Raw genomic sequence first — 57,671 nt, 5'->3', positions numbered from 1 at the left:
CGGTGGACTCCTCGGAACTCGCTGCGCCCTTGAGCTTTCCGGCTGTCGCAGACAACAGGGAATCCACCCAGCGACTCAGTTGGTCCGCGGGCTGGAGGCCCTGGAAGCTCGAGATCGGCTGTCCCGCAGCCAAGGCCACCACGGTCGGAACCGCTTGGACGCCGAATATCTGTGCCACCCTGGGTGCGACGTCAACGTTAACCGACGCCAGCGACCACTTGCCCTTAGCGGCAGCGGCCAAGCCGGACAGCGTGTCAAGCAAGTCGACGCATACCTCGCTGCGGGGTGACCACAGCAACACCACCACCGGCACTTCGTCGGACCGGACGATCACCTCGTCCTCGAAGTTCGCCTCGGTGATCTCGGTCACACCGGACGGCGTCGACAGTGCCCGGTCGGCATCCGTGCTCGCCGCAGCGTTTTGCTGGGCACGTTGTTTGATGCCGGAGAGGTCAACAGCACCGGCCATGGCCGGCCCGAGCGGGGGTCGCGGACGCGTCACGCCGTCAAGTCTGTCATGCCGCTGCGGTCATCGATCCACCCGGTGGCGCCGACCCTGCGGCAGGAGCCGACATACCGCGATCGGTTGGTATGACCAAGATCACACTGGCCGCCACCGACCCCTCAACCGCTATCCGGCCCGCAATATCAGTGCGTCGCCCTGCCCGCCAGCCCCGCACAATGCGGCAACCCCGACGCCCGATCCCCGGCGTGCCAACTGCAGCGCCGCATGTAGCGTGATTCGCGTCCCTGACATGCCGAGGGGATGCCCGACGGCAATCGCACCACCGTTGACGTTGACGATCTGGGGGTTCAGCCCGAGTTCGCGTATCGAGGCCAATGCCACCGCAGCGAACGCCTCGTTGATCTCCACCACGTCGAGCTGGTCCACCGAGATGCCCTCGCGATCCAGCGCCTTGTTGATCGCGTTGGCCGGCTGCGATTGCAGTGTGGAATCCGGCCCGGCCACCACACCGTGGGCGCCGATCTCGGCTAGCCAGGTCAGCCCCAGTTCCTGGGCCTTTTCCTGGTTCATGACCACCACCGCGGCCGCACCGTCGGAGATCTGTGACGCCGACCCGGCGGTGATGGTGCCGTCGCCACGGAACGCCGGCTTCAGACCGGCCAGCGCGGCGGCGGTGGTGTTGGCGCGGATCCCCTCGTCCTCGGTGAACTGCAGTGGATCGCCCGTGCGCTGCGGGATGTTCACCGGGATCACCTCGTCGGCGAATACGCCGTCCTTCCATGCCGCGGCCGCCTTTTGGTGGGACGCAGCCGCGTACTCGTCCTGTTCGGAGCGGGTGAACATGTCGACGTCGTTGCGTTGCTCGGTGAGCGCGCCCATCGGCTGATCGGTGAACACGTCGTGCAGACCGTCGTAGGCCATGTGGTCCAAAACCGTAACGTCGCCGTACTTGTAACCCGACCGGCTATTCATCAACAGGTGGGGCGCCTTCGTCATCGACTCCTGACCGCCGGCCACCACCACGTCGAACTCTCTGGCCCGAATGAGTTGATCAGCCAGCGCGATTGCGTCGATGCCGGACAGGCACATCTTGTTGATCGTCAGCGCAGGGACATCCCAACCGATGCCGGCCGCCACTGCCGCCTGCCGTGCGGGCATTTGCCCGGCACCCGCGGTCAACACCTGGCCCATGATCACGTACTCGACCAAGGACGCCGGCACGTTGGCCTTCTCCAGGGCGCCCTTAATGGCGATGGCACCCAGCTCGCTGGCGCTGAAATCCTTCAGGGAGCCCATCAACTTGCCGATGGGTGTACGCGCGCCAGCAACAATCACCGATGTCGTTATGACTACCTCCTCAGCGCACCCGAAAGCCGATCTGACCGACCCGGAGAAGCAGATTCTTTCCCTTCAGGTTACCGTTGTGTGATGACGACCGATCAAGTCCACGCCCGTCACATGCTGGCTACCTCGTTGGTAACTGGACTCGATCACGTCGGTATTGCGGTCGCCGACCTGGACGTTGCCATCGAGTGGTATCACGACCACCTTGGCATGATCCTGGTCCACGAGGAAATCAACGACGATCAGGGCATCCGCGAGGCACTGCTGGCGGTGCCGGGCTCCGCGGCGCAAATCCAGTTGATGGCCCCGCTCGACGAATCCTCGGTGATAGCGAAGTTCCTGGACAAGCGCGGGCCAGGCATCCAACAGCTGGCGTGCCGGGTCAGCGATCTTGACGCCATGTGTCGGCGGCTGCGCTCCCAGGGCGTCCGGCTGGTCTACGAGACGGCCAGGCGTGGCACCGCGAACTCACGGATCAACTTCATCCACCCGAAAGACGCCGGCGGGGTTCTGATCGAGTTGGTGGAGCCGGCCCCCTAAGGCGCACCAGCAGGGCGCACCAGCCGCCAAAAGCCTAGGTCCATTTTCGAGTCGGACCGCGGGTTGCTCGGTTCGCCCAGCACGGGGTGTGCCAGTGACGCCGGTCATCGACGCCGGCTTGCGGCAAGTCAGTCGGCCACACTACCACATGTGCAGTACCGGAACGGATTTCGTGATCACACCCCGGACAGCGATAGGTCTTGACGGCGCGGGCCGCAGCGACCGGTCGTACTTCATACTCGTGGCCATCGGGCCCCGCTTCCACTCGGCGCAGGGCCCACGACGGCGGTTCCGGCCGCTGCCGGTGCAGCGGTTTGCGGCGCCGAGCCATCGCATCAGTTTAATCGCGCAACTCAGAACAGCCGGTACTCGCCGCTATCCATCCCGCGCATTGTGTCGTAATCCAATGTCAAACAACGGATCCCGCGGTCGGTGGCCAGAATCCGAGCCTGCGGCTTGATCTGTTGAGCGGCAAACACCCCCTTGACCGGCGCGAGCACACTGTCGCGGTTGAGCAACTCGAGGTAGCGGGTCAGCTGCTCCACGCCGTCGATCTCGCCACGCCGCTTGATTTCCACCGCGACCGAGCCACCTCGTTCGTCGCGGCACAGCAGGTCGACGGGTCCGATCGCGGTCATGTACTCGCGGCGGACCAGCGTGTACCCTTCGCCCAGCAATTGGATGTGCTCGGCGAGCAACGCCTGCAAGTGGGCCTCGACGCCGTCCTTGACCAGCCCGGGGTCCACGCCCAGCTCGTGGCTACTGTCGTGCTCGATTCCTTCGATAGTGATGCGCAGCTGCTCGCCGGCCTTGTTCTCGACCACCCACACTGGCGCCTGGCCGCCGGACTCTTCGGTCAACCAGCACGGCGGACTCATCCAGTTCAACGGCTTGTAGGCGCGGTCGTCAGCATGTACGCTGACCGATCCGTCGGCCTTGAACAGCAACAGCCGGCGCGCGGACGGCAGATGCGCGGTGAGCCGGCCGATGTAGTCGACAGTGCACTGGGCGATGACTAGACGCACCCGACTCACCTTAGAGCGCGCAACGACGTTGTTCCTTAGAGCGTGACCGACACACTACGCTGACGTCACCATGCCATCCGAGAAGGCCACCACTCGACACTTGCCAGGGGCCGTCGAGACTCTCAGCCCGCGCACTGGACGACGGCCAGAGACGCCCGCATACGGCTCATGGCTGCTTGGGCGCGTGTCGGAGAGCCCACGGATGCGGCGGGTACGTATCCAGGGCATGCTGACCGTCGCCATTTTGGTCACGAACGTGATCGGGCTCATTGTCGGTGCCATGCTACTGACGGTCGCCTTTCCGAAACCAAGCGTGATTTTGGACGCCCCGCATTGGGTGTCGTTCGGGATCGTTCCGGGATACTGCGTGCTCGCCTTCATACTGGGCACCTACTGGCTCACCAGGCAAACGGCTCGAGCGTTGCGGTGGGCAATCGAGGAACGCACCCCCAGCCATGATGAGGCGCGCAGCGCTTTCCTAGTCCCACTGCGAGTGGCGTTGGCAGTTCTTTTCCTGTGGGGCGCCGCCGCAGCGTTGTGGACGATAATCTACGGCCTGGCCAACCGGTTGTTTATCCCGCGGTTCCTGTTTTCGATGGGCGTCATCGGCGTTGTCGCAGCCACCAGCTGCTATCTGTTAACCGAGTTTGCGCTTCGCCCGATGGCCGCCCAGGCGCTCGAAGTGGGAGCAACACCACGATCGCTGGTGCGAGGCATCGTGGGCCGAACCATGCTGGTGTGGCTGCTCTGTTCAGGCGTACCCAATGTCGGTGTCGCCCTCACCGCCATCTTCGACGATACGTTTTGGGAACTCTCCAATGATCAATTCATGATCACAGTGCTGATCCTGTGGGCACCACTGTTGATCTTCGGATTCATCCTGATGTGGATTCTCGCTTGGCTGACGGCCACGCCTGTGCGCGTGGTCCGCGAGGCGCTCAACCGCGTAGAGCAGGGCGATCTAAGCGGCGATCTGGTCGTATTCGACGGGACCGAACTCGGTGAGCTACAGCGTGGTTTCAACAGAATGGTCGAGGGCCTGCGCGAGCGCGAACGCGTACGCGATCTCTTCGGCCGCCACGTCGGTCGCGAGGTCGCCGCAGCAGCCGAACGCGAGCGACCAAAACTGGGCGGCGAAGAGCGCCATGTCGCCGTCGTCTTCGTCGACATCGTCGGTTCAACTCAATTGGTCACCAGCCGGCCTGCGGCAGAGGTCGTGATGCTACTCAACCGGTTCTTCACGGTAATCGTCGATGAAGTGAACCATCACCGTGGACTTGTCAACAAGTTTCAGGGAGACGCCTCGCTGGCAGTCTTCGGGGCCCCCAACCGCCTGAGCCATCCCGAAGATGCCGCGCTGGCCACCGCACGAGCCATCGCCGACCGGCTAGCCAGCGAAATGCCGGAGTGCCAAGCCGGCATCGGGGTAGCGGCAGGTCAGGTTGTCGCCGGCAATGTCGGCGCCCACGAACGGTTCGAATACACCGTGATCGGCGAACCGGTCAACGAGGCTGCACGACTGTGCGAACTGGCAAAATCATACCCGAGCCGATTGTTGGCGTCGTCGCAAACGTTGCGCGGTGCCAGTGAAAACGAATGTGCCCGTTGGTCTTTAGGCGAGACCGTGACACTTCGCGGGCACGACCAGCCCATCCGGCTGGCGTCGCCAGTTCAACAGCTGCAGATGCCTGCTCAGTCGGCCGACATAGTCGGCGGTGCACTGGGCGATCACCAGACCCACACGATTTACCGTGGGGCGCATCCGACAGATTAGGCTGACGCCACCATGCCGGCGAAAAAGACCATGGCGCAACGCCTGGGCCAGGCACTCGAGACGATGACCCGTCAGTGCGGCCAGCTGCCCGAGACCCCGGCGTATGGCTCCTGGTTGCTTGGGCGGGTGTCAGAAAGCCCGTCGCGTCGCTGGGTACGCATCAAGCGCATCGTGACCGTCTATATCATGACGGCGAACCTGACCGGGATCGTGGTCGCGCTGCTAGTGGTGACCTTCGCTTTTCCGGTGCCTAGCATCTACACCGACGCCCCATGGTGGGTCACCTTCGGGGTCGCACCGGCCTATGCGACGCTCGCACTGGCCATCGGCACCTACTGGATAACCACGCGAATCGTCAGAGCGTCCATACGGTGGGCGATCGAGGAACGCGCGCCGAGCCAGGCCGACGGGCGCAACACCTTGCTGCTCCCGTTTCGAGTGGCAGCCGTCCACCTCATTCTGTGGGATATCGGCGGGGCGTTGTTGGCCACGCTCTACGGGCTGGCCAACCGCGTATTCGTCACCATAATTTTGTTCTCGGTGACTATCTGCGGCGTTTTGGTAGCCACCAATTGCTACTTGTTCACCGAGTTCGCGCTGCGACCCGTAGCCGCTAAAGCACTCGAAGCGGGACGACCGCCACGACGGTTTGCACCGGGCATCATGGGCCGAACGATGACGGTGTGGTCGCTAGGTTCAGGCGTGCCTGTGACCGGCATCGCCACGACAGCGCTCTACGTCCTATTGGTGCACAATCTGACCGAAACGCAGCTCGCGTCGGCGGTGTTGATCCTGTCGATAACCACGTTGATCTTCGGGTTTCTCGTGATGTGGATTCTTGCTTGGCTGACGGCGGCGCCGGTGCGAGTGGTGCGCGCTGCGCTCAAGCGTGTCGAGCAGGGGGATCTGCGCGGGGATCTGGTGGTGTTCGACGGCACCGAACTCGGTGAGCTGCAGCGTGGTTTCAACGCGATGGTCAACGGCCTGCGCGAGCGCGAACGCGTGCGCGACCTTTTCGGCCGCCACGTCGGACGCGAAGTCGCCGCCGCCGCCGAGCGTGAACGACCACAGCTAGGCGGCGAAGACCGCCACGCCGCCGTCGTCTTCGTCGACATCGTCGGCTCCACCCAGCTGGTGGACAACCAACCTGCCGCCCACGTGGTCAAGCTCCTCAACCGGTTTTTCGCGATCGTCGTCAACGAGGTCGACCGTCACCACGGACTGATCAACAAGTTCGCAGGCGACGCCGCCCTGGCCATCTTCGGAGCCCCGAACCGCCTCGACCGTCCCGAAGACGCCGCGCTGGCCGCCGCCCGGGCCATAGCCGAGCGGCTGGCCAACGAGATGCCCGAGGTCCAAGCCGGCATCGGGGTGGCGGCAGGCCAGATCGTCGCCGGCAATGTCGGCGCCAAGCAAAGATTCGAATACACAGTGGTCGGCAAGCCGGTCAACCAGGCGGCCCGATTGTGCGAACTGGCCAAATCACACCCCGCGCGATTGCTAGCATCCTCGGACACACTGCACGCTGCCAGCGAAACCGAGCGTGCCCATTGGTCTTTGGGCGAGACGGTGACGCTGCGCGGACATGAGCAGCCGACTCGGCTGGCCGTGCCCACCTAAGCCGGGCAAACAACACGAGCGCGCCAACCGGTCGCACCCGACTCTTCGACAAACTAGTCTGACGCCACAATGTCGGCCAAGAAGAGCACGGCGCAACGCTTGGGTCGGGTGCTGGAGACGGTGACCCGGCAGAGCGGCCGGCTGCCAGAAACTCCCGCGTACGGCTCCTGGCTGCTTGGGCGGGTTTCGGAAAGCCAACGGCGCCGACGGGTACGGATCCAGGTCATGCTGACCGCGCTGGTCGTGACCGCGAACCTGCTCGGCATCGGGGTTGCCCTGCTATTGGTGACGATCGCCATCCCCGAACCGAGCATCGTTCGCGACACGCCACGGTGGCTCACGTTCGGGGTGGTACCGGGCTATGTCCTGCTAGCCCTCGCTTTGGGTAGCTACGCACTGACCAGGCAGACCGTGCAAGCCCTGCGCTGGGCGATCGAAGGACGGAAACCGACTCGTGAGGAGGAGCGCCGCACCTTCCTGGCCCCCTGGCGAGTCGCCGTGGGCCACCTCATGTTCTGGGGTGTTGGCACGGCGCTCTTGACGACACTCTACGGCCTGATCAACAACGCGTTCATCCCGCGATTCCTGTTCGCGGTCAGCTTTTGCGGCGTATTGGTCGCAACCGCAACCTATCTGCATACCGAGTTCGCATTGCGCCCGTTCGCCGCCCAGGCGCTCGAGGCCGGGCCGCCGCCACGCCGGTTGGCGCCGGGAATCCTGGGCCGGACCATGGTGGTGTGGCTGCTCGGTTCGGGAGTACCCGTCGTCGGCATCGCCCTGATGGCGATGTTCGAAATGGTGCTGCTCAATCTCACTCGGATGCAGTTCGCGACGGGCGTGCTGATCATCTCGATGGTCACATTGGTGTTCGGGTTCATCCTGATGTGGATCCTGGCCTGGCTGACGGCGACCCCGGTGCGGGTGGTGCGTGCGGCGCTGCGGCGCGTCGAGCGGGGCGAGCTACGGACCAACCTGGTGGTCTTCGACGGCACCGAACTCGGCGAGCTGCAGCGTGGTTTCAACGCGATGGTCGCCGGACTGCGGGAGCGCGAACGAGTGCGCGATCTGTTCGGCCGCCACGTCGGACGCGAAGTCGCCGCCGCCGCCGAGCGTGAACGTTCGAAACTGGGCGGCGAAGAACGCCACGTCGCCGTCGTGTTCATCGACATCGTCGGCTCGACGCAATTGGTGACCAGCCGGCCGCCGGCCGACGTCGTCAAGCTGCTCAACAAGTTCTTCGCGATTGTCGTCGACGAGGTCGACCGCCACCACGGATTGGTCAACAAGTTCGAGGGGGACGCGTCGCTAACCATCTTCGGCGCCCCGAACCGGCTTCCCTGTCCCGAAGACAAGGCACTGGCCGCCGCGCGGGCGATAGCCGATCGGCTGGTCAACGAAATGCCCGAGTGCCAGGCCGGGATCGGCGTGGCGGCGGGGCAGGTCATTGCCGGCAACGTGGGTGCCCGAGAACGGTTCGAGTACACCGTGATCGGGGAGCCGGTCAACGAGGCGGCCCGATTGTGCGAACTGGCCAAATCGCGTCCCGGCAAGTTGCTGGCTTCGGCACAGGCCGTGGACGCCGCAAGCGAAGAGGAGCGCGCCCGTTGGTCTTTGGGTAGGCATGTGAAACTTCGTGGGCACGACCAACCGGTCCGGCTGGCCAAGCCGGTCGGGCTGACCAAGCCGCGTAGGTAACCTGCCCGAACCCACGACGACCCCATCACAATGTCGTTTTTCCGCCAGTCATGTCGGTGGGCGGGTGTAATTGTTGAAGGGTGCACGACGACTTCGAACGCTGCTACCGGGCGGTCCAGTCCAAAGACGCCCGGTTCGACGGCTGGTTCGTCGTCGCGGTTTTGACCACCGGTGTCTACTGCCGGCCGAGTTGCCCCGTCCGGCCACCGTTCGCGCGCAATGTCCGGTTCCTGCCGACTGCGGCGGCCGCTCAGGGGGAGGGATTCCGGGCCTGCAAACGGTGCCGCCCCGACGCCTCGCCTGGGTCTCCGGAATGGAATGTGCGTAGTGACGTCGTGGCGCGGGCGATGCGGCTGATTGCCGACGGAACGGTGGACCGCGACGGTGTCAGCGGCCTCGCGGCCCAGCTCGGTTACACCATTCGCCAGCTGGAGCGGCTGTTGCAGGCCGTGGTCGGCGCCGGTCCGCTCGCGTTGGCCCGCGCCCAACGCATGCAGACCGCCCGGGTGCTGATCGAGACCACGAACCTGCCGTTCGGCGATGTCGCATTCGCCGCCGGGTTTTCCAGCATCCGTCAGTTCAACGACACCGTTCGCCTGGCGTGCGACGGCACACCGACGGCATTGCGTGCGCGCGCGGCCGCCCGATTCGAGTCTGCCACCGCATCAGCGGGCACGGTGTCGCTGCGGCTACCCGTCCGTGCACCATTCGCCTTCGAGGGTGTTTTCGGCCATCTGGCCGCCACCGCGGTGCCGGGTTGCGAAGAGGTCCGCGATGGTGCGTACCGACGCACGCTACGGCTCCCATGGGGCAACGGCATCGTCAGCCTGACGCCGGCACCCGATCATGTGCGCTGCCTGCTTGTGCTCGATGATTTCCGCGACCTGATGACGGCCACTGCACGTTGCCGACGGCTGCTGGACCTCGACGCCGATCCCGAAGCGATCGTCGAGGCGCTGGGCGCCGATCCGGATCTGCGCGCAGTGGTGGGCAAGGCACCCGGGCAACGCATTCCCCGCACAGTCGACGAGGCAGAATTCGCCGTGCGGGCGGTCCTCGCCCAACAGGTATCGACGAAGGCCGCAAGCACTCACGCGGGCCGACTGGTCGCCGCCTACGGACGGCCGGTCCACGATCGCCACGGCGCTTTGACCCACACCTTCCCGTCGATCGAGCAGCTCGCTGAGATCGATCCCGGCCATCTGGCCGTCCCCAAGGCGCGTCAAAGGACCATAAACGCGCTCGTCGCCAGCCTTGCCGACAAAAGTCTGGTCCTGGACGCCGGATGTGACTGGCAACGCGCCCGCGGGCAGTTGCTAGCGCTGCCCGGAGTGGGCCCCTGGACCGCGGAGGTCATCGCCATGCGCGGCCTCGGTGACCCGGACGCCTTTCCGGCCAGTGATCTCGGCCTGCGGCTGGCCGCCAAAAAGCTGGGCCTGCCTGCACAACGACGAGCCCTGACGGTGCACAGCGCTCGCTGGCGCCCCTGGCGCTCCTATGCCACCCAGCACCTGTGGACCACCCTGGAACATCCGGTAAACCAATGGCCACCGCAGGAGAAGATCGCATGATTCACTACCGCACCATCGATAGCCCCATCGGGCCATTAACCCTGGCCGGGCATGGCTCGGTGTTGACGAACCTGCGGATGCTCGAGCAGACGTATGAGCCAAGCCGCACACACTGGACACCCGACCCCGGCGCATTTTCTGGCGCTGTCGACCAACTCAACGCTTATTTCGCCGGCGAGCTCACCGAATTCGATGTGGAACTTGACCTCCGGGGAACCGACTTTCAGCAACGAGTATGGAAAGCATTGCTGACAATCCCGTACGGGGAAACCCGGTCCTACGGGGAAATCGCCGACCAGATCGGCGCCCCCGGCGCCGCACGCGCCGTGGGATTGGCCAACGGCCACAATCCCATCGCCATCATCGTCCCGTGCCACCGCGTGATCGGCGCCAGCGGAAAGCTCACCGGGTACGGCGGTGGAATCAACCGGAAACGAGCTCTGCTCGAGTTGGAGAAAAGCCGGGCGCCCGCAGACTTGACGCTCTTCGACTGAGCGCCCCCGCCCGCGAGGGTATCGTCATTGCGAAAATCGAAGCCATAATTCGCCCGCTCGCGAGCGGCTGAGTCGATATAAACATACAAAAACACCACCGTTACCGGGGGTGTTTTTGTATGTTCGGCGGTGTCCTACTTTTCCACCCGGAGGGGCAGTATCATCGGCGCTGGCAGGCTTAGCTTCCGGGTTCGGAATGGGACCGGGCGTTTCCCTGCCGCTGTGGCCGCCGTAACTCTATGCAAATTTGTTCTGGTGGGGGGTGTGGACGCACGGCTAGCGCCGTGAACGGATGTGGTTGCGAGTTTGTTTTTGCCTCCCTTTTCCAAAAGGGAGGGTGTTGTAAGTTTTCGGCCGGTTAGCACCAGTTCCCTACACCCATTACTGAGCTTCCAGGTCTGACCTATTGAACCCGTGTTCTGCGGGGGGCCTTATCCCACCAAGTGGGTGAGAAACCTGATCTTGGAGAAGGTTTCCCGCTTAGATGCTTTCAGCGGTTATCCTGACCGAACGTGGCTATCCAGCGGTGCCCCTGGCGGGACAACTGGTGCACCAGAGGTTCGTCCGTCCCGGTCCTCTCGTACTAGGGACAGGTTTCCTCAAGTTTCTGACGCGCGCGGCGGATAGAGACCGAACTGTCTCACGACGTTCTAAACCCAGCTCGCGTGCCGCTTTAATGGGCGAACAGCCCAACCCTTGGGACCTGCTCCAGCCCCAGGATGCGACGAGCCGACATCGAGGTGCCAAACCATCCCGTCGATATGGACTCTTGGGGAAGATCAGCCTGTTATCCCCGGGGTACCTTTTATCCGTTGAGCGACACCCCTTCCACTCGGGGGTGCCGGATCACTAATCCCGACTTTCGTCCCTGCTTGACTTGTAAGTCTCGCAGTCAAGCTCCCTTGTGCATTTACACTCGCCACCTGATTGCCGTCCAGGTTGAGGGAACCTTTGGGCGCCTCCGTTACATTTTAGGAGGCAACCGCCCCAGTTAAACTACCCGCCAGGCACTGTCCCTAAACCCGATTCAGGGTTCGAGGTTAGATGCCCAATACGATCAGAGTGGTATTTCAACAACGACTCCGCCCCAACTGGCGTCGAGGTTTCACAGTCTCCCACCTATCCTACACAAACCGTACCGAACATCAATACCAAGTTGTAGTGAAGGTCCCGGGGTCTTTTCGTCCTGCCGCGCGTAACGAGCATCTTTACTCGTAGTGCAATTTCGCCGAGTCTATGGTTGAGACAGTTGAGAAGTCGTTACGCCATTCGTGCAGGTCGGAACTTACCCGACAAGGAATTTCGCTACCTTAGGATGGTTATAGTTACCACCGCCGTTTACTGGGGCTTAAATTCTCCGCTTCACCCTTGCGGGTTAACGGGTCCTCTTAACCTTCCAGCACCGGGCAGGCGTCAGTCCGTATACATCGTCTTGCGACTTCGCACGGACCTGTGTTTTTAGTAAACAGTCGCTCCTCACTGGTTTCTGCGACCGGATCCCGCTCCCACCGCAAGGGTGTTCACGATATTCCGGTCCCCCTTCTCCCGAAGTTACGGGGGCATTTTGCCGAGTTCCTTAACCATAGTTATCTCGTACGCCTTGGTATGCTCTACCTGACCACCTGTGTCGGTTTGGGGTACGGGCCGTGTGTGTGCTCGCTAGAGGCTTTTCTTGGCAGCAGAGGATCACCGAATTCGCCTCAACCGGCTATGCGTCACCTCTCAGGATTAGTGAGCGACGGATTTGCCTATCGCTCTCCCTACCGGCTTGCCCCAGTGTTACCACTGACTGGTACGGCTACCTTCCTGCGTCACCCCTTCGCTTGACTACTACCAGCGAAGTTCCCACGCAGCCCCAGAACTCCACACCCCCGAAGGGGAGTGATCGATCCGGTTTTGGGTGGTTAGTACCGCTGATTCGTCACGGGCGCCCACACACGGGTACGGGAATATCAACCCGTTGTCCATCGACTACGCCTGTCGGCCTCGCCTTAGGTCCCGACTCACCCTGGGCGGACTGGCCTGGCCCAGGAACCCTTGGTCTTTCGGCGGGCAAGGTTCTCACTTGCCTTGTCGCTACTCATGCCTGCATTCTCACTCCCCCACCCTCCACCACCGGTCACCCGGTGGCTTCGCTGAATGAGGGACGCTCCCCTACCCACACCCACCACAAGGTGGATGTGCCGCGGCTTCGGCGGTGTGCTTGAGCCCCGCTACATTATCGGCGCACAATCACTTGACCAGTGAGCTATTACGCACTCTTTCAAGGGTGGCTGCTTCTAAGCCAACCTCCTGGTTGTCTTTGCGACTGCACATCCTTTCCCACTTAGCACACGCTTGGGGGCCTTAGCCGGCGATCTGGGCTGTTTCCCTTTCGACGTACGGAGCTTATCCCCCGCCGTCTCACTGCCACGCTTTACACCACGGCATTCGGAGTTTGGCTGACGTCAGTAACCTAGTAGGGCCCATCGGCCATCCAGTAGCTCTACCTCCGCGGTGAACCACGCAACGCTGCACCTAAATGCATTTCGGGGAGAACCAGCTATCACGGAGTTTGATTGGCCTTTCACCCCTACCCACAGCTCATCCCCTCAGTCTTCAACCTAAGTGGGTTCGGGCCTCCACGCGGTCTTACCCGCGCTTCACCCTGGCCATGGGTAGATCACTCCGCTTCGGGTCCAGAACACGCCACTATTCACACGCGCGTATGCGCGTGTGGGTCGCCCTATTCAGACTCGCTTTCGCTGCGGCTACCCCACACGGGTTAACCTTGCGACATGTCCCTGACTCGCAGGCTCATTCTTCAAAAGGCACGCCATCACCACCCTCCTCCGGAGAGGAAAAGGAGGCTCTGACGGATTGTAGGCACACGGTTTCAGGTACTCTTTCACTCCCCTCCCGGGGTACTTTTCACCATTCCCTCACGGTACTAATCCGCTATCGGTCATCGAGGAGTATTTAGGCTTACCGGGTGGTCCCGGCGGATTCACAGCGGATTCCACGGGCCCGCTGCTACTCGGGAATTGATACTAGGCAGGTGCCGGGTTTTCGCGTACCGGGCTCTCACCGTCTACGGCAGACCATCCCAGGCCACTTCCGCTAACCACGACACTTTCTGACTGCCTCTCAGCCGGGTAGCGCTGAGACATATCCTCCCACAACCCCGCACACACAACCCCTACCCGGTTACCCATGCGTGCGGTTTAGCCTGTTCCGCGTTCGCTCGCCACTACTTGCGGAATCACAATTGTTTTCTCCTCCTACGGGTACTGAGATGTTTCACTTCCCCGCGTTCCCTCCCGCACCCTATATATTCAGATGCGGGTAGCACGACATCACTCGTGCTGGGTTTCCCCATTCGGAAATCCTCGGATCCACGCTCGGTTGACAGCTCCCCGAGGCATATCGCAGCCTCCCACGTCCTTCATCGGCTCTCGATGCCAAGGCATCCACCATGCGCCCTTAGACACTTACAAACACAACAAAAACCAAAGAATATTGCACAAAGAACACGCCACCGCTAGCCGGCAGCGTATCCATTGATGCTCGCAACCACTATCCAGTTCTCAAACACCACACCCCACCACCAAGGCGGTGGGACAACACCTGGAACAAGTCCGAGTGTTGCCTCAGGACCCAACAGTGTGTTGGTGGCCAACTTTGTTGTCATGCACCCGGCTCTCGCCCACTACAGACAAGAACCCCTCACGGCCTACGCCCCACCAGTTGGGGCGTTTTCGTGGTGCTCCTTAGAAAGGAGGTGATCCAGCCGCACCTTCCGGTACGGCTACCTTGTTACGACTTCGTCCCAATCGCCGATCCCACCTTCGACAGCTCCCTCCCGAGGGTTAGGCCACTGGCTTCGGGTGTTACCGACTTTCATGACGTGACGGGCGGTGTGTACAAGGCCCGGGAACGTATTCACCGCAGCGTTGCTGATCTGCGATTACTAGCGACTCCGACTTCACGGGGTCGAGTTGCAGACCCCGATCCGAACTGAGACCGGCTTTTAAGGATTCGCTTAACCTCGCGGCATCGCAGCCCTTTGTACCGGCCATTGTAGCATGTGTGAAGCCCTGGACATAAGGGGCATGATGACTTGACGTCATCCCCACCTTCCTCCGAGTTGACCCCGGCAGTCTCTCACGAGTCCCCACCATTACGTGCTGGCAACATGAGACAAGGGTTGCGCTCGTTGCGGGACTTAACCCAACATCTCACGACACGAGCTGACGACAGCCATGCACCACCTGCACACAGGCCACAAGGGAACGCCTATCTCTAGACGCGTCCTGTGCATGTCAAACCCAGGTAAGGTTCTTCGCGTTGCATCGAATTAATCCACATGCTCCGCCGCTTGTGCGGGCCCCCGTCAATTCCTTTGAGTTTTAGCCTTGCGGCCGTACTCCCCAGGCGGGGTACTTAATGCGTTAGCTACGGCACGGATCCCAAGGAAGGAAACCCACACCTAGTACCCACCGTTTACGGCGTGGACTACCAGGGTATCTAATCCTGTTCGCTCCCCACGCTTTCGCTCCTCAGCGTCAGTTACTGCCCAGAGACCCGCCTTCGCCACCGGTGTTCCTCCTGATATCTGCGCATTCCACCGCTACACCAGGAATTCCAGTCTCCCCTGCAGTACTCTAGTCTGCCCGTATCGCCCGCACGCTCACAGTTAAGCCGTGAGATTTCACGAACAACGCGACAAACCACCTACGAGCTCTTTACGCCCAGTAATTCCGGACAACGCTCGCACCCTACGTATTACCGCGGCTGCTGGCACGTAGTTGGCCGGTGCTTCTTCTCCACCTACCGTCAATCCGAGAGAACCCGGACCTTCGTCGATGGTGAAAGAGGTTTACAACCCGAAGGCCGTCATCCCCCACGCGGCGTCGCTGCATCAGGCTTGCGCCCATTGTGCAATATTCCCCACTGCTGCCTCCCGTAGGAGTCTGGGCCGTATCTCAGTCCCAGTGTGGCCGGACACCCTCTCAGGCCGGCTACCCGTCGTCGCCTTGGTAGGCCGTCACCCCACCAACAAGCTGATAGGCCGCGGGCTCATCCCACACCGCTAAAGCGCTTTCCACCACAAGACATGCATCCCGTGGTCCTATCCGGTATTAGACCCAGTTTCCCAGGCTTATCCCGAAGTGCAGGGCAGATCACCCACGTGTTACTCACCCGTTCGCCACTCGAGTATCTCCGAAGAGACCTTTCCGTTCGACTTGCATGTGTTAAGCACGCCGCCAGCGTTCGTCCTGAGCCAGGATCAAACTCTCCAAACAAAACCCAAACACTCCCTTTGGAAAAGGGAGCCAAAGGTATTTAGAAATATCCTGACAAAACAAACGGCCACGCCCCCGACAACGGGGCATCAAGAGCATGGCCAAAAATAACAACAAAAATGTGAAACCACCAAACACACTATTGAGTTCTCAAACAACACGCTTGCTTGTTTCCGCCCGCTTCGGGGCAACCCTGCCAGTCTAATACAAATCCGGCAATGGAGTCAAGACCAGGTTCGGTCATCCATAGATATCCATAGGTGACCGTCGCCTAACAGCATACCCGTTCGATCTCGGCACCGAGACTCACCAGGTTCTCCACGAACAACGGATATCCGCGATCGATGTGGAATACATCGTGGACCTCGGTGTCGCCGTCGGCAACGAGCCCCGCCAGCACCAAGCCGGCCCCGGCACGGATGTCCGAACACCACACCGGAGCGCTCGACAGCTGCGGGAGGCCCCGCACCACGGCGTGGTGCCCGTCGGTCCGAGCGTCTGCACCGAGCCGGATCATCTCTTCAACGAAGCGGAACCGCGCCTCGAACACGTTCTCCGTGATCATCGATGTGCCGTCGGCGATCGACGCCAAAGCGATAGCCATCGGCTGCAGATCCGTGGGAAACCCGGGGAACGGCAAGGTCGCAACGTTGACAGCCTTCGGACGCTCGTACTGGGTCACCCGGAAGCTGGCGTCAGTCTGGGTGACGGTTGCGCCCGCGTCGTGCAATTTGTGCAGCACCAGCTGCAGATGCGCCGGGTCTACGCCCGCCACTGATATATCACCACGGGTCATTGCGGCAGCGATGCCCCATGTGGCGGCAACGATACGGTCTCCGATCACCCGGTGCTCGGTTGGATGCAGCCGCGGGACACCGGTGATGGTCATTGTCGGCGAACCCGCACCTTCGACCTGTGCGCCCATCTGGTTCAACATCGTGCACAAGTCGACGACGTCGGGTTCTCGAGCCGCATTGTGAATAGTGGTGACTCCCTCGGCCACCACGGCGGCCATCAAGATGTTCTCGGTGGCTCCCACCGAGGGGAACTCCAACTGAATCTCCGCACCGCGCAACGTTTCCGCTCGGGCTACCACGCAGCCGTGCTCGATGTTGCAGTGGGCACCCAATTGCCGTAGGCCCGCCTGGTGCATATCCAACGGACGCGACCCGATCGCGTCACCGCCCGGCAGCGCGACCCTGGCCCGTTTGCACCGCCCGACCAGCGGTCCCAGCACACAGACCGAGGCGCGGAATTGCCGCACCGCAGCGAAGTCGGCATCGTACTTCGGCTCGTCAGGTGCGGTGATCCGGGCCACGTCACCGTCGAGTTCGACGGTGGCGCCCAGACCACGCAGTACCTCCGCCATCAGCGGCACATCGAGGATGTCGGGACAGTTGGTGATCGTGCTGGTGCCCTCGGCCAACAACGTCGCAGCCATGAGCTTGAGCACGCTGTTCTTGGCGCCGCCGACGGCCACTTCGCCTGATAACCGGTTGCCCCCAGTCACGACGAAACGCTCGGCCACCCGGTCAGTGTAGTAAAGGGGTTTTGCCTTGTCAGTGAGCCAAGCCAGTCAGCGAGTACTGTTTGCTCATGGCAGTCCACCTGACCCGCATCTATACCCGAACCGGCGATGACGGAACGACGGGATTGAGCGATATGTCCCGTGTCGCCAAAACCGACGCCCGACTGGTGGCATACGCGGATTGCGACGAGGCCAACGCCGCGATCGGGGCCGCCCTGGCGCTGGGCCACCCGGACACTCAAATCACGGATGTGCTGCGGCAGATCCAGAACGACTTGTTCGATGCCGGTGCGGATCTGTCGACTCCGATAGTGGAAAACCCGAAGCACCCTCCGCTGCGAATCGCACAGTCCTATATCGATCGGCTCGAAGGGTGGTGCGACGCATACAACGCGGGCCTGCCTGCACTAAAATCCTTTGTACTACCTGGTGGTTCACCGCTGTCGGCGCTGTTGCACGTCGCTCGCACCGTCGTTCGCCGGGCCGAGCGATCCGCGTGGGCCGCGGTCGACGCTCACCCGGAAGGCGTCAGCGTACTGCCGGCGAAATACCTGAACCGGCTGTCGGATCTGCTGTTCATCCTGTCGCGGGTAGCCAATCCCGACGGTGACGTGCTGTGGCGGCCCGGTGGTGATAGGACGGCGAGCTAGCGGCACCTTCCGCGTGCGAGCAGACGCGAAAGCCCCCAATACCCACGGTTTTTGGGCTCTTCTGACACTTCCGTGGGTGAGTTTGTGTCCTGAGTAGGCGCACGTCGTTGTGGCTTAAGGTTTCTGGCTTGTCAAGGATCAGAAACACAAGGAGCCGACAACGACGTGCGCAATGTGAGGCTATTTCGTGCGCTGCTGGGTGTCGACAAGCGCACCGTGATTGAGGACATCGAATTCGAGGAGGATGACGCCGGAGACGGTGCGCGGGTGATCGCCCGGGTGCGGCCACGAAGTGCAGTGTTGCGCCGCTGTGGTCGCTGCGGTCGCAAGGCGTCCTGGTATGACCGCGGTGCGGGCCTGCGCCAATGGCGCAGTCTGGATTGGGGCACCGTCGAGGTGTTCTTGGAGGCCGAGGCGCCGCGGGTGAACTGCCCCACCCATGGGCCGACGGTGGTGGCGGTGGCGTGGGCGCGTCATCATGCCGGGCACACGTATGCTTTCGATGACACGGTGGCCTGGCTGGCGGTGGCGTGTTCGAAGACCGCGGTGTGCGAGTTGATGCGGATCGCCTGGCGCACCGTCGGGGCGATCGTGGCCCGGGTCTGGGCCGACACCGAAAAGCGCATTGACCGGTTCGCGAACTTGCGCCGCATCGGTATCGATGAGATCTCCTACAAGCGCCACCACCGGTACCTGACGGTGGTCGTCGATCACGACAGCGGCCGGTTGGTGTGGGCCGCCCCGGGCCGCCCCGAGCCACCCTGGGCTTGTTCTTCGATGCCCTGGGCGCTGAGCGGGCCGCCCAGATTACTCACGTTTCGGCCGATGCCGCGGACTGGATCGCTGACGTGGTCACCGAGCGCTGCCCGGATGCGATTCAATGCGCCGATCCGTTTCATGTGGTGGCCTGGGCCACCGAGGCGCTCGACGTCGAGCGGCGCCGAGCCTGGAACGACGCACGGGCGATCGCGCGCACCGAACCCAAGTGGGGCCGGGGCCGGCCCGGTAAGAACGCCGCACCACGTCCGGGCCGCGAGCGGGCACGGCGGCTCAAGGGCGCCCGCTACGCGCTGTGGAAGAACCCCGAGGACCTCACCGAACGCCAAAGCGCCAAACTGGCCTGGATCGCCAAGACCGATCCCCGTCTGTATCGCGCCTACCTGCTCAAAGAGAGCCTGCGGCATGTGTTTTCGGTCAAGGGCGAGGAAGGTAAACAGGCCCTGGACCGGTGGATCTCCTGGGCCCAGCGTTGTCGCATCCCGGTATTCGTCGAGCTTGCCGCCCGCATCAAACGCCACCGGGTGGCCATCGACGCCGCCCTCGACCACGGCCTATCCCAAGGCCTGATCGAATCCACCAACACCAAGATCCGCCTACTGACCCGGATCGCGTTCGGATTCCGCTCACCACAAGCCCTCATCGCCCTAGCCATGCTCACCCTCGCCGGCCACCGCCCCACCCTGCCAGGCCGACACAACCACCCACAGATCAGTCAGTAGAGCCCGAAATGGGGGCTTTTGCGTCTGCTGACCAGTGCGTCACATACTACGGCGGCGCGCGCGCGGCGACGGCCGGGACTCCAACCACGACAGAAATGCGGTCAACGCGCCCCTGTCGAGCGCGATCTCGTAACCTACCCTTCGGTCCTGGGTGCTGTCGCACAGTTCCACAACGACAATCTCGTCGGTCATGATGTCGAATTCGTCGCCACGGGGCGCGCGCCGGGAAATGATCTCCACACCCCGTCTACTGAGCCGGCGATCCGGCCACAAGCGCAGACTAGAAAGCCGGTAGAACGCGGCTTCGCCGCCGCGATAGCGGATTACGCCGTGGCGCCAGCCGTGACCTCCAACCGCAGGGATGTCCCGCATGATCCCAGCCGTTCCCCCCTGGCGCAGCTTCCACAGACGATAACTCAGTGCGAGAACGGCCAACCCCAGGACAACGACGAGCACGACCATGCCGATCATGGGCGCGCTCATCGGCGGGTTAGTCGATCGCGCCGACGGCGCGCAATCTGGCGCGGCCCCTGGCAGCGATGCGGGGATCGTCGGATTCGGAATCCTGCTTGGCGGCGGCCTCGTCGATCTCCGACTCGAACTCGGCAGATTCGGCGAGAATGCTGACGCCCTCCTCGGTCACCGACAGGAACCCGCCGTCGACCGCGATCCTCAGGTCCTTTTCTCCCTCCCGCTCGACCCGCACCATGGCGTCATCGACCAATTGGGCCACCAACGGAATGTGGCGGGGCAGGATGCCGATCTCACCGACGGTGGTGCGGGTGAACAGAAACTTCGCCGTACCCGACCAGATGTTCCGGTCGACGGCGACGATCTCAACGTTCAATTCGGCCATGCCACAACTCCCGTCACAGCTTGGCGCCGAGACTCTCGGCTTTCTTGGCCAGGTCATCAAGGCCACCGATCAAGAAGAAGGCCTGTTCGGGTACGTGATCGAAATCGCCCTTGCACAAGCGGTCGAACGCTTCAATGGTCTCCTTCACCGGGACGGTCGAACCCGGCTGGCCGGTGAACTGTTCGGCTGCCATCATGTTCTGCGATAGGAACCGCTCGATACGCCGGGCGCGGTTCACCAGCTGCTTGTCCTCCTCCGACAACTCGTCGATACCGAGGATCGCGATAATGTCCTGAAGGTCCTTGTAACGCTGCAGGATCCGGATGACTTCCTGGGCCACGCGGTAGTGCTCATCCCCGACAACGCTGGGGTCCAGGATGGTCGAGCTGGACGCCAGCGGGTCCACGGCGGGGAAGATGCCCTTGGAGAACACCGCACGGGATAGCTCGGTCGTGGCGTCCAGGTGGGCGAACGTGGTCGCCGGCGCTGGGTCGGTGTAGTCGTCGGCGGGCACGTAGACGGCTTGCATCGACGTGATCGAGCGTCCCCGCGTCGAGGTGATGCGCTCCTGCAGCTCGCCCATCTCGTCGGCCAGCGTGGGCTGGTATCCCACGGCCGACGGCATCCGGCCGAGAAGCGTCGACACTTCCGACCCAGCCTGGGTGAACCGGAAGATGTTGTCGATGAACAGCAATACGTCTTGACCCTGCTCGTCACGGAACCACTCCGCCATCGTCAGCGCAGACAGCGCAACACGCATACGGGTGCCCGGCGGCTCGTCCATCTGTCCGAATACCAGCGCGGTGTCCTTGAGCACGTTGGCTTCGGCAAGCTCGACCCACAGATCGTTGCCCTCGCGGGTGCGCTCGCCCACTCCGGCGAACACCGACGTACCACCGAAGTTACGGGCGATGCGGTTGATCATCTCCTGAATCAGCACCGTCTTGCCCACCCCGGCACCGCCGAACAGTGCGATCTTGCCGCCACGAACATACGGAGTCAGCAGGTCGACCACCTTCAGACCGGTCTCGAGCATCTCGGTCCGAGGCTCCAGCTCCTCGAACGCCGGCGGCTTGCGGTGAATCGACCAGTGTTCGAATTTTTCGCCATATCCCGGCTCGTCCAGGCAATCTCCCAGCGCATTGAAGACGTGGCCCTTCACACCCTCACCGACCGGCACCGAGATCGACCTCCCGGTGTCGATCACCTCGACGCCGCGCACCAAGCCGTCGGTCGGCTGCAGCGAGATGGTGCGCACCAGGTTGTCGCCGAGGTGCTGCGCCACCTCCAAGGTGAGGGTTTTCGCCAGCGACTCGAAGGTGATCTCAGCGTGCAGTGCATTGAACAGCTCGGGGATGGAACCGCGAGGAAACTCGACGTCGACGACGGGCCCAGTGACCCGTACCACGCGGCCGCTGGTGTCGGAGCTTCCCGGCTTTCCCGGCCGGTCGGTCTTTTCGGCAGTGGTAGTCATATCTTCTTCGCTTCCTCGTGGGGCTAACCTAGCTTGGGCCTAGCGGGCTTCGGCGAGCGCATTTGCGCCACCGACGATTTCACTAATCTCCTGGGTGATCTGGGCCTGCCGCTCGCGGTTTGCCATCAGCGTCAGGGCCTTGATGAGGTCATCGGCGTTGTCGGTGGCCGACTTCATCGCACGTTGCCGCGAGGCAAGCTCCGACGCCGCGGACTCCAGCAGCGCCGCGTACACCCGGGTAGTCAGGTAGCGCGGCAACAATGACTCGAACAGCATCGTCGCGTCGGGCTCGAACGAGTACAGCGTGCGCGGTCCGATGTCTTCCTCGACGTACTCCACCACCATGGGGGCGATCCGGTGAGCCTCCGCCGATTGCGACAGCATCGACTTGAACTCGGTGTAAACGATGTGCAGTTCGTCGACGCCCTCGCCGCTGTCGGACCGTTGATCCTCGCCGTTGTCGGTGCCGAGCAGGAACGCATCCACTAAGGTCGAAGCGATCTCGGCGGCGTTCTCGTACGTGGGTTGCTCGGAGAAACCCATCCACGACTCGGTGATGTTCCAGTTCCGAAAACTGTAGTAGTTCTGCGCCTTACGGCCCACCACATACAGCACCGGCTGCTTTCCGGCCTCCCTCAGCAGGGAGAACAGCTCCTCGGAGCGACGGAAAATATTGGCGTTGTATGCGCCGCACAAACCACGATCGGACGACACCACCAGCACGCCGGCTCGTTTCGGCTCCGGGCGCTCGACGAGCAACGGATGGTCCAGTGCGGCTTCAGCGGCCAGGGTGGTAAGCATCCGGGTGATCTCAAAAGCGTAGGGCCGAGCGGACTCGAGCCGAGCCTGCGCCCTGGCGATGCGCGATGTCGCAATCAGCTCCTGGGCCTTGGTGATCTTTTTGATCGACCCTGCCGAGCGGATCCGCCCGCGTAGTTCGCGAAGTGTGGCAGCCATGGTTAGCTATTTCTTCTTCTTCGGCGCCGGCTTTTTGACCTTCACGGCTTCCTTGGCGAGCTTATCCTCGTCGAGGGCCTCGACATGTTCGTCGGGCACCACAGAGCCGCCACCGGTGGCCGCGAAGCCCTTCTTGAAGTTCTTGATGACCTCGGTGAGCTTGTCGGCGGCCTCCTCGGTGAGCTTTTGGCTGTCCCGGATCTCAGTCAAAATCTCTTCTTCGGAGGCCCGCATGTGGTCCAGTAATTCGGTTTCGAACCGCCGGACGTCCTCGACGGGCACCGAGTCCAGGTGACCGCCGGTGCCCAGGAAGATCGAAACCACTTGCTCCTCAACGGGCATGGGCTGGGATTGCGGCTGCTTGAGCAGCTCGACCAGCCGGGCGCCGCGCTCCAACTGCGCCTTCGATGCGGCGTCCAAATCAGAAGCGAAAGCGGCGAAAGCTTCTAGCTCGCGGTATTGCGAAAGGTCCAAGCGGAGGCTTCCGGCGACCTCTTTCATAGCCTTGATCTGCGCCGCGCCGCCGACTCGGGACACCGACACACCGACGTTGATGGCCGGCCGGACGCCCTGGTTGAACAGGTCGGTTTCCAGGAAACATTGCCCGTCGGTGATCGAGATGACGTTGGTCGGGATGTAGGCCGAGATGTCGTTGGCCTTGGTCTCGATGATCGGCAGACCCGTTAGCGAGCCGCCACCGAGATCGTCGGACAGTTTGGCGCAGCGCTCCAAAAGCCGCGAATGCAGATAGAACACATCGCCGGGGTAGGCCTCACGGCCGGGCGGACGGCGCAGCAGCAGCGAGATCGCCCGGTATGCCTCGGCCTGCTTAGTCAGGTCGTCGAAGATGATCAGCACATGCTTGCCCTCGTACATCCAGTGCTGGGCGATCGCCGAACCGGTGTACGGCGCAAGCCATTTGAAACCGGCGGACTCCGACGCCGCGGCCGCGACGATGGTGGTGTAGTCCATCGCACCGCCCTCTTCCAGTGTGCGGCGTACCGCGGCGATGGTAGTTCCCTTCTGCCCGATGGCCACGTATACACAGCGCACCTGCTTCTTGGGATCACCGGACTCCCAGTTCTGCCGCTGGTTGAGGATGGTGTCGACGCAGACGGCGGTTTTGCCGGTCTTGCGGTCGCCGATGATCAGCTGGCGCTGGCCGCGGCCGATCGGGGTCATCGCGTCAATCGCCTTGATCCCGGTCTGCAACGGCTCCTTCACGCCTTGCCGGTGCACCACCGAGGGCGCCTGGAGCTCCAGCGCGCGCCGAGTATCGGAGTCGACGTCTCCGCGCCCGTCGATCGGCTGGCCGAGCGGGTTAACCACCCGCCCCAAAAACCCGTCGCCAACCGGAACCGATAAGACTTCGCCGGTGCGCTTGACCTGCTGACCTTCTTCGATGTTCTCGAAGTCACCGAGGATCACCGCGCCGACGCTGTGCTCGTCGAGGTTGAGGGCGACGCCGAGGATTCCGCCCGGGAATTCGAGCAGCTCTTGGGTCATCACCGATGGCAAACCCTCGACGTGTGCGATGCCGTCCCCGGCATCGACGACGGTACCGACTTCCTCTCTACTGGTGTCGGCGGTGAAAGAGCTTACGTACTCTTCGATTGCGCTCTGGATGTCATCAGCGGGGATTGTCAACTCAGCCATAGCTTTTCGTCTTCCTACTTCGGTTTGTGCTGACTAGTTCGGGTTCAGTCGGGCAGTCGTGCCTCGGCCGCAGCTAGACGAGACGAGAGCGTACCGTCGATCACTTCGTCACCGACCGCGATGGACAATCCGCCCAGCAGCGCGGCGTCGATATGCAGCTGCACGGTCACGGGGTGACCGTAGATACGGCTCAGCACTTCGGTGAGGCGAGTGCGCTGAGCATCGCTGAGCTCGGCCGCCGCGCCGACCTGCGCGACGATTTCGCCGCGGCGAGCCACCGCAACTTCGGCCAGGAACAGCACCGCTTCCTCAACTGCCTGACCCCGCAGCAGCTCGACGGTGTGAGACAACAGCGCGACCACGACCGGGTTGACGGTACTGTCGGCACGCTCAAGCACCTTGCGCAGCAACCGGACTCGGCCTTCGGCCGGAACGGCACAGTCACCCAACAGGATGGCAAGCCGGGGCTGCACGTCGAGAATGCGGGAAAACCGGAATAACTGGTCTTCCACCTCGTCGACCTGACCCGCACGTTCGGCGAGTTCTAACAGCGCCTGCCGCGACACGTGTTCGATCGCATCGATCAAATCGGAATTGGCCGACCAGCGCTTCGATACGGCTGTGCGCAACACCTCGAGCGTTGGCGCGCCGACCTTGCCGGACACCAGCCGTTCGATCAGCCGGATCCTGGGCGTCGCATCTTCGGCTGGCACGGTGAGATAGCGGGTGACGACGGCCTCGCGGTCCAGCAGTCTTGCTACCGACACCAGCTCGCCGGCGAGGGTGGTCAGACCTTGATGGTCGAGGTCCTGGGCCATGGTGCCGAACCAATCCACCAGGCTGGTTAATGCCCTCCGGCTGGCTGAGCGCATCTTGGCCAGCAGTGGGTAATCGACATCGGCCGTAGCCGGCGCCATCGCATCGAGCTGATCCAGGAAGCGGTCGACGGTGGCCGATTGTTGTGCCTGATCGGCCACGTGATTGCGTACCAATTCCCTTGCCTGGCGCACCGATTCGTGACCGAGCTCGAGGCGAAGCTGACGGGTCAGCTGTGCCCGGATGAGGTCGACCTGACGGGCACCCTGCATTTTGATGCGCTCCGCCTCGACGTCGGCCTGGGCCTCTAGTTGTTCTGCGATGCGTTCGGCATCTGTCCTGGCCTCTTCCACAACACGGTGCGCTTCCGACTTGGCGTCTTCCAGCGCCTTCGTGTGAGCTTGACTCGCCTCCGCCAGCCGGTCGGCGGCCGCCGCCGCATCCGCCAGCTGTTGGCGCACCGTGTCCTGCCGTGCGGACATCAAACGCCCTACGAGCGGCACGATAAATCGCCACACCAGATAAACGATGACCGCGAACCCGAACAGCTGTCCGATAAACGTCGACATTCGTGGTTACCTCGTCGCGGCTGAAGCGGTGAGGTCAACACCGAGAATTCGACTGGCCAGAGTCGCCGACATGGTGCCCACGTGGGCACGCAGATCGAGTTCCACGGCGTCCCTCTCCCGCTTCAATTGCTCATGGGCGGTCTGCAACGTCGATGCCACCTGTTGTTCGGCCCGGACGCGTGCGTCCTCGATGACTTTACGGCCATCTGCCCGGGCATTGTCGCGCAAGGACGACGCCTGGACTCGGGCTTCCGTCATGGCTTCGTCGTAATCGGCCTGTGCGGCGGCGAACTGCTCGTCCGACTTCTTGTTGTCGGCCAGCGTTTTGGCGACCATAGCGTCACGTTCCCGCAAGACCTTCAAGATCGGCGGCACCACGAAAGTGCCAATGACAGCGAGCACCACCAGGAAGATGGCCAGCACAACGAAAAACGTGCCGTTGGGAATGAGGAAGTTGCTGGACTCGCCGCCTTCCTCTGCCGCCTGACTGGCGGCCAGGACAATCGCGCTCACTTCACCCATTGCTACCTATTGCAACCATTTGCCGTCGAATTACTTGACGGGTGTAGCGAAGACGAACAGCGCCATAAACGCCAGGTTGATGAAGTATGCCGCCTCAACCAAACCGACGGTGATGAAGAACGGTGTGAACAGCCGCCCTTGCGCCTCGGGTTGCCGGGCGACACCGGAGATAAGCGCGTTACCGGCGACACCGTCACCGATACCGGCGCCGATGGCGCCACCGGCCATGATCAGTCCACCGCCGATGAGGGCGCCGGCAGCGATAGTGGGGTCCATTTCCTTATCCTCCTTGATGGCTCTGGTAGCCGTTACCAGCATCCGGTACTAGTGGTGTTCCTCTTCGAGCTCCATCGCTTGGCTGAAGTACAAAATTGTCAGCAGCGCAAAAATGAAGGCCTGGATTGCGCCGACGAACAGGTCAAATGCTTTCCAGATCGCATTGGGCGCCCACATGATGTAGGGGGGAAAGAGCGCGATCAGTGCGACCAGAATGCCGCCGGCGAAAATGTTGCCGAAAAGTCGGAGCGACAACGAGATTGGCTTGGCGACTTCTTCGACAAGGTTGATCGGCGCGAGGAGCGTCACGTGCCCTTTCAGCAACTTGATCGGGTGTCCGACAATACCGCGCCGCCAAATACCGGCCGTGTGGTAGCAGACGAACACGAAAAGCGCCAGCGCCAGCACGTAATTGATGTCCGCTGCTGCCGATTTGAGCAACTCGGTGGTGTGCCCGTGTTTATCGGTGTACTGCACCGGGAGGACTGCCAGCCAGTTGGAGATCAGGATGAACACGAAGATGGTCACCGCCAGCGGCAGCACGAAGGGTGCGATCCGCATCCCGATGGCGCTTTCGACCTGATTGCGCATCTGAATGGTGATCGCCTCAAAAAACAACTGCACCCCGCCTGGCACATCCGTCGAAGTCACTTTGGCGCGCAGGTAAAAGGCCAACGCGATCACGATCAACCCGGCGATCGCCGTCGACAACACGGTGTCGGTGTTGACCGTCATACCGAGCCAGGTGGCCGTGTGGTGCTCGCCGACCTCGATTTGGGCGGCCAGGATGGTCTCAGTCATCGCTGGCGCTCCTTCCTTCCGATCCCCCGGTCTGGCCATTGGAAGAATAAGTTGCGACCGGTTCCTCGGTCGCAGTGCGCAGCTTCTTCAGGACCGGCAGGGCCGTCGTTGCCACCAGCAGCACCTGGAAGAATGCCAGCCCGAACACGACGCCCAATCCAGCGGGCCGGAAAATGTAGGCGATGATCAGCCCGAGGATGGTGATAATCGCCAGTCGCGATGCCGAGTTGAGGGCCATCGACCGTTTTAACGGGTGCTCTTTGGCGGTGATCGACTCGGCCGAACGCCGCACCAGCAGGGCATTGAGCAAACCCAGCAGCAACCCGAGACCCAAGAACATCCCGACCGTCAGGTGACCGAACACGCCGGCGACCAACATCGCCACTGCGGCCAGTCCAACGTTGATGAAAAAAAGGCGAACCGGACGGAAAGCAACAGAGGGAAACACCAACGGCGCGTCCTGCGCTGGTGTCGTCACTGCGGCACCTCAATTCCGGGCTGATGGAGCGGAAACCACCCGATCGACTGATCGGTGGCCCGCCGAGCGTATCGCAGTCGTCGCACCGGAATCACCCAAGGGGTAGCTCCCTATGTCGGTCGTGAATCGGCGCGACCGGATACGCATCCGATGGGCCGGGGGCCGGCAACCCGCGAGGTCTCCTTCGGGGTTCTAGCCGCACCGTACCACAAGGTAGACACCACTACTACTCCTTGTCGTAGTTCTCGGCTCCGGGCTAGTCCAGGTCCGGGTCGTAGTAGTCGTCGCCGCGGCGCAACAGGGGGATCAGTGTCGCGACGCCGGCGACCACGATCGCGCCCAGCATCACCGCCGCGGTGTCGCGCGGGTTAAAGAAGATCGAGCTCGCGGCGCCGAAGGCAACGATGCCCACCCACAGGTAGATGATCAGGACCACGCGCCGATGGGAATGACCGATCTGCAGCAGCCGGTGATGCAGGTGCATTTTGTCCGGGCTAAACGCGCTGCGGCCGGCGCGGGTGCGACGGACGATCGCTAGCAGCAGGTCGAGCATTGGCACAAACATGACCGCCACCACCAGCAGGAACGGCGACAGCAAAGCAAATACATCACGAGCGCCGTAGGCGTTCTGCGAGATCGGCCCGGCCGCGGTGGTGGAAGCGGCGGCCAGCATCAGGCCGATCAGCATCGACCCGGAATCGCCCATGAAGATCTTGGCCCGGTGGAAGTTGTGTGGCAGAAAGCCCAGGCAGGCCCCGGCCAGGACCACCGAAATCACCGCCGGCGGGTAGTACAAAACGTCACCACCGTGGTCACGAAGCAAACCCACCGAGAACATGCAGATTGCCAGCGCCGTTATCAGGCCCAGGCCGGCGGCCAGCCCGTCGAGACCGTCGACAAAGTTCATCGCGTTGACGATCGAAACGGTCAGCGCCAGGGTAAGCAGGATCGAGGAAGCCTGGTCCAAGACGATGGTGCCCACACCACCCACCGGGATGTACAGGACACTCCAGGCGACACCCATGGTGACCAGAACGCTCGCCGCCGTGATCTGGCCGGCGAACTTCGTCAGTGCATCCAGACCCCAACGATCATCGATCAGGCCGATGCCCATGATCACCGCACCGGCCACCAGCACCGCGGGCATGCCGGTGGAATAGACGAACCCCCGGGTGAGTGCCGGAAGCTGGGAGGCAAGAAAGACGGCGCCGACAATGCCCAGGAACATCGCCAACCCACCCATCCGAGGGGTAGGCGTGACGTGCACATCTCGCTCCCGCGGGTAGGCGACGGCTCCCAGGCGACTGGCCAGCATCCGCACCGGACCGGTCGCAAAATAGGTGATGATCGCCGCGGTCAGCCCGACCAGCGCAAGCTCACGCAGCGGGACACCGGCGCCGCGATAGGACAGGGCGAGCAAGCCACCGGCAACGCCGGCCACATCGCTGGACACCTCGAGACCGTACTGCACCAACCTGAGAGCTGAACACTCGCCGAACGTGCAACAGCTGCGAACAATTGGCCGAATCTTCGCAGTGCGTGCACGTTCGGCGGCTAGCCGAACAAGCTGGCCGCGTCCACACCAAGTACCTCGGCGATCCGCTCGGTGCTGACCGGCCCCTGCCGCAGGACGCGTGGGGTGGCTCCGGTCAGATCGACGATCGTGGAGCCGGCCTGCTGTTCGGATGGACCCGCGTCGAGATAGACCGCGACGTGGTCGCCGAGTTGAGAGCGTGCCTGTTCGGCGTCGACCGGGGGTGGGTGGCCCGAGATGTTGGCGCTGGATACCGCCATCGGACCCACCTCACGCAACAACTCGATGGCGACCGGGTGCAGCGGCATTCGCAGCATCACGGTGCCATGGGCATCGCCAAGATCCCATTGCAGCGACGGCGCTTGCACGACCACCAGGCTGAGCGCGCCGGGCCAGAATGCGCGAATCAGTTCGCGGGCACCGTCGGGCATAGAGTAGACCAGCCCCTCGATCGTGTGCCAAGAGCCGACCAGCACACCTACCGGCATATCGCGACCCCGCCCCTTTGCCGACAGCAACGCGGCCACCGCGGAGCTGTCGAAGGCGTCGGCGCCGATCCCATACACCGTGTCCGTAGGCATCACCACCAGTTGGCCCGCCTTGATTGCCCCTACCGCAGAGACGATTCCACGCGAACGCTGCTCGGGGTCGGCGCAGTCGAACGTCTCAGTCAATGGCGCCGCTTCTCCTCATCGCTTCGCTCTGCATCGTCGCTGGCGCGGGTCAATGGCGCCGTTCTCCCCTGCAAGCGGGAGGTGCCCCCACCTCATCGCCGTCACAAACCTCGGCCGTCCGGCCAGATCTTTCCGGGCTTGTACGTCCACGAAAAGTTTTGTGCTGCTGACCAAATCGACAGTTGACGACGACGTGGTGTCGTCGTGTTCGACGGCGAACAGGCCACCGGGACGCAGCCAGCGCCCAGCAAGCCCGACGACCGCGGATATCACCGTCATCCCGTCGGGACCGCCGAACAACGCGTGATGCGGGTCATGTTGCGCTACTTCAGGTTCCAAAACAGCAGCATCAGGGATGTAGGGCGGGTTGGAAACCATCAGGTCGACTTGTCCGTCGAGTTCGGGGAGCAGGCAGGGCGTGGTGACGTCGGCACGCACCAACTCTACCGGGGTACCCGCCGCATTGCGGCGGGCATAGTCAAGGGCGCAGTCGGAGTCGTCAATGCCGATGATGCGGGCCTTTAGTCCAAGGTTGGCCCGGTGCTGGGCCAATGCGACCGCCAACGCGCCAGATCCCGTGCATGCGTCGACAATCAGCGGCCGCGCCGGCAGCGACTGCGCGGTGGCCCAGGCCAAAATGGCTTCGGTCTCCGGACGCGGTACAAACACACCCGGGCCGACATGCAGCACCACGGGCCCAAACGACACAGTCCCGATGAGATGCTGCAACGGCACCCGCCGCGCACGAGCGGTGACGATGTCGCGATAGCGCCCGAAGAACTCGTCGCCGGGCGGCTCGAACAGGGGTAGCCTACCGCGGTCTGTGCCCGCTAGGTGAGCGGCCAACTGCTCAGCGTCGCAACGCGCCGAGTCGACCCCCGCTTCGGCCAATAGCGCAGCAGCCAAGTCGATCGCCTGACGCAGGGTCATTGTGCCGCTCTCCCCCGCAAGCGGGAGGTTCCCCCACCGCATCGTCGCCGGCGCGGAGGTCATGATTGTCGCAACCGGGATTGCTTGTCCGCGGCGGACAGAGCGTCGAACAACGCGTCAAGATCGCCATCCAGCACCTGATCGAGATTGTGTGACTTGTAACCGATCCGGTGGTCGGTGATCCGGTTCTCCGGGAAGTTGTAGGTGCGAATGCGTTCACTACGGTCCACAGTGCGGATTTGGCTAGCCCGGTCGGCCGACGCGTCGGCCAGCGCCTGCTCCTCGGCCATTGCCTGCAACCGAGCGGCCAGCACCTGCAACGCACGCGTCTTGTTCTGCAGCTGCGACCGTTCGTTCTGACAGGTGACGACGATTCCAGTGGGCAGATGGGTGATACGCACCGCGGAGTCGGTGGTATTCACTCCCTGCCCGCCCTTGCCGGACGACCGGAAAACGTCGATACGCAGATCCGACTCGTCGATCTGCACTTGGCCGACTTCCTCGGGCTCCGGATAGACCAGCACACCCGCCGCCGAAGTATGCACGCGGCCTTGGGATTCCGTCACTGGGACCCGTTGTACGCGGTGCACCCCGCCCTCGAACTTCATGCGCGACCACACCCCGTCGGGGGTGTCGGCTTTGCTGGCAATCGCCAACGTCGCGTCCTTGTACCCACCCAGATCCGAGGTGGTCTCGTCCAACACCGTCACCGCCCAGCCGTGCCGCTCGGCGTAGCGGATATACATCCTGGCCAAATCGGCGGCGAACAACGCGGATTCTTCGCCCCCCTCGCCGGATTTGACTTCCAGCACAATGTCATCGGCATCGTGCGGGTCACGCGGTGCCAACATGTCAGTGAGTTGGGCATCCAGTTCGCCCACCCGAGCCTCCAATGCGGCAACCTCGGCGGCGAACGACTCGTCGGAAGCCACCAGCTCGCGCGCGGTCTCGAGGTCGTCGCGCGCGGACGTCAGCTTGCGGTGGGTTGCGACGATCGGGGCCAATCGGGCAAACCGGCGCCCGACTCTGCGCGCCTCGGCCGGATTGCTGTGCAGCGCGGGATCTGCCAGCGCAAGCTCGAGCTCGGCGTGTTCGGCGAGCAACACGTCAATCGTCTGCACTGGCTGCGTCATGTCAACCTTCTTCCCGCGAGCGCGGACCCTAACGCGAACCGACGCCCGTCCTGTACCGCTGGTGCACAGTTCGGGCGTCGGTAAGCCAGCTATTTGCCGGTTGAAACCGCCTTGTCAGCTCCGACCTTGCGCTTGCCGTACCGCTTCTCGAAGCGAGCCACCCGGCCGCCGCTGTCGAGGATCTTCTGCTTGCCGGTGTAGAACGGATGACACTGCGAACAAACCTCAACCACAATACGACCTCCCGGCTTGGTGCTACGCGTCTGGAAGGTATTGCCGCATCCGCAGACCACGGTGGTCTCCTCATATGCCGGATGAATGTCAGATTTCATGCTGCCCTCTGTGATCGGTGGCCGCCCGTCGTGGCGTGCCGAGAACCTGGTCCGGTTCCAACTCGTTGAGCATCGATTATGCCAGGTCAACCGCTATCACCCCAAACACCGAGATGCGTGCGGACATTCCCGGCGAGCCGTCTCGCCGGATCAGTCGCTGTCCATGGACCCTGGCGTGGTCTTGGACACCTGAACAAGGAATTCGTAGTTGTTCTTCGTCTTACGCAGCTGCGACATCAGCAGGTCGATGGCCTGGTGGGAATCCAGGCCCGATAGCACGCGGCGCAGCTTGTGCACAATAGCGAACTCGTCGGGCGACAGCAGTAGCTCGTCCTTGCGGGTTCCAGAAGGGTTCACGTCGACCGCAGGGAAAACCCGCCGCTCGGCGATCTTGCGGTCCAGCTTGAGCTCGGCGTTGCCGGTGCCCTTGAACTCCTCGAAAATGACCGTGTCACCAGTGGACCCGGTCTCGACCATCGCAGTGGCGATGATGGTCAGCGACCCGCCCTCTTCGATGTTGCGCGCGGCCCCCAGGAAGCGCTTGGGCGGGTACAACGCCGTGGAATCGACACCACCGGACAGGATCCGGCCCGACGCCGGCGACGCGTTGTTGTAAGCGCGGCCTAGCCGGGTGATTGAATCGAGCAGCACCACGACGTCCTTGCCTTGCTCCACCAGCCGCTTGGCGCGTTCGATCGCCAGCTCGGCGACCGACGTGTGGTCCGACGGCGGCCGGTCGAAAGTTGAAGCGATGACCTCGCCTTTGACCGAGCGCTGCATATCGGTGACCTCCTCAGGCCGCTCGTCGACGAGCACGACCATGAGGTGGCATTCCGGGTTGTTCCTGGTGATCGCGTTGGCGATGTCCTGCAGGATCGTTGTCTTGCCCGCTTTGGGCGGCGACACAATCAACGCGCGTTGACCCTTGCCGATCGGCATGATGAGGTCGATGACCCGGGTGGTCAGCCGCTCGGTACTGGTTTCCAGACGAAGCCGCTGGTTGGGGTACAACGGCGTCAGTTTGCCGAACTCGGGCCGCTTCTTGGCGTCTTCGACCGATCCGCCGTTGATGCTGTCCAGGCGGACCAGCGGGTTGAACTTCTGCCGCTGGTTGGGTTGCTCCCCTTCCTTGGGCACCCGCACCGCACCGGTCACCGCATCACCACGGCGCATGCCGTTCTTGCGCACCATGTTCATCGACACATACACGTCGTGCGGACCGGGTAGGTAGCCGGAGGTGCGCACAAACGCGTAGTTGTCCAGGACGTCGAGTATGCCGGCTACCGGCTGGACGACGTCGTCCTCACGCAGTTCAGCCTCGGCGCCGTCGCCGGATCGTTCACCGCGGCGCCGCCGATCGCGGAACCGGCGTCCGCGCCGGCCCTGACGCGCTTCTCCGTCCTCGTCGCCGCGCGCCTGCTGACCGCCCGAAGCCTGCTGGTCACCCCCTTGGTCGCCACCCGCGTCGGTGCCACGCTCCTCGGTCTTGGCGTCCTGTTGACCGCCTTGGCGGTTGTCGGTGTCGTCTGCGGCTGTGCCCGCACGCTCACCGGAGCCGGAGGGTCCCGCTTCACGGGTGGCGCTGCGCCGCTCCGGGCGGACCTGTTGGCTTTGGGAATCGATCTGTTCGGTCGGGGTCTGTTCCCCCTGGGTGGCCGGTGCCTCGGAACTGGGCGGCCGGTCGCCCTTGTCGTGCTCTTGAGCCGACCGGTCAACGGCTGGGGCGCCGTTGGCCTGTCGCCTGATCTCCTCAATCGCAGCGATCAGTTCGTTCTTCCGCATACCCGATGTTCCCTTCACGCCGGCTCGATTAGCCAGCGCACGCAGTTCGGGCAGCACCATGGTGGCCAGCGAGCCGGCCGGCTCGTCGGCGTTGAGGTCTGGGGGATCTGTGGCAGCGGCATCCGACGGCTTGCCGTCGGTACTTTCGCCAGCCGTAATGAGGTCCGTATCGGTCACGGATTTCCTTTCCTTCCCCCGCTGATCACGTCATACGGGGTTTTGTTGCAGTCAGCCAAATCGCCGAGTGCGCCAATCATCGACTTTGCAACGGTGATCGCCATCAGCGGCGAATACGGCGAACCTCGTCCACAAGAAGAATTGGTGGCTGTCCTAGCGGCAAGGCAGTACGTATGCAGATGCTGCGATTGCTGGACGGCTCCGAGGATAGCCCGCTTCCTGGCCGGAAGCAAGCAAACCCCCGCAACCTTGCGGATTAACCGGGAACTCTTACTGTCGGGCTCCAGCGAACCGCCTCGCCAACAGTCAGCTCGGTAACGGCAAATCCCTTTGCGGCTCCGAACTCCACGGCGTCGGTCGGCAACTCTGAATCTGTACTCAGGGCGATCAACGAAGGACCTGCCCCGGACAGTGCTGCTGCCACGTTATGACGCCGCAACAGCCGAAGATATTCCGCGGAGGCTGTCATTGCCGCGGCACGTTGCGGCTGATGAAGCAGATCTTCGGTGGCCGCCATCAGCAGATCGGGCCGTTCGGTGAGCGCAACCACCAGCAGCGCCGCGCGACTGACATTGAACCGTGCGTCGTCGTGACTAACCTGCGCGGGCAATAGCACCCGCGTTTCCGCGGTCGACGAACGCTGCTCGGGAATCGCAGTGAACAGGCGGATATCGGGATGAAGCCGCAGTGATACGGCCGAATAGTTGGGCCGGTCACCACTGTGGTCAGTCCACGAAACCACGGCACCACCCAAAACCGCGGCCGCCGCGTTGTCGGGATGACCCTCGAACTCCGAAGCCAACTGAATCAGCTCAGCATCGCTCGATGGTGACGAATCCGTTTGTACGACAAGACCGTTAACGGCCGCAAGACCGCCCACAACTGCTGCCGCGGAGGAGCCGAGGCCGCGGGAGTGCGGGATGGCGTTGCGGCAGCGCACCGCCAGGCCGGCGGCGCTGACCCCCGCTGCCTGTAACCCGTGCTGCACGGCGCGGACCACGAGGTGCTCGGGGCCCAGCGGCACCTGGTCGCCGCCCTCGCCGTCTACAGTCACCGTCAAGCCGGAATCTGTTGTCTCGACGATGATCTCGTCGTAGAGACTCAGCGCCAAACCGACACTGTCGAAGCCCGGGCCCAGGTTTGCACTGGACGCCGCCACCACCGCACTGGCCACCAGCCCAGAAGGCAACAATGCTTGAGTCACCATGCGTGCCGACCCGCCGCACCCGGCTCCGCCGCGCTTGCGATCGCCACCCAATCCAAACCGTGCCGACCCGCCGCACCCGGCTCCGCCGCGCTTGCGATCGCCACCCAATCCAAACCGTGCCGACCCGCCGCACCCGGCTCCGCCGCGCTTGCGATCGCCACCCAATCCAAACCGTGCCGACCCGCCGCACCCGGCTCCGCCGCGCTTGCGATCGCCACTAGGCCAGCCCTAGCTTCTCGACGACGGCTACCGGGTCCACGGGAACCGGAGACACGCTCGGCATGTCTTTGAGCGCGGTGTCGGGATCCTTAAGACCGTTGCCGGTTACCGTGCACACCACCGTCGAACCACGCGCCACCCAGCCGTCGTCGATCGCTTTGAGGAGACCCGCAATGCTGGCTGCGGACGCGGGCTCCACGAATACGCCTTCGACACGAGCCACCAGGTGATATGCGGCCAGTATCTCCTCGTCGGAGGCGGCCAAGAAGCGGCCCTTGGACTGCTGCTGTGCCTCGACGGCCGAAGTCCACGACGCCGGCGAGCCGATGCGGATCGCGGTTGCGATGGTCTCCGGGTGGCTCACCGGTTCGCCGAGCACCAGGGGCGCCGCGCCCGCGGCCTGAGTGCCCAGCATGCGGGGCAACTTGTCGATCAGGCCCAGCTGGTGATACTCGGTGTAGCCCTTCCAGTACGCGGTGATGTTGCCGGCGTTGCCAACCGGCAGAGCATGCACGTCCGGCGCGGTACCTAGCACGTCGACGATCTCGAACGCTGCCGTTTTCTGGCCCTCGATGCGCACCGGGTTTACCGAGTTGACCAACGAAATCGTCGGGAAGTCCGCGGCCATCTTGCGCGCCAGTTCCAGGCAGTCGTCGAAGTTACCGTCGATCTGGATGATCTTGGCGCCGTGCATGACCGCCTGTGCGAGCTTGCCCATCGCGATCTTGCCCTGCGGTATCAGCACCGCGCAGGTGATGCCGGCCCGGGCGGCATAGGCCGCCGCCGACGCCGAGGTATTTCCGGTCGATGCGCACAAGACCGCCCGCTGACCATGGGCAAGGGCATCGGTGACCGCCATCGTCATGCCACGATCCTTGAAGGAGCCGGTGGGGTTGAGGCCCTCCACTTTGAGGTGGATCGTGCAGCCCGTCTGCTTGGAGAGATTAGTTGCCGCGATGAGGGGAGTACCACCCTCGAGCAGGGTCACCGGAGTCCAGTCGTCACCCACCGGCAGCCGGTCACGGTACGCGGCAATCACTCCCGGCCACGGCTGGTGAGTGGCCGTCGGCGGGACGGTCATAAGCCGGTTCCTTCCAGTCGTATCACGCTGGACACACCCTGCACGACATCCAAGTCGTCCAGTGCATCAACGGTTTCCGAGAGTGCGGCGTCAGTGGCGAGGTGCGTGACCACCACGATTCGGGCTCCCACCCGTCGACCACCTTCGTCCACAACGCCCTCCTGGCGCACCTCGGCGATGCTCACCTCGCGTTTGGCGAATTCCGCCGCCACCGCGGACAAGACGCCCGGCTTGTCGGCGACGTTCATGCTGACGTAATAGCGCGTTTCAATGAAACCCATTGGTGCCACCGGAAGTTGAGCGTATTTAGACTCACGGGGGCCGCGGCTGCCGAGTACCCGGTTGCGGGCGGCCATCACTAGGTCACCGGTCACCGCAGAGGCGGTCGGCGCGCCGCCCGCGCCCTGGCCGTAGAACATCAGCCGGCCCGCGGCCTCGGCCTCGACCACCACGGCATTGAACGCGCCGTTGACCGCGGCAAGCGGATGCGACAGAGGTACCAGGGCCGGATAGACGCGGGCCGATACCCGCTGCGAACCTTCGTCGGTGGTTATGCGCTCACAGATCGACAGCAGTTTGATGGTGCAACCCAGCGCGTGCGCGGATCCGAAGTCGGCCGGAGTGACCTTGGTGATGCCTTCGCGATACACGTCGTCTGCGGTCACCCGGGTGTGGAAGGCAATGGATGCCAGGATCGCTGCCTTGGCCGCGGCGTCGTAGCCTTCGACGTCTGCGGTGGGATCAGCCTCCGCATAGCCCAGCGCACTTGCGTCGGCCAGGGCGCTGGCATAGTCAGCGCCGGTGCTGTCCATCGCCGAGAGGATGTAGTTGGTGGTGCCGTTGACGATCCCGGCCACTCGCAGCACCGTGTCGCCGGCCAGCGACTGGGTGAGCGGACGGATGACCGGAATGGCGCCCGCCACGGCCGCCTCGAAATACAGATCAACATGGGCGCTTTCGGCGGCCTGTGCCAATTCGCCGGTGGAGGTGGCGAGTAAAGCCTTGTTCGCCGTAACGACGGACTTGCCGCGCTCAAGGGCGCCCAGGATCGCCTTGCGCGACGGTTCCACCGGCCCCATCACTTCCACCACGATATCGACATCCTCGCGGGCCACGAGCTCTTCAATGTCGTCGGTCAACAATTCGATCGGCACGCCGCGATCGGTCGTCACGCGGCGCACGCCGATGCCCCGCAGGACCAATGGGGCACCGACACGAGCCGCGAGATCCTCGGCGCTGTTCTCGATGATGCGGACAACCTCGCTGCCGACGTTGCCCAAACCGAGTACCGCTACGCCGACCGGCTTTTCGTCACCGGGCACGGGTCACCTCACTTCCAAACTCAGCAAATCGTCGACCGTCTCCCGACGCAGGACCAGGCGAGCGTTGCCCGCGTGCACCGCTACCACAGCGGGACGGCCGACCATGTTGTAACGACTCGACAGCGAATAGCAGTAAGCGCCGGTGGCGGCAACCGCAACCAGATCGCCGGGCCGAATATCGTCGGGCACCCAGGTGTCCCGCACGATGATATCGCCACTTTCGCAGTGCTTTCCGACCAGACGGGCCGGTACCGGCGGGGCGTCGCTGACTCGAGACACCAGCCGGACGTCATACTGCGCGCCGTAGAGCGCGGTGCGGATGTTGTCGCTCATGCCGCCGTCGACACTGACGTAACGTCGATGCGCTGTGGCGCTGACATCGACGTCCTTAACGGTGCCGACCTCATACAACGTGATGGTGCCCGGTCCGGCGATGGCGCGTCCGGGCTCCACAACGAGCTTGGGCGTCGGCAGCCCCACGGCCGTTGACTCGTCGCTCACGATGGTACCCAGCTTGGCCGCGAGCTCGGCTATCGGCGGTGGGTCGTCGGACGGCAAATACGAGATGCCCAAGCCGCCACCGAGATCGACGGTCGCGATCTGTGCCGTCTTTTCGGGACCGAACTCGCCGACGACGTCGCGTAGCAGGCCGATGACACGGTGCGCGGCGAGTTCGAAGCCGTCCACGTCGAAGATCTGCGAACCGATGTGGCTGTGTAGCCCAACCAGGCGCAGGTGATCAGTGGCGAAAACGCGCCGCACCGCTGCCATGGCCGCGCCGCTGGCCACCGATAACCCGAATTTCTGGTCCTCGTGCGCGGTGGAGATGAACTCGTGGGTGTGCGCCTCGACACCGACGGTGAGACGCACCAGGACATCCTGGACGATTCCGGCCTCGCCCGCGATGGCGTCGAGGCGCTCGATCTCGGTCATCGAATCGACGACAATATGGCCGACTCCGGCTTTGACCGCAGCGGTCAACTCTGAGACCGATTTGTTGTTGCCGTGCAAGGTAATTCGCTCGGGCGGAAAGCTAGCGTGCAGCGCGACCGCCAACTCCCCACCGGTGCAAACGTCCAGACAGAGCCCTTCTTCGCTGATCCACCGGGCTACTTCGCTGCACAGGAACGCCTTGGCGGCATAGTGCACGTTCGCCCCACTTCCAAAGGCCGCGGCGGTTTCTCGGCAGCGCGAGCGAAAGTCGTCCTCGTCGATGACGAACAGCGGGGTCCCGTACTCCTGGGCGAGCTGCGTCAGTGGAATTCCTGCGATGCAGACCACACCGACTTCATCGCGAGTAGTATTGCGCGGCCACACATTCGGCGCTAAGTGCAGCAGCTCGTTCACATTCGCTCCGGTGCGGTGACGCCGATGATCGCCAGCCCGTTGGCGATGACCTGACGGGTGGCCTGGCACAACGCTAGGCGCGCGGTGTGCAGGTCGGTGGGCTGCTCGTCGCCTTGCGGCAACACTCGGCACGAGTCGTAGAACCGGTGATAGTCGCCGGCCAGGTCTTCCAGGTAGCGGCAGACCCGGTGCGGTTCCCGCAGGGAGGCCGCGGTCTCGAGCACCCTCGGGAATTCGCCGAGGGTGCGCAGCAGCGTGCCCTCCTTGTCGTGGTTAAGCAGTTCGAGGTGGTTTGTATCCGGGATCAGGGCGAGTTCGGCGGCGTTGCGAGCCAGCGCTGAGAGCCGGGCATGCGCGTATTGCACGTAATAGACCGGGTTTTCGTTCGACGCCGAGGACCATAGCGCCAGGTCGATGTCGATCGCGGTGTCCACCGAGGAGCGGATCAGGCTGTAACGTGCGGCGTCCACGCCGATCGCCTCGACCAGGTCGTCGAGGGTGAGCACGGTGCCTGCACGTTTGCTCATCCGGACCGGTTGGCCGTCGCGGACCAGGTTCACCATCTGCCCAATGAGCACCTCGACGGTGGCCGGGTCGTCACCGAAGGCGGCGGCCGCGGCCTTTAGCCGGGCGATGTAGCCGTGATGGTCGGCGCCGAGCATGTAGATGCACAAGTCAAAACCGCGTTGGCGTTTGTCCAAGTAGTAGGCGAGATCACCGGCGATATATGCCGGTTTGCCGTCGCTCTTGATCACGACGCGGTCCTTGTCGTCACCAAATGCGCTGGTGCGCAACCAGGTTGCGCCGTCCTTCTCGTAGATGTTGCCGGTTTCGCGGAGTCGGGCGATGGCGTTCTCGACCCGGCCGCCGGTGTGCATCGAGTCTTCGTGGGTGTAGACGTCGAAGTCGGTACCGAACTCGTGCAGAGACTGTTTGATGTGGTCGAACATCAAGTCGACGCCGATTGCGCGGAAGGTCTCGCGCAACTCTGCGTCTGGCAGACTCAGCGCGTCAGGCGCCTTCTGCAGCACCTGCTCGGCGATGTTGGTGATGTAGCTGCCCGCGTAGCCGTCTTGGGGCGTGGGTTCGCCCTTGGCCGCGGCGATCAGGGAGTTGGCGAATCGGTCGATCTGGGCGCCGTGGTCGTTGAAATAGTATTCGCGGACCACGTCGGCGCCCTGGGTGGTGAGCAAACGGCCCAGCGCGTCACCGACCGCGGCCCAACGGGTACCGCCGATGTGGATCGGTCCGGTGGGGTTGGCGGAGACGAATTCCAGGTTGACCTTGCGCCCGGCCAGCAGCAGCGAGTGACCGTAGCTGTGGCCGGCGTCGATAACGCTGGTAACGACTTTAGCCTGGGCGGCGGTTTCCAGCCGCATGTTGATAAAGCCCGGCCCGGCCACCTCCGCCGAGGCGATACCGTCGACCTTTGTCAGTGCCTCGGCAAGCCATCCGGCCAGCTCACGCGGGTTGGTGCCGACTTTCTTGGCGAGCTGCATCGCCAGGTTACTGGCATAGTCGCCGTGCTCGGGAATGCGCGGGCGTTCCACCGTGACCATCTGCGGCAACGCGGAGGCATCGAGGCCGCGCTCGGCCAGCACCGCGGCCGCGGTCGCTTTGAGCAGCTCAGCCAGGTCAGCGGGGGTCACGAACGTCCATCCTATGGGCTGAGGTGGTTGGGCTTCGAATCCGTTGCGGTGGTCAGTGGGTAGCCGCGATGCGCTACTCTGGCGGGGCCCCATGGCGCAACGTGTCGTCGTGCGCCCCCGTAGCTCAGGGGATAGAGCGTCTGCCTCCGGAGCAGAAGGCCGCAGGTTCGAATCCTGCCGGGGGCACAAGGGTTGATCTAGCCTCACGCATGGCTACAACAATGTGATCGGCGCCACCCGCGAGGGCGGCCGCATAGTTGGCTTCGTGGTCTCGCTCTCAAATTCGTCGGGGTAAGAACCAGGGCGCCCCGCGTGCCGCGTTGCTGGCGACCCGGTGCGCCGAGTGCACGTTCCGTGTTGTCTCATTCGCCTGACGCGCTCCGGCACAGCCATGGCGGACCATTCTCCTTGCACTGTCGGGACACCGTCGAACCGGTATCGATATTGCCAAGGATTTATTGAGAATCTGTCAAGGCCCGGTGCTGATTCTGAGGGCACGCAAACCAGCGCAACCTCCGATGACATCAGCACAAGGAGATCATCAATGTTCACTCGCCGTTTCGCCGCCTCCATGGTTGGCACCACCTTGACTGCCGCCACTTTGGGCCTGGCCGCACTCGGCTTCGCCGGGACCGCCAGCGCAAGCTCGACCGACGAAGCGTTCCTCGCGCAGCTGCAGGCGGACGGGATCACTCCGCCGAGCGCAGCGCGCGCCATCAAGGACGCGCACGCCGTCTGCGACGCCCTCGACGAGGGTCACTCGGCCAAAGCGGTCATCAAGGCGGTGGCCAAGGCGACCGGTCTGAGCGCCAAGGGCGCCAAGACGTTCGCCGTTGACGCCGCGTCGGCCTACTGCCCGCAGTACGTGACCTCGAGCTAAACAGCGACCACCACGATGTGGGGACCCCGGACGGGTCCCCACATCCGCACTTGTCGATCAAGGGTGACGTACGGTGTCATCAGTGACTTCCAGCGGCCAGAAATCCTAGTCCGAAATTGGGCCGCCTCAGCCACTCACGTCCGGGCAGTTTTTCGGCGCCACCGCACGTAGACTGCCAAAGCCGAAGTCCCGGTAGCCCTTTGGAATGCTCACCGACCGCAACACGGCGAGCGATCCCATCAGCCGGGCGACCATCCGCGTATAGCCGTCGAACACCGGCACGCCACGGATCCGCCTGCAGTCGGCCTTGGTAGGAAAGCAGGACACACCGTCGGCGATAACCCCGATTCGAGCGCCTTCCAGAACTTCCCCTGCACCCCATCGGCCACCCGATCCCCCCGACCCCGAAACCCCTTCTGATAACCCATGCAGCGCCAACACCTCTGGCCAAGTGTTGCAGCGATCACTTGGGGTTAACGGCCGGAAACTCGCCATGAGTGCACGCTCGGCGAAGCGAGAGCGGAAAAATGCTTCTACTGCCGCATCGAAGTGTTACGTAGTTCCGCCTAGTGCTCGCGGATGGGTGCATGCTTATTCGGTGACCGCAACCAGCATGCTCAACCGTCGCAAAGCCATACTGGATTACTTACAGGGCGCAGTCTGGGTGCTGCCGACATTCGGCGTTGCGATCGGTCTGGGGTCGGGAGCGGTCCTGTCGATGATTCCCGTGAAATCCGGCACGCTGATCGACAAGCTGATGTTTCAGGGCACCCCAGGCGACGCCCGAGGCGTGCTGATCGTGGTGTCGGCCACGATGATCACCACCATCGGCATCGTCTTCTCGCTGACGGTGCTGTCCCTACAGATCGCCTCCAGCCAGTTCTCGGTGCGGTTGCTACGAACCTTCCTGCGCGATGTGCCCAACCAGGTGGTGCTGGCGATCTTTGCCTGCACCTTCGCCTACAGCACCGGTGGGCTACACACCGTCGGGGAGCACCGCGACGGCGGGGCGTTCATTCCCAAAGTCGCGGTCACCGGGTCACTCGCGCTGGCATTCGTCAGCATCGCCGCGCTGATCTACTTCCTGCACCACCTCATGCACTCGATCCAGATAGACACGATCATGGACAAGGTGCGGCTGCGCACGCTGGGGCTGGTTGACCAGTTGTATCCGGAATCGGATACGGCGGATCGACAAGTAGAGACACCGCCCAGCCCCCCGGCTGATGCGGTGCCGCTGTTGGCCCCGCACTCGGGTTACCTACAAACCGTCGACGTCGACGACATCGCCGAATTGGCGGCAGCCAGCCGGTATACGGCGCTGCTGGTTACCTTCGTCGGCGATTACGTCACCGCCGGGGGCCTGCTCGGCTGGTGCTGGCGCAGGGGCACCGCGCCGGGCGCGCCAGGGTCTGACTTCCCGCAACGCTGCTTACGTCATGTGCACATCGGATTCGAGCGCACCCTGCAGCAGGACATCCGCTTCGGATTGCGGCAGATGGTGGATATCGCGCTGCGGGCACTATCGCCCGCACTCAACGACCCGTACACGGCGATCCAAGTCGTGCACCATCTTTCGGCCGTGGAGTCGGTGCTGGCATCGCGGGCGCTGCCGGACGACGTGCGCCGCGACCGCGCCGGGGAGCTCCTCTTCTGGCTGCCGTACCCCAGCTTCGCCACCTACCTGCACGTCGGATGTGCCCAGATCCGCCGCTACGGCTCGCGTGAGCCGCTGGTGCTCACTGCGCTGCTGCAGCTGCTCAGCGCGGTCGCCCAGAACTGCGTCGACCCGTCGCGCCGTGTAGCGGTGCAAACCCAAATTGCCCTGGTCGTGCGGGCAGCACAGCGCGAGTTCGCGGACGAATCCGACCGGGCCATGGTTCTCGGTGCCGCGGCGCGGGCGACCGAGGTCGTCGAGCGCCCCGGGACTCTAGCGCCGCCGCCGTCCACGTTCGGCCAGGTAGCCGCCGCGCAGGCGGCGGCGTCGACGATCCGGTCCGCTGACCGAGACGGCTAGCCCGGCGACGATGCACGCCGAAACGGCGGGTTGAGGAGCCGGGCAATCTAACCTAGCCCGGCGACGATGCACGCCGAAACGGCGGGTTGAGGAGCCGGGCAATCTAACCCAGCCCGGCGGGGCGACAAGCGACCAGGATTACCCAACTGGCGTCCAGCCATTCCACAGGTCGCCGAAGTCGAGAGCGACCAGCGATGCCCGGTCGACGTTGACGATTTCGCGGAAATGGTCTTGCCACCCCCACCAAACACTGATGAAGAACACGTGGTCATACCAGCTGAGCTGATAGTCCGGGGGAATGACCTCGCCCTTGTTCTCCGGCGCAAACACGGCAACGGCCAGCAAACCCAGTATTGCGGACTTTGGCAGCTGAATTTTGCCGTCATTGGCAATGCGGAGTGCGGCACTGGCGTTCACGTACGGGCTTACTTCGAATTCAACCGAGGATTCGTCAGCATGACCGTGCAACCACCGGTGAATTCCATACAGGACGTCGGCGATGTCGGGGCGCTTATCCGGCAGCAAGTCCGATCTCACCCCGACAGGGAAGCGAGTCTTTTCCAGGTCGACGCCAGGCGTGGCCATCACTCCGTAAATGTCGAGTGAATCCCGTAGCGCCGTCCGGAATCGAGTGCCGACGCCCAGCGTGGGATAGCGCTTCCTGCCGGTCTCGTCGACGGCGTTGCACGCGTGGAGCATCGCCACGTCCCACAGCTTGCGATCCCACTGTTGCAGCGACTGCGCAACTGACTCGCCCACGCTCACACACATGAGGCTATCGGCCAGCGGCCACCTGCCCGCGGGGTATACGTGGTGCGGCTAATCGGCGCGTTCTGCGGCCGCCCCGATGCTCGCGGGGCGCAGCCGGGCGACGATGCCGTCGAGGTCGAGACGGAACATGTCGGGCCGGAAGACGTGACCGCCAGGCACCTCGTGCGATTCATGCGGGATGCCGGCGTTGCTGAGGCGTTCGCGGAACTCCCTCTGCCCGGCTAGCACCTGGGTCTCGTTCACGCTGTCGAACCAGTTGGCCGGGTCCGGACTGGTGCCGGCGACCAGGAAGATCCGCTTGTTGCGGTAGCTGTCGATACGCTCGACCGGGTTGTCGGCGCTGACCCTAGCTTGGTCCCAGAGCGGCGCGCCGTAAACCGTGCCGCCGCCTAGATCCAGCACCGCCGAGGACAGGTTTGCCCAATGCACTACCAGGCCGAAGTCGCGGCGCAGACTTGCCGGTCCGGAGTGGCTGCTCGCCGACGCGAAGTGGCCGTAGTACTTTGCTGCGTACTTCAGCGCGCCGAAGCCACCCATCGAAAACCCGGCGACCGCGCGGCCGTCGTATTCGGCGTAGGTTCGGAAGTTCGCCTCGATCCAGGGGAGCAGCTGGGCGATGTGGAATGTCTCCCAGTTCCGTGGGCCGACGAACGAGCTGACCGGGTTGGAATACCAGCCCGCGTGCCCGCCGTCGGGCATCACGATGATGATCGGCTTTCCGGCGGTCAGGTCGCGGATGCCCAGAAAGTCGAACGTGCGGAAATCCTGGTCGGTGCCGCCGCCGTGGAACAGGTAGAGGACGGGATAGGTGCGTCCGCTGGTGCGGTAGTCATCGGGAAGCAGGACGTTGACTCCGGGGTTCCAGCCGATCGCGGAGGTCTGGAACCGGTAGTACCACAGGCGGGGATCGTTCTCGTTGCGGTCCACGATCCTTAGGCCGAACCCGTCGCTACGCCCGATGAATATGACCAGTACCTGCCCGACGTCGATGACGCCAGGATCGGCGATGCCATTGACGGCGGCGATAAGCGGATATAGGGAGGCGTCGCCATAGAAGCGCGCAGCCAATGCCGACAGCGTGTCCCCGGCAACAACGGTGTATCGCGTGAAGTCAGGCATAATCAGCCGCTGCCCCACATTGACGACGTCGGGATCGGCGATCCCGCTGGCGGCGGCGATCAGCCAATTCAATTCCGCGTCGCCATAGAAGCGCAACGCCAACGCCGACAGCGTGTCCCCGGCAACAACGGTGTATCGCGTGAAGTCAGGCATAATCAGCCGCTGCCCCACATTGACGACGTCGGGATCGGCGATCCCGCTGGCGGCGGCGATCAGCCGATACAGTTCCGCGTCGCCATAGAAGCGCAACGCCAACGCCGACAGCGTCTCCCCCGCGACAACCGCATGTGTGCTGACCATTCGTTGACTCCTTCGGTTGCACCTGGCTCAGGCAGGCCCTGCCGATGGCTCTGGCGGCTAGTCACCATGGCGCGAGGCGCCGTGCCGCGTGCTCTCCTGCGCGCGATAGTCGTCGGCGAGCTGGGCGACGTGCTCGGGCAGCGCGCCACCGGCAACGTCAGCCAGCGTGGTCTCCTCCAGCACCGACCGCATACTGGCGCGCAGCGCGCGCCAAACGTCGGTCAGCGCGGTAGTGGGGCCCGAGTAGGGCAGGTCGCCAAGTCCGATATCGCGGACACTAGCCAGCGGTCCGTCGATGCAGCGCAATACGTCGGCGATGCTGATCTCGGTGCCCGGACGCGCCAATTCATAACCACCCTCGCGACCGCGGTGGCTTCGCACCAGGCGGTCGGTGCGCAGGTTGGTCAGGATATCGACGAGAAACTGCGGTGGTATGCCTTGGGCCGCAGCCAGATCGTCGGTCTTGACCACGGTGCCACTGGCGGCCGTGGCGAGCTGGACCATCGCCCGCACCGCGTACTCCGCCTTAGCTGACATCCGCATGCTTCAGGATTGTGCCACCCGCTTGCCAGGGACAGCAGAGCAACCAGGCCGGCCTAAGACGATGACTCCAACAGGTCGATAACCTCCTGCGCCTGCTCGTCTATGCTGCGATCCGGCGTAAGCCGTAGGTCTGGGTTCTTGGGCCGCTGATATGGGCTGTCGATCCCGGTGAAGTGCGTGATCTCACCCGCACGCGCTTTGGCGTACAACCCTTTGGGATCACGCCTCTCACAGTCCTGCAGCGGGGTGTCACAGAACACCTCGAAAAAGTCGATTCCCGCATCAGCGTGCACTTTACGAGCCAGGGCACGGTGCTCAGCAAGGGGGCTGATCGCCGGCACCAGCACCAGGTGGCCACAATCGGCGAGCAGTGTGGCCACATGCGACAGCCGGCGCAGGTTCTCCGCGCGGTCGGCCATGGAAAAGCCCAGGTCGGCGTTGAGGCCATGCCGTAGGTTGTCGCCGTCCAGAACGTAAGCGGAGATGCCCTTTTCGAGTAGCTTCCGCTCAACCAGCATGGCCACCGACGACTTGCCGGAGCCGGACAGTCCGGTAAACCACACCGTCTTGCCCCTGGGCGGCCGATCTTGCGCAGTGACGAGCGATCTGTGCCGCACCGTGTTCGGGCTAGGCGTGCGGGCCGAGACGTCGCGTAACACCATGCCCGCCGCCACCGTTCCGTTGGTGTCGGGGTCAATGAGGATGAACGAGCCGGTGCTAGCGTTGCGGGTGTACTCGTCAAGCAGCAACGGCACCTGGGTGCGCAGCGAAACACGGCCCAGTTCGTTGAGTTTCAACGCCGTTGCGGTCTTGTCGCGATGCAGGGTGTTGACATCGAGCCGGTAATCCAGCCCGGCTATCCTCGCGCGGACGGTTCGGGTGGTGTGCTTGACAACGTAGTCGCGGCCGGGCTCTAGCACCGCGTTGTCGGCCATCCAGCACACGGTCGCGTCGAATTCTTGTGTGATCCTGGGCTGGTTGTGGGTGCGAGCGATCATGTCACCACGCGAGATATCGATGTCGTCGGCGAGCCGCACCGAAACCGCCATCGGCGGAAACGCTTCTGCCACCGGGCCGTTCGGGCCGTCGATCGCGGTGATCCGGGTGGTCTTACCGATCGGCAGCACGACAACTTCGTCGCCTGAACGCATTACCCCACTGGCCACGGTGCCCGCGTAGCTGCGGTGGTCTTGATGCTCGAGGGTGTGCGGCCGGATGACGTACTGGACCGGGAATCGCACGTCGACCATGTTGCGGTCACCGGCGATGTAGACGTCTTCGAGATGCGACAGCAGCGACGGTCCCTCGTACCAGGGCGTCTGGTCGGATTTGGTCACCACGTTGTCGCCGTGCAGCGCGGAGATTGGGATGGAGGTGACGTCCTGCACGTCGAGGCGGGCCGCGAAGGCGTGGAATTCGTCTCGAATCGCGTCGAATTTCTCTTGGTCCCAGCCAAGCAAGTCCATCTTGTTGACCGCGAGCACCAGGTGGCGGATGCCCAGCAGCGACGCCAGGAAGGCGTGCCGGCGGGATTGCTCCAGCAAGCCGTGCCGGGCATCCACCAGTACGATCACCAGTTGGGCGGTGGACGCACCGGTCACCATGTTGCGGGTGTATTGGATGTGTCCCGGGGTGTCGGCAATGATGAATTTCCGCTTGGGAGTGGCGAAGTAGCGGTAGGCAACGTCGATGGTGATGCCCTGTTCCCGCTCGGCCCGCAGGCCGTCGGTGACCAGAGCCAGGTCGGTGTAGTCGTGGCCCCGGTCCTTGGACGTTTGCTCCACCGACGCCCACTGGTCTTCCATCACAGCCTTGGAGTCGTAGAGTAGCCGCCCAATCAGCGTGGACTTGCCATCGTCGACGGAACCCGCTGTCGCCAGCCGCAATAGCGTCGTCATCAGAAGTATCCCTGCCGCTTGCGGTCTTCCATTCCAGCCTCCGAGATCCGGTCGTCAGCCCTGGTCGCCCCGCGCTCCGTCAAGCGGGCCACCGCAGTTTCGGCGATGACTTCCGCGACCGTCGATGCCGACGACTCGACGCACCCGGTGCAGGTAACATCCCCGACGGTGCGGAATCGCACCGTGGCCTCGAACACCGGCTCGTCGGCTCGCGGTTGCATGTGCCGGTGCACGGCCAGCAACATGCCGTCGCGCTGAAACACCTTGCGCCGGTGGGCGAAATAGATGGACGGCAGCCTGACCTGCTCGGCGCCGATGTAGGACCAGATGTCGAATTCGGTCCAGTTGGACAGCGGGAAGACCCGGATGTGCTCGCCCTTGTGGTGCCGTCCGTTGTAGAGGTTCCACAGTTCCGGCCGCTGAGCCTTCGGGTCCCACTGGCCGAACTCGTCGCGGAAGCTGAACACCCGCTCCTTGGCGCGGGCCTTCTCCTCGTCGCGCCGGGCTCCCCCGAATGCCGCGTCGAATTGGTTCTCCCGGATGGCCCGCAGCAGCGTCACGGTCTGTATCGGATTTCGCGACGGGATGGTCTCGACGACCCGACCGGCATCGATATCGTCCTGCACCGACGCCACCACCAGCCGCACCCCGGCCGCGGCGACCAACTCGTCTCGGGTAGCGATAACTTCGTCGAAGTTGTGACCGGTGTCGACGTGCATGACCGGGAACGGCAGTCGCCCGGGCCGAAACGCCTTCAGCGCCAGGTGCAGCATGACGATGGAGTCCTTGCCCCCCGAGAACAACAGCACTGGCCGCTCGAACTCGGCGGCCACCTCCCGGATGACGTGGATGGCTTCGGCCTCCAGCAAGCGCAGATGGCTCAGTTGGTACTGGCCGGGTGCGGGGCCCACCGTCACATCGCTGGTCATGGCTTCCTGTTCCACGTCCTCATACCTGATAAATCCGGTAGGATTGACCATATTTATGGTTATTGCCATCTATGCAACCAGGCTTCCCTATCGCTGTCAACGCAGCCCCATCTCGGCGGGCTGCCGGTGCGCCAGTGCGCCCTAGGCTGACGGCTCGGGCTGCTAGGGCGTGACCTCGTTGAGTTTGCCGGTGGCGACATCGAAGACGAAGCCGCGCAGCGACGTGTGCTTGGTGACGAACGGGTTGACCTCGATGCGGCGCAGCGACTGACGGACGTCCTCGACGGCGTCGGGGTACGACTCGGGCGACCACGTGGGTCTGATGCCGGTCTCGTCCTGGATGGCGCGCTTGAAGTCGTCGTCGGTGAAAGTCAGCATCCCACAGTCGGTGTGGTGCAGCAGGATGATTTCGCGGGTTCCCAGCAGCCGCTGGCTGATGGCCAGTGAACGGATCACATCGTCGGTGACCACGCATCCGGCGTTGCGGATGACGTGTGCCTCGCCCTCCTTGATGCCCAGCATGCGGTAGACGTCCAGCCGGGCGTCCATGCACGCCACGATTGCGATGTGTTTGCTCGGCGGCATCGGTAGCGGGCCCTTGAAACCGCTCGCGTAGTCCACGTTGTTGGCCAGGTAGTCGTCGGTAACCGTCACGCGGGCCTCCTCGGGTATCGCGGTGTGGACTTTGCTACTCAGATCGACGCCGCGGTGAATTTTAACAACCGGTTACCCAGTTTTCACGCATCAGAATCGGCCCGAGCGGAACCATCCGGATCACGGGTGACCCCATCAACCGGCGCGCTGGCGGCACGCCATCGCCGGGCTCGCTACCCTGTCCCAATGCGACGCGGTGGTTGGGCATGACGCGCTATCTGGCCCGCCGGTTGCTCAACTACCTGGTGCTGCTGGCGCTGGCGTCGTTTTTGACGTACTGCCTGACCTCGCTGGCGTTCTCGCCGCTGGAAAGCCTGATGCAACGCAGTCCGCGCCCACCGCAAGCGGTTATCGATGCCAAGGCACACGATCTCGGCTTGGACAGACCCATACTGGCCCGCTACGCCAACTGGGTATCGCATGCCGTCCGTGGCGACTTCGGAACCACCATCACCGGCCAGCCTGTCGGTACCGAACTGGGGCGCCGGATCGGAGTCAGCCTGCGGCTGCTGGTCGTTGGATCGGTATTCGGCACGGTGGCCGGTGTGGTGATCGGGGCGTGGGGTGCCATCCGGCAGTACCGGCTCAGCGACCGCGTCATGACCACGCTGGCGCTGCTGGTGTTGAGCACACCGACGTTTGTGGTGGCCAACCTGTTGATCCTGGGCGCCCTGCGGGTCAACTGGGCAGTGGGCATCCAGCTTTTCGACTACACCGGGGAGACGTCACCCGGCGTTGCCGGCGGGGTGTGGGATCGGCTAGGCGACCGGTTGCAGCATTTGATCCTGCCATCGCTGACGTTGGCGCTGGCGGCCGCCGCCGGGTTCAGCCGCTACCAGCGCAACGCGATGCTGGATGTCCTCGGCCAGGATTTCATTCGCACCGCCCGCGCCAAGGGGCTGACCCGACGACGGGCCCTACTCAAGCATGGCCTGCGAACGGCGCTAATACCGATGGCCACGCTGTTCGCCTACGGGGTGGCCGGGTTGGTCACCGGAGCGGTTTTCGTCGAGAAGATCTTCGGCTGGCACGGCATGGGTGAATGGATGGTCCGCGGTATCTCGACTCAGGACACCAACATCGTCGCGGCAATTACCGTGTTCTCCGGCGCGGTCGTGTTGCTGGCCGGTTTGCTCTCGGACGTGATCTACGCGGCTTTGGACCCGAGGGTACGGGTGTCATGACGGAATTCGCCTCGCGGCGCACCCTAGTGGTGCGCAGGTTCCTACGCAATCGGGCCGCGGTGGCGTCGCTGGCGGCGCTGCTCCTGCTGTTCGTCAGCGCTTATGCGCTGCCCCCACTATTGCCCTACTCCTACGACGACCTTGATTTCAACGCATTGCTGCAGCCGCCGGGCACCAAGCACTGGCTGGGCACTAACGCGCTGGGCCAAGATCTGCTGGCGCAGACGCTGCGTGGCATGCAGAAGTCGATGCTGATTGGTGTTTGCGTTGCGGTGATCTCGACTGGTATCGCTGCCACGGTTGGAGCGATCTCGGGATATTTCGGCGGCTGGCGGGACCGGACACTGATGTGGGTGGTCGATCTGCTGCTAGTAGTGCCCAGCTTCATCCTGATCGCCATCGTTACCCCGCGAACCAAGAACTCGGCAAACATCATGTTTCTTGTCTTGTTGTTGGCCGGCTTCGGCTGGATGATCAGCTCTCGCATGGTGCGCGGGATGACGATGAGCTTGCGAGAACGCGAATTCATCAGGGCCGCACGATATATGGGTGTCTCCAGCCGCCGGATCATCGTCGGCCATGTGGTGCCCAACGTCGCATCCATCTTGATCATCGACGCCGCCCTCAATGTTGCCGCCGCCATCCTGGCCGAAACCGGGTTGAGCTTCCTTGGTTTCGGTATTCAACCGCCGGATGTGTCGCTGGGCACCCTGATCGCCGACGGCACCGCATCCGCGACCGCGTTCCCGTGGGTGTTCTTGTTTCCCGCCAGTATCCTGGTGTTGATTCTGGTGTGCGCCAACCTGACCGGCGATGGCCTGCGCGACGCGCTGGACCCAGCCAGCAGATCCCTGCGCCGTGGTGTGCGATGAGCCCCCTGCTCGAGGTGACCGATTTGGCCGTCACCTTCAGGACCGATGGCGATCCGGTGACCGCGGTGCGCGGGATCAGCTACCGCGTCGAGCCCGGCGAGGTGGTCGCGATGGTGGGCGAATCGGGTTCAGGTAAGTCCGCAGCGGCGATGGCGGTGGTGGGCCTGCTGCCCGAGTACGCGCAGGTGCGTGGTTCGGTTCGGCTACAGGGTACCGAACTGTTGGGGCTTGCCGACAACGCGATGTCCCGGTTTCGAGGCAAGGCGATCGGCACGGTGTTCCAGGATCCGATGTCTGCGCTCACCCCTGTCTACACCGTCGGCGACCAAATCGCCGAGGCCATCGAGGTGCACCAGCCCCGTGTTGGCAAGAAGGCCGCTCGTCGGCGTGCGGTGGAACTGCTTGACCTGGTCGGTATTTCGCAGCCGCAGCGGCGTTCCCGTGCGTTTCCGCATGAGCTTTCAGGTGGCGAACGCCAACGCGTGGTGATCGCCATCGCGATCGCCAACGATCCCGACCTGTTGATCTGTGACGAACCGACCACGGCGCTCGACGTCACGGTGCAGGCGCAGATCCTCGACGTCCTCAAGGCGGCGCGCGACGTCACCGGCGCCGGGGTGCTGATCATCACCCACGACCTCGGCGTCGTGGCCGAGTTCGCCGACCGGGCGCTGGTGATGTACGCCGGACGGGTCGTCGAGTCGGCCGGGGTGAATGATCTGTACCGCGATCGCCGGATGCCCTACACCGTGGGGCTTTTAGGCTCGGTCCCCCGGCTGGATGCCGCGCAGGGCACCCGGCTGGTGCCGATACCGGGTGCGCCCCCGTCGCTGGCGGGCTTGGCACCGGGTTGCCCGTTCGCGCCGCGCTGCCCGCTAGTCATCGACGAATGCCTTACCGCGGAACCCGAATTGCTTGACGTCGCTACCGATCACCGGGCGGCCTGCATCCGCACCGAGCTGGTCACCGGGCGCAGCGCCGCCGACATCTACCGGGTCAAAACCGAGGCCCGCCCGGCTGCACTCGGCGACGCCTCGGTGGTCGTGCGGGTACGTCATCTAGTCAAAACCTACCGGCTGGCCAAGGGCGTGGTGCTGCGCCGGGCGATCGGCGAGGTCCGCGCGGTCGACGGCATCAGTCTCGAACTCCGGCAGGGCCGCACGTTGGGTATCGTCGGCGAATCCGGTTCGGGCAAGTCGACCACCCTGCACGAGATCCTGGAGCTGGCTGCGCCGCAATCGGGATCGATCGAAGTCCTCGGCACTGACGTCGCCACGCTGGGGACAGCGGAACGCCGATCGCTGCGCCGCGACATCCAGGTGGTCTTCCAAGACCCGGTGGCGTCCTTAGACCCGCGGCTGCCGGTCTTCGATCTGATTGCCGAACCATTGCAGGCCAATGGGTTCGGCAAGAACGAGACTCACGCGCGGGTCGCCGAGCTGCTCGATATCGTCGGACTGCGCCACGGCGACGCCAGTCGTTATCCCGCCGAGTTCTCCGGCGGTCAGAAGCAGCGCATCGGCATCGCGCGGGCACTGGCGCTCCAACCCAAGATCCTGGCACTCGACGAACCGGTGTCGGCACTCGATGTCTCCATTCAGGCCGGGATCATCAACCTGCTGCTCGACCTCCAAGAGCAGTTCGGGTTGTCATATTTATTTGTTTCCCACGATCTTTCGGTGGTCAAACACCTCGCCCACCAGGTGGCGGTCATGCTTGCCGGTACCGTTGTTGAGCAGGGCGACAGTGAGGAGGTCTTCGGCAATCCGAAACACGAGTACACCAGGCGACTGCTGGGCGCGGTACCGCAACCGGATCCGGCCCGTCGTGGCTGACCGTGGCCAGCGACGAGGCTGCGCCCCGGGCATCGCGTCTGCGCTCAGGGCGTCGTTTCAGGGGAAATCCAGACCCTGGACGCAGACTCGATATTGGGCTTTCGCGTTATTAACACCGCTCGTCGTGGCTATGGTGCTCACCGGATGCTCGGCCTCCGGTACCCAACTCGAACTCGCGCCCACTGCGGACCGCAGGGCCGCGGTTGGCACCACCAGCGACATCAATCAGCAGGATCCCGCCACGTTGCAAGACGGCGGCAATCTTCGCCTGTCGCTCACCGACTTTCCGCCCAACTTCAACATCTTGCACATCGACGGCAACAACGCCGAGGTCGCGGCGATGATGAAAGCCACCTTGCCGCGCGCGTTCATCATCGGACCGGACGGCTCGACGACGGTCGACACCAACTACTTCACCAGCATCGAGCTGACCAGGACCGCCCCGCAGGTGGTCACCTACACCATCAATCCCGAGGCGGTGTGGTCCGACGGGACCCCGATCACCTGGCGGGACATCGCCAGCCAGATTCATGCGATCAGCGGCGCCGACAAGGCATTCGAGATCGCTTCTAGCAGCGGCGCCGAGCGTGTGGCGTCGGTAACCAGAGGGGTCGACGACCGGCAGGCCGTGGTGACGTTCGCCAAGCCGTACGCGGAGTGGCGCGGTATGTTCGCGGGCAACGGCATGCTGCTGCCGGCCAGTATGACCGCCACACCCGAGGCATTCAATAAGGGTCAACTCGATGGGCCCGGTCCGTCGGCGGGTCCGTTCGTCGTGTCTGCCCTGGACCGCACCGCGCAGCGAATCGTGTTGACCCGTAACCCGAGATGGTGGGGGGCACGGCCACGCCTGGACAGCATCACATACCTGGTGCTCGATGATGCCGCCCGGCTGCCGGCGCTGCAGAACAACACAATCGACGCCACCGGCGTCGGCACACTGGACCAGCTGACCATCGCGGCGCGCACCAAGGGCATCTCGATCCGGCGCGCCCCCGGGCCCAGCTGGTATCACTTCACCCTCAACGGTGCGCCTGGGTCGATCCTCGCCGACAAGGCGCTGCGCCTGGCGATCGCCAAGGGCATCGACCGATACACCATCGCCAGGGTCGCCCAATACGGCCTCACCAGCGACCCGGTGCCACTGAACAACCACGTCTTCGTCGCCGGCCAAGACGGCTACCAGGACAACAGCGGCGTTGTCGCCTACAACCCGGAACAAGCGAAACGGGAGCTGGACGCCCTGGGCTGGAGGCGAAGCGGCGCGTTCCGGGAGAAGGACGGTCGCCAGCTCGTCATCCGCGATCTGTTCTACGACGCACAAAGCACCCGGCAGTTCGCCCAGATCGCCCAACACACCCTGGCGCAGATCGGCGTCAAACTCGAACTTCAGGCCAAGTCCGGCAGCGGTTTCTTCAGCGACTACGTCAACGTGGGGGCTTTCGACATCGCACAGTTCGGCTGGGTGGGCGACGCGTTTCCGCTGTCATCGCTCACCCAGATCTACGCTTCGGACGGGGAAAGCAACTTCGGCAAGATCGGTAGCCCGCAAATCGACGCCGCGATCGAGCGAACGCTGGCAGAACTCGATCCCGGCAAGGCGAGGGCCTTGGCCAACCAGGTCGACGAGCTGATCTGGGCCGAAGGATTCAGCCTGCCGCTTACCCAGTCGCCCGGCACCGTTGCGGTCCGCAGCACGCTGGCCAACTTCGGCGCGACGGGTCTGGCAGACCTGGACTACACCGCCATCGGGTTCATGCGACGCTGAGCCGGCGGCGACCAGCTCAGCTGCGGATTAAGTCGGCGGCCTTCTCCCCGATCAGCACCGACGGCGCATGCGTATGCCCACGAACCGTGCTGGGCATCACCGACGCGTCGGCGACGCGGAGTCCGTCGACACCGCGGACCCGCAGCTGCGGATCCACCACGCTGGCCTCGTCGCTGCCCATGCGGCAGGTGCCCATCGGGTGGTACAGGGTGTGCGAACAAGTGGCCAGCGCCAACTCGAGAGTGGCCTCGTCCAGCTCGGTGCTGTTGCGCGGTCGCGCGATGGACCCAAGGAGATCTCTGAGCGGGCGGGCCTGCGCGATCCGCGCGCATATCCGCAGGCCCGCCATCATGGCGGCCCGGTCTACGCCACCGAGATCGGACAGGTAACGCGGTTCGATGACAGGCTTGGCATGCGGATCGGCGGACCGCAGCGTGATCTGGCCACGGCTTTGCGGCGCGACCAGAATCGGGCCGAATACCACACCGTGACCAGCCGGTGGAACCAGCGCTTCGTCGTAAAACGGCGCCGGGGCAAAAATCAACTCCAAATCGGGCAGCTTCAGTTCGGGTCGGCTGCGGACAAATCCGTACGCCTCGCCGACGTTGGAGGTGAGCATGCCGCGGCGTCGCAGTAAGTAGCTGATCAACTGGCCGGGCTTCTCGGCGGCAAACAAGCTGTCCTTTTCGACGTCGAAACCCAGCACCGTGACGAGATGATCGAGCAGGTTGCACCCGACCTCGGGCGCGTGGTAAACGGTGTCGATGTCGTGTTCGGCGAGGTGGTCGCGGTCGCCGATGCCGGAGAGCATCAGCAGCTGAGGGCTGTTGACGGCACCAGCGCAGAGCACCACCTCGCGGCGGGCGTAGACGATGCGGGTTTGACCGTCGCTTTGGTATTCCACGCCGACGGCCCGGTCGCCGTCGATGACCACCCGGGTAGCAGTGGCGCCGGTAAGCACACGGAGGTTTTTACGGCGCATCGCGGGCTTCAGATAGGCGTCGGCAGTACTGAATCGAGCACCGCGGCGCTGGGTGACGACGGTCTCGCAAAAGCCTTCCGGTCGAGGGGAATTCGGCCGCGCAGCGGCAAATCCGCACTCACGTGCGGCTGCCAGCCACGCTGCGGTCACCGATCTTGGGCTGCGTTGCCGGGAAATATGCAACGGACCGGTTACTCCGCTGTCGTCACCGCTGACAAAGTGCCAGGCAGCGGTGACGTTCTCGATGCGGCGAAAGTAGCCGAGCACGTCGGCGTACGACCACCGCGGACCGGCTCGCGCGGCCCACTCATCGTAGTCTGATGCGAATCCACGCACCCACATCATTGCGTTCATGGACGACGAGCCACCGAGCACCTTGCCACGAGGCCAATAGATTTCGCGGCCGTCGAGCTCCGGCTGCGGTTCGGTTAGGTAATCCCAGTCGATCTCGCTGCGGAACAGCTTGGAAAACGCCGCTGGGACGCCGATGAATCTGTTCTTGTCACGCGGCCCCGCCTCCAGGGCCACCACCGTCGTGGCCGGATCGGTGCTAAGCCGGCTGGCCACAACCGCCCCGGCTGAGCCGGTACCGACCACGACGTAGTCGCTCTGAGTGTCCATCGCATGTCCCCGTTT

The 57,671-nt window shown here is 63.7% G+C and carries 47 protein-coding genes, 1 tRNA gene, 3 rRNA genes and 1 pseudogene (1 of these 52 cut by a window edge); 15 read left to right on the top strand and 37 right to left on the bottom strand.

Annotated elements, in window-relative coordinates; genetic code table 11:
- Nucleotides 1-502: the 5' portion of a thioredoxin family protein gene (locus FF952_RS07065; RefSeq protein WP_003406887.1), read on the bottom strand. The gene continues 413 nt to the left of window position 1, outside the view; only the first 502 of its 915 coding nucleotides appear in the window; it begins with the start codon at nt 500-502; its stop codon lies off the left edge, out of view.
- Between the two features lie 129 nt (nt 503-631).
- Complete coding sequence (locus FF952_RS07060; protein ID WP_023637385.1) at nt 632-1,813, bottom strand: acetyl-CoA C-acetyltransferase; 1,182 nt, start codon at nt 1,811-1,813, stop codon at nt 632-634.
- Between the two features lie 78 nt (nt 1,814-1,891).
- Between FF952_RS07060 and mce the strand changes: the two genes are divergently transcribed.
- Nucleotides 1,892-2,350 (top strand): methylmalonyl-CoA epimerase, encoded by a 459-nt coding sequence (mce, locus tag FF952_RS07055; protein WP_003406879.1) that lies wholly within the window; start codon nt 1,892-1,894, stop codon nt 2,348-2,350.
- Nucleotides 2,351-2,384: 34 nt separating this feature from the next.
- Here mce and FF952_RS07050 read toward each other — a convergent pair whose 3' ends face one another.
- On the bottom strand, nt 2,385-2,681 hold the full coding sequence (locus FF952_RS07050) for an Rv1322 family protein (RefSeq protein WP_003898823.1): 297 nt from the start codon (nt 2,679-2,681) through the stop codon (nt 2,385-2,387).
- A 22-nt stretch (nt 2,682-2,703) separates the two neighbouring features.
- Nucleotides 2,704-3,375 carry an endonuclease NucS gene (gene nucS, locus FF952_RS07045; protein WP_003406872.1) on the bottom strand — a complete coding sequence of 224 codons (672 nt, stop codon included), beginning with the start codon at nt 3,373-3,375 and terminating at the stop codon, nt 2,704-2,706.
- Nucleotides 3,376-3,445: 70 nt separating this feature from the next.
- On the opposite strand from nucS, the gene FF952_RS07040 reads away from it, so the two are divergent.
- The 5 genes from FF952_RS07040 (at nt 3,446) to ogt (ending at nt 10,529) form a co-directional block, all read left to right on the top strand.
- Nucleotides 3,446-5,149 carry an adenylate/guanylate cyclase domain-containing protein gene (locus tag FF952_RS07040; RefSeq protein ID WP_003898821.1) on the top strand — a complete coding sequence of 568 codons (1,704 nt, stop codon included), beginning with the start codon at nt 3,446-3,448 and terminating at the stop codon, nt 5,147-5,149.
- 12 nt (nt 5,150-5,161) lie between these two features.
- Complete coding sequence (locus FF952_RS07035) at nt 5,162-6,769, top strand: adenylate/guanylate cyclase domain-containing protein (protein ID WP_003898820.1); 1,608 nt, start codon at nt 5,162-5,164, stop codon at nt 6,767-6,769.
- Between the two features lie 69 nt (nt 6,770-6,838).
- Nucleotides 6,839-8,464: an adenylate/guanylate cyclase domain-containing protein gene (locus FF952_RS07030; protein WP_003406864.1), complete on the top strand. Its 1,626-nt coding sequence runs from the start codon at nt 6,839-6,841 to the stop codon at nt 8,462-8,464.
- Nucleotides 8,465-8,544: 80 nt separating this feature from the next.
- Entirely contained in the window at nt 8,545-10,035 is a 1,491-nt protein-coding gene (gene alkA, locus FF952_RS07025; protein ID WP_003406860.1) for a bifunctional regulatory protein/DNA repair enzyme AlkA, read from the top strand.
- Entirely contained in the window at nt 10,032-10,529 is a 498-nt protein-coding gene (gene ogt, locus FF952_RS07020; RefSeq protein WP_003406857.1) for a methylated-DNA--protein-cysteine methyltransferase, read from the top strand. Before alkA ends, ogt begins: the two co-directional genes overlap by 4 nt.
- A gap of 121 nt (nt 10,530-10,650) precedes the next feature.
- On the opposite strand, the gene rrf is transcribed toward ogt, so the two are convergent.
- The 4 genes from rrf to murA form a co-directional block, all read right to left on the bottom strand.
- Nucleotides 10,651-10,763 (bottom strand): 5S ribosomal RNA (gene rrf / locus FF952_RS07015).
- 104 nt (nt 10,764-10,867) lie between these two features.
- Nucleotides 10,868-14,005: ribosomal RNA gene (locus tag FF952_RS07010) — 23S ribosomal RNA — on the bottom strand.
- A 277-nt stretch (nt 14,006-14,282) separates the two neighbouring features.
- Nucleotides 14,283-15,814: ribosomal RNA gene (locus tag FF952_RS07005) — 16S ribosomal RNA — on the bottom strand.
- Together the 16S, 23S and 5S rRNA genes form the textbook arrangement of a ribosomal RNA operon.
- Before the next feature lie 271 nt (nt 15,815-16,085).
- Nucleotides 16,086-17,342 carry a UDP-N-acetylglucosamine 1-carboxyvinyltransferase gene (murA, locus tag FF952_RS07000; RefSeq protein WP_003406845.1) on the bottom strand — a complete coding sequence of 419 codons (1,257 nt, stop codon included), beginning with the start codon at nt 17,340-17,342 and terminating at the stop codon, nt 16,086-16,088.
- Between the two features lie 68 nt (nt 17,343-17,410).
- Between murA and FF952_RS06995 the strand changes: the two genes are divergently transcribed.
- Nucleotides 17,411-17,992, top strand: coding sequence for a cob(I)yrinic acid a,c-diamide adenosyltransferase (locus tag FF952_RS06995; protein ID WP_003406839.1), 582 nt, complete (start codon nt 17,411-17,413; stop codon nt 17,990-17,992).
- 165 nt (nt 17,993-18,157) lie between these two features.
- A pseudogene (locus tag FF952_RS06990) lies at nt 18,158-19,491 on the top strand (ISL3-like element IS1557 family transposase).
- A 39-nt stretch (nt 19,492-19,530) separates the two neighbouring features.
- On the opposite strand, the gene FF952_RS06985 reads toward FF952_RS06990, so the two are convergent.
- From FF952_RS06985 to argS, 21 genes are all read right to left on the bottom strand, one after another.
- A complete protein-coding gene (locus FF952_RS06985; RefSeq protein ID WP_003406722.1) occupies nt 19,531-19,974 on the bottom strand; it encodes a DUF2550 domain-containing protein in 444 nt (147 codons plus the stop codon).
- A 7-nt stretch (nt 19,975-19,981) separates the two neighbouring features.
- Nucleotides 19,982-20,347 carry a F0F1 ATP synthase subunit epsilon gene (locus tag FF952_RS06980; protein WP_003406708.1) on the bottom strand — a complete coding sequence of 122 codons (366 nt, stop codon included), beginning with the start codon at nt 20,345-20,347 and terminating at the stop codon, nt 19,982-19,984.
- 13 nt (nt 20,348-20,360) lie between these two features.
- Nucleotides 20,361-21,821, bottom strand: coding sequence for a F0F1 ATP synthase subunit beta (gene atpD, locus FF952_RS06975; RefSeq protein ID WP_003406701.1), 1,461 nt, complete (start codon nt 21,819-21,821; stop codon nt 20,361-20,363).
- A gap of 39 nt (nt 21,822-21,860) precedes the next feature.
- Nucleotides 21,861-22,778, bottom strand: a complete 918-nt coding sequence (locus tag FF952_RS06970; RefSeq protein ID WP_003898819.1) for a F0F1 ATP synthase subunit gamma — start codon at nt 22,776-22,778, stop codon at nt 21,861-21,863.
- Between the two features lie 6 nt (nt 22,779-22,784).
- On the bottom strand, nt 22,785-24,434 hold the full coding sequence (gene atpA, locus FF952_RS06965; protein ID WP_003406699.1) for a F0F1 ATP synthase subunit alpha: 1,650 nt from the start codon (nt 24,432-24,434) through the stop codon (nt 22,785-22,787).
- A gap of 44 nt (nt 24,435-24,478) precedes the next feature.
- Nucleotides 24,479-25,819: a F0F1 ATP synthase subunit B/delta gene (locus FF952_RS06960; RefSeq protein ID WP_003406697.1), complete on the bottom strand. Its 1,341-nt coding sequence runs from the start codon at nt 25,817-25,819 to the stop codon at nt 24,479-24,481.
- Between the two features lie 6 nt (nt 25,820-25,825).
- On the bottom strand, nt 25,826-26,341 hold the full coding sequence (locus tag FF952_RS06955; protein ID WP_003898818.1) for a F0F1 ATP synthase subunit B: 516 nt from the start codon (nt 26,339-26,341) through the stop codon (nt 25,826-25,828).
- A gap of 30 nt (nt 26,342-26,371) precedes the next feature.
- Nucleotides 26,372-26,617, bottom strand: coding sequence for a F0F1 ATP synthase subunit C (locus tag FF952_RS06950; protein WP_003406686.1), 246 nt, complete (start codon nt 26,615-26,617; stop codon nt 26,372-26,374).
- Between the two features lie 48 nt (nt 26,618-26,665).
- Nucleotides 26,666-27,418 carry a F0F1 ATP synthase subunit A gene (gene atpB / locus FF952_RS06945; protein ID WP_003406681.1) on the bottom strand — a complete coding sequence of 251 codons (753 nt, stop codon included), beginning with the start codon at nt 27,416-27,418 and terminating at the stop codon, nt 26,666-26,668.
- Complete coding sequence (locus FF952_RS06940; RefSeq protein WP_003406680.1) at nt 27,411-27,896, bottom strand: ATP synthase subunit I; 486 nt, start codon at nt 27,894-27,896, stop codon at nt 27,411-27,413. The genes atpB and FF952_RS06940 overlap by 8 nt, the downstream gene beginning before the upstream one ends.
- Nucleotides 27,897-28,152: 256 nt before the next feature.
- On the bottom strand, nt 28,153-29,367 hold the full coding sequence (gene rfe, locus FF952_RS06935; protein WP_003898816.1) for a UDP-N-acetylglucosamine--decaprenyl-phosphate N-acetylglucosaminephosphotransferase: 1,215 nt from the start codon (nt 29,365-29,367) through the stop codon (nt 28,153-28,155).
- Between the two features lie 83 nt (nt 29,368-29,450).
- Entirely contained in the window at nt 29,451-30,104 is a 654-nt protein-coding gene (locus tag FF952_RS06930; protein ID WP_003406678.1) for an L-threonylcarbamoyladenylate synthase, read from the bottom strand.
- A gap of 15 nt (nt 30,105-30,119) precedes the next feature.
- Nucleotides 30,120-31,034 (bottom strand): peptide chain release factor N(5)-glutamine methyltransferase, encoded by a 915-nt coding sequence (gene prmC / locus FF952_RS06925; RefSeq protein WP_003917449.1) that lies wholly within the window; start codon nt 31,032-31,034, stop codon nt 30,120-30,122.
- A gap of 59 nt (nt 31,035-31,093) precedes the next feature.
- Nucleotides 31,094-32,167 carry a peptide chain release factor 1 gene (gene prfA / locus FF952_RS06920; protein WP_003406670.1) on the bottom strand — a complete coding sequence of 358 codons (1,074 nt, stop codon included), beginning with the start codon at nt 32,165-32,167 and terminating at the stop codon, nt 31,094-31,096.
- An 89-nt stretch (nt 32,168-32,256) separates the two neighbouring features.
- The gene (rpmE, locus tag FF952_RS06915; RefSeq protein ID WP_003406668.1) at nt 32,257-32,499 is read right to left on the bottom strand and encodes a 50S ribosomal protein L31; all 243 of its coding nucleotides are present in this window, start codon (nt 32,497-32,499) and stop codon (nt 32,257-32,259) included.
- A 150-nt stretch (nt 32,500-32,649) separates the two neighbouring features.
- Nucleotides 32,650-34,458, bottom strand: coding sequence for a transcription termination factor Rho (rho, locus tag FF952_RS06910; protein WP_003898814.1), 1,809 nt, complete (start codon nt 34,456-34,458; stop codon nt 32,650-32,652).
- 256 nt (nt 34,459-34,714) lie between these two features.
- A complete protein-coding gene (thrB, locus tag FF952_RS06905; RefSeq protein WP_003406654.1) occupies nt 34,715-35,665 on the bottom strand; it encodes a homoserine kinase in 951 nt (316 codons plus the stop codon).
- Nucleotides 35,666-35,882: 217 nt separating this feature from the next.
- Nucleotides 35,883-36,965 carry a threonine synthase gene (gene thrC, locus FF952_RS06900; protein ID WP_003406652.1) on the bottom strand — a complete coding sequence of 361 codons (1,083 nt, stop codon included), beginning with the start codon at nt 36,963-36,965 and terminating at the stop codon, nt 35,883-35,885.
- A complete protein-coding gene (locus tag FF952_RS06895; protein ID WP_003406648.1) occupies nt 36,962-38,287 on the bottom strand; it encodes a homoserine dehydrogenase in 1,326 nt (441 codons plus the stop codon). The genes thrC and FF952_RS06895 overlap by 4 nt, the downstream gene beginning before the upstream one ends.
- 3 nt (nt 38,288-38,290) lie before the next feature.
- The gene (lysA, locus tag FF952_RS06890) at nt 38,291-39,634 is read right to left on the bottom strand and encodes a diaminopimelate decarboxylase (RefSeq protein WP_003406632.1); all 1,344 of its coding nucleotides are present in this window, start codon (nt 39,632-39,634) and stop codon (nt 38,291-38,293) included.
- Nucleotides 39,631-41,283 (bottom strand): arginine--tRNA ligase, encoded by a 1,653-nt coding sequence (gene argS / locus FF952_RS06885; RefSeq protein ID WP_003406630.1) that lies wholly within the window; start codon nt 41,281-41,283, stop codon nt 39,631-39,633. Before argS ends, lysA begins: the two co-directional genes overlap by 4 nt.
- 113 nt (nt 41,284-41,396) lie before the next feature.
- Between argS and FF952_RS06880 the strand changes: the two genes are divergently transcribed.
- Nucleotides 41,397-41,469 (top strand) — tRNA-Arg (locus tag FF952_RS06880).
- A gap of 358 nt (nt 41,470-41,827) precedes the next feature.
- Nucleotides 41,828-42,163, top strand: coding sequence for a DUF732 domain-containing protein (locus FF952_RS06875; protein ID WP_003406629.1), 336 nt, complete (start codon nt 41,828-41,830; stop codon nt 42,161-42,163).
- Between the two features lie 126 nt (nt 42,164-42,289).
- On the opposite strand, the gene FF952_RS06870 is transcribed toward FF952_RS06875, so the two are convergent.
- Nucleotides 42,290-42,604 (bottom strand): hypothetical protein, encoded by a 315-nt coding sequence (locus tag FF952_RS06870; RefSeq protein ID WP_003406628.1) that lies wholly within the window; start codon nt 42,602-42,604, stop codon nt 42,290-42,292.
- A gap of 10 nt (nt 42,605-42,614) precedes the next feature.
- On the opposite strand from FF952_RS06870, the gene FF952_RS06865 reads away from it, so the two are divergent.
- Nucleotides 42,615-44,180, top strand: coding sequence for a DUF2254 domain-containing protein (locus tag FF952_RS06865; protein WP_003406627.1), 1,566 nt, complete (start codon nt 42,615-42,617; stop codon nt 44,178-44,180).
- A gap of 138 nt (nt 44,181-44,318) precedes the next feature.
- On the opposite strand, the gene FF952_RS06860 is transcribed toward FF952_RS06865, so the two are convergent.
- The 6 genes from FF952_RS06860 to canA all read right to left on the bottom strand — a co-directional run bounded on the left by FF952_RS06860 (nt 44,319) and on the right by canA (nt 50,394).
- Nucleotides 44,319-44,945 carry an Rv1289 family protein gene (locus FF952_RS06860; RefSeq protein ID WP_003913213.1) on the bottom strand — a complete coding sequence of 209 codons (627 nt, stop codon included), beginning with the start codon at nt 44,943-44,945 and terminating at the stop codon, nt 44,319-44,321.
- 54 nt (nt 44,946-44,999) lie between these two features.
- Nucleotides 45,000-46,370, bottom strand: coding sequence for an esterase (locus FF952_RS06855; RefSeq protein ID WP_003406625.1), 1,371 nt, complete (start codon nt 46,368-46,370; stop codon nt 45,000-45,002).
- Nucleotides 46,371-46,427: 57 nt separating this feature from the next.
- On the bottom strand, nt 46,428-46,913 hold the full coding sequence (locus FF952_RS06850) for an Rrf2 family transcriptional regulator (RefSeq protein WP_003406624.1): 486 nt from the start codon (nt 46,911-46,913) through the stop codon (nt 46,428-46,430).
- Between the two features lie 53 nt (nt 46,914-46,966).
- Nucleotides 46,967-48,811, bottom strand: coding sequence for an adenylyl-sulfate kinase (gene cysC / locus FF952_RS06845; protein ID WP_003406621.1), 1,845 nt, complete (start codon nt 48,809-48,811; stop codon nt 46,967-46,969).
- Nucleotides 48,811-49,809, bottom strand: a complete 999-nt coding sequence (cysD, locus tag FF952_RS06840) for a sulfate adenylyltransferase subunit CysD (protein WP_003406618.1) — start codon at nt 49,807-49,809, stop codon at nt 48,811-48,813. Before cysD ends, cysC begins: the two co-directional genes overlap by 1 nt.
- 93 nt (nt 49,810-49,902) lie before the next feature.
- A complete protein-coding gene (gene canA / locus FF952_RS06835; RefSeq protein ID WP_003406616.1) occupies nt 49,903-50,394 on the bottom strand; it encodes a beta-carbonic anhydrase CanA in 492 nt (163 codons plus the stop codon).
- Nucleotides 50,395-50,600: 206 nt separating this feature from the next.
- Here canA and FF952_RS06830 point away from each other — a divergent pair, with 206 nt between their 5' ends.
- Genes FF952_RS06830 through oppA form a run of 4 tightly spaced genes read left to right on the top strand, consistent with a single transcriptional unit; the run spans nt 50,601 to nt 56,053 of the window.
- Nucleotides 50,601-51,578: an ABC transporter permease gene (locus FF952_RS06830; protein ID WP_003406613.1), complete on the top strand. Its 978-nt coding sequence runs from the start codon at nt 50,601-50,603 to the stop codon at nt 51,576-51,578.
- Complete coding sequence (locus FF952_RS06825; protein ID WP_003406607.1) at nt 51,575-52,450, top strand: ABC transporter permease; 876 nt, start codon at nt 51,575-51,577, stop codon at nt 52,448-52,450. Before FF952_RS06830 ends, FF952_RS06825 begins: the two co-directional genes overlap by 4 nt.
- Nucleotides 52,447-54,285, top strand: coding sequence for a dipeptide ABC transporter ATP-binding protein (locus tag FF952_RS06820; RefSeq protein WP_003406602.1), 1,839 nt, complete (start codon nt 52,447-52,449; stop codon nt 54,283-54,285). The genes FF952_RS06825 and FF952_RS06820 overlap by 4 nt, the downstream gene beginning before the upstream one ends.
- Nucleotides 54,278-56,053 (top strand): oligopeptide ABC transporter substrate-binding protein OppA, encoded by a 1,776-nt coding sequence (gene oppA, locus FF952_RS06815; RefSeq protein WP_003900310.1) that lies wholly within the window; start codon nt 54,278-54,280, stop codon nt 56,051-56,053. Before FF952_RS06820 ends, oppA begins: the two co-directional genes overlap by 8 nt.
- Nucleotides 56,054-56,069: 16 nt before the next feature.
- On the opposite strand, the gene FF952_RS06810 is transcribed toward oppA, so the two are convergent.
- A complete protein-coding gene (locus FF952_RS06810; RefSeq protein WP_003406598.1) occupies nt 56,070-57,656 on the bottom strand; it encodes a GMC family oxidoreductase in 1,587 nt (528 codons plus the stop codon).
- Nucleotides 57,657-57,671: the final 15 nt, after the last annotated feature.

This window comes from Mycobacterium tuberculosis complex sp. N0072, assembly GCF_030323725.1.
Taxonomy (GTDB): domain Bacteria; phylum Actinomycetota; class Actinomycetes; order Mycobacteriales; family Mycobacteriaceae; genus Mycobacterium; species Mycobacterium tuberculosis.
This window is presented reverse-complemented; position numbering and strand designations above follow the sequence as displayed.

What these genes read in the sequence shown, in the direction of transcription:
- rpmE (WP_003406668.1), bottom strand. Translation starts at nt 32,499, where the DNA reads ATGAAATCTGACATTCATCCGGCATATGAGGAGACCACCGTGGTCTGC.
- FF952_RS06820 (WP_003406602.1), top strand. Translation starts at nt 52,447, where the DNA reads ATGAGCCCCCTGCTCGAGGTGACCGATTTGGCCGTCACCTTCAGGACC.
- atpD (WP_003406701.1), bottom strand. Translation starts at nt 21,821, where the DNA reads ATGACTACCACTGCCGAAAAGACCGACCGGCCGGGAAAGCCGGGAAGC.
- FF952_RS06855 (WP_003406625.1), bottom strand. Translation starts at nt 46,370, where the DNA reads ATGGTCAGCACACATGCGGTTGTCGCGGGGGAGACGCTGTCGGCGTTG.
- FF952_RS07050 (WP_003898823.1), bottom strand. Translation starts at nt 2,681, where the DNA reads ATGGCTCGGCGCCGCAAACCGCTGCACCGGCAGCGGCCGGAACCGCCG.
- ogt (WP_003406857.1), top strand. Translation starts at nt 10,032, where the DNA reads ATGATTCACTACCGCACCATCGATAGCCCCATCGGGCCATTAACCCTG.
- FF952_RS06985 (WP_003406722.1), bottom strand. Translation starts at nt 19,974, where the DNA reads ATGAGCGCGCCCATGATCGGCATGGTCGTGCTCGTCGTTGTCCTGGGG.
- FF952_RS06995 (WP_003406839.1), top strand. Translation starts at nt 17,411, where the DNA reads ATGGCAGTCCACCTGACCCGCATCTATACCCGAACCGGCGATGACGGA.
- FF952_RS06950 (WP_003406686.1), bottom strand. Translation starts at nt 26,617, where the DNA reads ATGGACCCCACTATCGCTGCCGGCGCCCTCATCGGCGGTGGACTGATC.
- FF952_RS07030 (WP_003406864.1), top strand. Translation starts at nt 6,839, where the DNA reads ATGTCGGCCAAGAAGAGCACGGCGCAACGCTTGGGTCGGGTGCTGGAG.
- FF952_RS06810 (WP_003406598.1), bottom strand. Translation starts at nt 57,656, where the DNA reads ATGGACACTCAGAGCGACTACGTCGTGGTCGGTACCGGCTCAGCCGGG.
- FF952_RS06960 (WP_003406697.1), bottom strand. Translation starts at nt 25,819, where the DNA reads ATGTCGACGTTTATCGGACAGCTGTTCGGGTTCGCGGTCATCGTTTAT.
- cysC (WP_003406621.1), bottom strand. Translation starts at nt 48,811, where the DNA reads ATGACGACGCTATTGCGGCTGGCGACAGCGGGTTCCGTCGACGATGGC.
- FF952_RS07040 (WP_003898821.1), top strand. Translation starts at nt 3,446, where the DNA reads ATGCCATCCGAGAAGGCCACCACTCGACACTTGCCAGGGGCCGTCGAG.
- atpB (WP_003406681.1), bottom strand. Translation starts at nt 27,418, where the DNA reads ATGACTGAGACCATCCTGGCCGCCCAAATCGAGGTCGGCGAGCACCAC.
- atpA (WP_003406699.1), bottom strand. Translation starts at nt 24,434, where the DNA reads ATGGCTGAGTTGACAATCCCCGCTGATGACATCCAGAGCGCAATCGAA.
- cysD (WP_003406618.1), bottom strand. Translation starts at nt 49,809, where the DNA reads ATGGCAATAACCATAAATATGGTCAATCCTACCGGATTTATCAGGTAT.
- prmC (WP_003917449.1), bottom strand. Translation starts at nt 31,034, where the DNA reads ATGACCCTGCGTCAGGCGATCGACTTGGCTGCTGCGCTATTGGCCGAA.
- FF952_RS06970 (WP_003898819.1), bottom strand. Translation starts at nt 22,778, where the DNA reads ATGGCTGCCACACTTCGCGAACTACGCGGGCGGATCCGCTCGGCAGGG.
- FF952_RS07035 (WP_003898820.1), top strand. Translation starts at nt 5,162, where the DNA reads ATGCCGGCGAAAAAGACCATGGCGCAACGCCTGGGCCAGGCACTCGAG.
- FF952_RS06825 (WP_003406607.1), top strand. Translation starts at nt 51,575, where the DNA reads ATGACGGAATTCGCCTCGCGGCGCACCCTAGTGGTGCGCAGGTTCCTA.
- prfA (WP_003406670.1), bottom strand. Translation starts at nt 32,167, where the DNA reads ATGACGCAGCCAGTGCAGACGATTGACGTGTTGCTCGCCGAACACGCC.
- FF952_RS06955 (WP_003898818.1), bottom strand. Translation starts at nt 26,341, where the DNA reads ATGGGTGAAGTGAGCGCGATTGTCCTGGCCGCCAGTCAGGCGGCAGAG.
- FF952_RS06830 (WP_003406613.1), top strand. Translation starts at nt 50,601, where the DNA reads ATGACGCGCTATCTGGCCCGCCGGTTGCTCAACTACCTGGTGCTGCTG.
- FF952_RS06980 (WP_003406708.1), bottom strand. Translation starts at nt 20,347, where the DNA reads ATGGCCGAATTGAACGTTGAGATCGTCGCCGTCGACCGGAACATCTGG.
- thrB (WP_003406654.1), bottom strand. Translation starts at nt 35,665, where the DNA reads ATGGTGACTCAAGCATTGTTGCCTTCTGGGCTGGTGGCCAGTGCGGTG.
- FF952_RS06850 (WP_003406624.1), bottom strand. Translation starts at nt 46,913, where the DNA reads ATGCGGATGTCAGCTAAGGCGGAGTACGCGGTGCGGGCGATGGTCCAG.
- FF952_RS06875 (WP_003406629.1), top strand. Translation starts at nt 41,828, where the DNA reads ATGTTCACTCGCCGTTTCGCCGCCTCCATGGTTGGCACCACCTTGACT.
- thrC (WP_003406652.1), bottom strand. Translation starts at nt 36,965, where the DNA reads ATGACCGTCCCGCCGACGGCCACTCACCAGCCGTGGCCGGGAGTGATT.